Raw genomic sequence first — 57177 nt, 5'->3', positions numbered from 1 at the left:
CGATATTAATATTTCTGACACTGAACACTATCAGGGCGACAGAACATGTCTTCCTGGGCATCAGTACATGCATCGACAGCTTTGGTGACCGTGCTTCCTCTGTTGGCAGAACGGCCGGTATACTGCTCGCCGCTTTCATTGACACCATCCTGAAGTGCAATCTGTCTCTCTAGATATTTAATTTGCTTGGAGAGCAACCGGACCTGCTGCTCGAGTGATGCGATCCTTGTTTCATGATTATCTTGACTGAACGCCCAGCTTGGCGCTGATAATACTAAGGCTGTGATAAAAAATATTTTTTTCATAAATAGTAATTGAATGGTGTTTTATTTGTGTAAAAGGGTATCAAATATGTAGCCGGTAGCCAATTATTTCAACAGCAAGCTCGTTTTTCTGAGTATGATCTTGCGGGTTCTGGCTTAGTGGAATCGATATTAGTTGACGTTTAAATCCTAGAGATGTGATCTTTGTTCAAGTGGGTTATTCTATTTTACCTTCAACCGATTAGCGTCAGAGCTGCTAAAATTGACTCTTATATATTGGCGTTAATTGCTATCAAGAGCGCAGAAATTGGTGCGCAACACACGAATTCAATGGTATCTTGTTGGCTTTTAGCAGTGAGCGATTTGGGAGTAAGTATGCCGCATCTTCGTTTCCGTGATGTAGAATTTGATACCGTAAAGTCACTGTCGACGGCATTGGTAGATGATCTCCAGCCTCTGATGGCCTGTCCTCGCGAAGATTTCACCCTAGAGCATATTTCGACAACCTTCATTTTTGATGGTGAGGTGTCGTTTGCGTATCCATTCGTCGAGGTGCTTTGGTTCGACCGTGGCCAAGAGATCCAGGATCAGGTCGCGCAACATATCACAGAAGCCGTCCGTAATGCTCTGGAAGAGCCAGAGCAAGATGTTGCAGTTATTTTTACCGCGCTGACTCCAACGGCTTATTACGATAACGGCAAACATTACTGATTAACTATCTTTTCTGGGTTTTCAATGGCAGCTCTATTGCCAGGGCTGGTTTCGTTTCAAAAAAGGGGATGTAAATGACGCGGTATGCAAAAGTAGCTGCAGGGCTTGGTGTGGTAGCCGGAGTATTAGGTGTCAGTGCTTTTAACTGGTCATTTGATGTTGCTGACACACCTGAAGTCAGCGCGAATGTATTGGCTCCGCAGTTTTCCTACCGTTGTATTGAAAATGCTATCGCTCACCCTTTGGACACTGACGGTGAGTTCACCGTATCGGTATGGAACATCTATAAGCAACAAAAAGAAAACTGGCGCTCAGCCCTGGAGTCATTTTCACAAGATAGTGAATTGGTTCTGTTACAGGAAGCAAGCTTGAATACCGACCTTCGTGACTATCTGGATGACAGTAGCTGGAAAGTGCGGATGGCCAATGCGTTTAAGTTTATGAATACGCCAGCGGGAGTGATGAACTTATCGAGCGTCAACGCCAAAAGTACCTGTGCCTACCTGACAATGGAGCCCTGGCTCCGGTTGCCCAAATCAGCGCTATTGTCTGAGTTTGCGCTTTCAGACGGCAATACACTGATCGTTGTGAATTTGCATGGTGTGAACTTTGCGGTAGGGCTTGATGAATATCAGGAGCAGCTCGATAGCCTACGGACGGTATTGGCTGTTCATTCCGGGCCAATTATTTTGGCCGGCGACTTTAACACCTGGCGTCAGGCTCGGATTGATGTTGTTAATACGTTTGCAGAAAGCCTGGGGCTTCGAGATGTCCATTTGAGAGAAGATCAGCGGATCAAGGTGTTTGGTAAGCCGCTGGATCATTTGTATTACCGCGATCTTCAGCTTGTCAGTGCAGAGGCACCGAAAACCGATGCCTCAGATCATAATCCCATTATTGCCAGCTTCAGACTGCAATGATCATGATTGGCCAAATGATCAGTGCGAGCAGCCACGGAAGAATGGCGACGACAATTGATTTGGCCCGATCAAAGTCAGTCCATGCTGTCACAACAGCATAAGTCAGTGTGATATACCACGGTGCCAGTAGCGGGATTGTTGCCGCAAAAGACGCCCATGGATTGCTCATCGGCAATTTTATCAGACCGTTCAAGCTATTGAGATCGGCTGCATTCGGCATAATATTGTTGCTGTTGAACATGATGTTGGTGTAGCTGGCAAAATCGCCGATCAGAGTCGGTAGCATGATGAAACACGATGCGGCCAGCCATTTGCCATAGCTGTGCTTGTACTGATTACTCTTGGTGGCCAGGTGCAGCCAAAGTGCCAGAACAAAGATACACAACGTGCGTCCGGCAATATCAGCGACGACTTCGCTAGCATGCAAAGCTTCTTTGGTTAGCAATGATGGCTCCATCTGCTGGTTCAGGTTTGTAAACTGAACCATTAGCTCCTGCTGTAGCCAGCCCATGTCCACATTGCTGAAATAACTGCTCCAGAAGAAAATGGGTCCCAAAATTGCGATCAGGTAGGGCAGAATGGCCCATCTAGGACGATCGTATACGGCCGCAAAGCAGTCAATTGGGGAGCGGAATGCATCGAATACCGCAATGAATGGGTTTTTAGACGGTGTCATACACTGACCTTAGTTACATCAACATAGAGTTTTAATTTTTGGCCGGGTTTTAGATACTTCTGGCCGCTAATCTGATTCCATTTTACAAGGTCTGAAACTTTGACTTTGTACCGCTGGGCAATGGCGCTGAGGTTATCGCCGGAGCGGACCTTGTAGTAGACAGTGCGGATGACGCCACCCGTTGCACTGTTCTTCCATAGGGTCAGTTTCTGTCCGATACGTAGCGGCTTCTTCTTGCTTAGGCCATTCCACTTGGTGATTTGGTCAATAGAGACTTTCTCACTGCGGGCAATAGTCCACAGACTGTCGCCAGACTTCACTACGTAGGTTGTACGATAGCCGCTGCCATGGCTTTTCTGGGTACGGGCGGCAAGCTGAGCCGATATACTCTCGCCATCTTGCATCGCGACAGGGATCAGAATATGGCGGCCAACACGAATATTGCTGCCGGACATATTGTTGGCCCGCTGGATCTGTTTGGTGGTGGTCTTATGTTTCTGTGCAAGCACGCTCAATGTATCGCCAGATTTCACTTTGTAGCGAACCACTTTCATTCCCTGGCGGCCATTACTGGCAAACTGACTGTTGAAGTGGTCAACTTTGTCGATTGGCAATAGTAGGTGGTTAGGGCCATCCGGTGAGGTCGCCCAGTGGTTATAGGCTGGGTTGAGGTTTTGCAGATCTTTGAGCTTCATGTCGGCATAGCTGGCGGCCATGGCCAGATCCATCTGTGTACCCGGTTTGACGAGCTCAACCGCAGGTTCATTAGGGATCGCAGGGATGGTTATACCGTATTTTTTTTGGTTTTTAATCACGTCGGCAACAGCCAACAGCTTAGGTACATAACCGCTGGTTTCTTTCGGAAGATCCAGTGACCAGAAGTCAGTCGGCTTGCCGGCAGCCTTATTCTTGCGAATTGCCCGGAATACACGTCCTTCACCGGTGTTGTAAGCCGCGAGGGCATGAAGCCAGTCGCCATCAAATTTTCGGTTCAGGTATTCCAGCAAGTCCAATGCTGCTTGGGTCGATTCGACAACATCGCGGCGACCGTCATACCACCAGTTTTGCTCTAACCCGAAACGACGACCTGTATCTGGAATAATTTGCCATAGACCTGCTGCTCTGCCGTGGGAGTAGGCGAATTGGTCAAAAGAGCTTTCAACAATAGGAAGCAGGGCAAGTTCCAGTGGTAGGTTACGTTTTTCGATTTCTTCGGTGATGTAGTATAGAAAGGGTTCGGCGCGCCCGGCAACGGTTTTAAGATGACCCGGATAGCGCAGGTACCAGTTGCGGTAGTATTTGACGCGTTTGTTCTCAGGAATATCGGCGGTCAGCTGCATGGTAATGCGTTTCCATACATCGTCTTGGTCCTGAGGCGTTGCAACGATGACCTTTTCAATGGCGACAGGTTTGGTTGTTTCTTCCTGTGCAGAAGCCGCTGGCACTTGTACAGAGGCTTCTTCGTTCTTATTGGTTGTATTTGTTTGTTCTTCTACTGTATTTGTCGTATTCGTAATTTGGCAACCAGCCAGTAATAGCGCGCTCGCTAAAAAAAATCGGGATTTCATGGAACCTGCCTAAAGCCAAAATAGTTGGAGATGATACTTGGCCAACTACCTTGGAGACAAGTGACCCAGGTCAAAATTCGTCTTTCCAACGACGTAGTGCAGCGAAGGTCTCCAGATCACTGTCGTCAAATGCCTTATCTGCAACGGATTTTTTGATACTGGCTTGATCACAGCGTAAAAACGGATTTATTAATTTTTCTTGTCGTAATGTCGACGGGATCGTGCTGATACCTTGTGCCCGCAGTCGGCTGACATCTTCGCGGTAACGTTGCAGGTGAGGGTTGTCCTGTTCGGCAACTAAGGCAAAGGCAATATTACTGCTTGTATATTCATGGGCACAGTAGACTTCAGTTTCGTCTGGAAGCGCTGCAATTTTCTGTAGCGAGCTGTACATTTGGGCCGGAGTGCCCTCGAACAAGCGGCCACAACCACCGGAAAACAGGGTGTCGCCACAAAACAGCTTTTCGTCCCCGACATAGGCAACATGGCCTGCGGTGTGTCCGGGAACGCTCAGTACCATGAAGCGTTCGCCGAATATTTCTACCTGGTCGCCATCGTCGACAGACTGCGAGACGCCGGGAATGGGTTCGGCAGAAGGGGCAACTATATTGACATGGGGAAACGCGCGCTTGAGCTCGCTGATCCCGCCAATGTGGTCATGATGGTGATGAGTGACCAGAATGGCATCAAGAGTGAGCTCTTCTTCTTGTAACACCTTGATTACTGGCGTTGCATCACCAGGGTCAACGACGACGCAATGTTTGTCCGGACTGTGAATAAGCCAGATGTAATTGTCATTAAATGCAGGTATGCTTTTTACTGTAAGCATGTAATTTGTCTCCAGCCTTTAGGTGTTGAGCAATAACTTATGAAGCCAGCCCGCACGTTAACAGATATTGAATCACCACATACCTGGTCACAAGTTGTCAATGGCGAATGGGCGGCGGAGCTGCTCCAGGCCCAGCTTGATGAATGGTGGCCAAAGTTATTCGGCTATCATATGTTAAAGCTTGGTGGGCTAAGTTGTGAGCTCGCCAGTGGCCATTGTAACATCCAGCATCAGATTTGCATTGATAAGTTCAATCCGCTGCATACGGTAATTGCCGACCACTTTTCCCTGCCTTTTGTGGAAAAGTCATTTGATGCCTGTGTGATCACCCATCAATTAGATTATTGTTCAGACCCCCACCGCTTGCTGCGGGAGATCGACCGGGTGATGGTGGACGACGGCTATATCCTGTTAAGTGGCTATAACCCGGTAAGTATTCTTGGTATGCGGGGGTTACTGCCTTGGAATCGCAAACGCTTTCCGTGGAAAGGGCGGATGTTTATGCCGATGCGGGTTAAAGACTGGCTGGGAGTACTGAATTACGAGGTGGTCTTTCACGAGAACTTTGCGGTACTGCCGGCGACAAAGCATCAGGCCTGCTCAGCTTGGGCAGAAAGCGTGTTGTCTGAAACGTGTTCGTCGGTTGGCAGCATGTACTTGATTGTCGCCCGTAAGCGGACGGTTCCTCTCAAGCCGATAAAACCAACCTGGAAGTTGCGGCGTCAGCTAACGCCGCTAGGACTCAACTGCCGGACCAAGGCAAGCCAGAAAATAAAGGGGGCGTAACATTGTTGCAGCGAGTTGAAGTCGTTACGCCTTGTAGCCGGTATCATCCTGGGTCGGGGACTCGGCGGCAGCACGGGCCAAATCGTCACAGCGTTCATTCTCCGGATGGCCTGCGTGGCCTTTTACCCAGTGCCATGACACTTGATGGCGCTGTGTCTCTGCATCAAGACGTTGCCAGAGATCGGCATTTTTAACCGGCTTTTTATCGGCAGTCTTCCAGCCGCGTTTTTTCCAGTTATGGATCCACTGTGTGATCCCCTGGCGGACATATTGACTGTCGGTGGTGAGATCAACCAGGCAGGACTCTTTGAGGCTTGACAGGCCGATAATGGCTGCCAGCAGTTCCATTCTGTTATTGGTGGTCATATAAAAGCCGTCACTGAGCTCTTTTTCGTGCTGCTTGTAACGCATGACGGTACCATAACCACCTGGCCCCGGGTTGCCGAGGCAAGAACCATCGGTGAAAATTTCTACCTGCTTGGTCATATTTGGTAGTATTCGCTTTAGGAAAAACTTTAGTCTGACACAATCGCTACTATGAAAGCTACTAACGAACGTATTATCGTATTCGATACCGAAACAACCGGTATGAATATGACCGGCCCTCACTATGAAGGCCACTGTATTATCGAGATCGGTGCGGTTGAAATTATCAACCGTAAGCTGACGGGTAACAGTTTCCATGTCTATATCAAACCGGATCGGGAGATCGATGCGGAAGCGGTTGATGTTCACGGTATTACCGATGAGTTCTTGCTTGATAAGCCGACATACCGGGAAGTCCATGAAGAATTTATGGAGTTTATCCGCGGGGCAGAGCTGGTGGCTCACAACGCGCCCTTCGATATCGGCTTCATGGATTACGAATTCAGGAAAATGGGTTCGTCAATCGGCAAGACCGAGGACTTTTGCAAGGTCACCGATACCCTGGAGATGGCCAAGCGGTTGTTCCCGGGAAAAAGAAACAACCTTGATGTACTGTGTTCGCGATACGGTATAGATAACTCGCACCGTACTCTCCACGGGGCATTGCTCGATGCCGAGATCCTGGCTGATGTTTACCTGATGATGACAGGTGGCCAGACATCGCTGGCACTCAGCGCCGGCAGCGAAGAAAGTGACACTGGTACAGAAAGTGCCATCCGCCGTCTGGCATCGGGAAGAAAATCATTAAAGATCATCAAGGCATCGGCCGATGAAATACAAGCGCATGAATCGCGCTTGGATCTTATCGAGAAAAAAGGTGACGTCTCGCTGTGGCGTCAATAGAGGTGCTATGCGGCGGTTATTATTGCTAGTGATGCTGATACCGGTACTGTCTTGGGCAAAAGACAGTACGGCTATGTCGTGGCTGGATAACCGTTTCCGAGTTGATCCGACGGTCGAACAAGTCTCGTTTGTCGTCAAGCGGGGAGACAACAGCCGGGCGATTGTCCTGGTGCGTCCTGATGGCAAGAAATACTATTCCTTCCGTCATCCGAAGAATGTTGCTTGGTATGACGAGCCCGGGATGGACATCATTTCTATCGAAAACCCGATGCCAGGTCCCTGGCAGGCCGTCGGCAAGGTCACCCCGAAGAACCGGATCGTTGTCTTGTCCAACCTCCAGCTGACGGTAGAGGATCTGCCTTCGCGGCTCTATCAGTCCGAGACGATCAAGTTTACCGCCCGCCTGACCCAGGAGGGAAAGCTGCTGACCATGCGCGATTTTCTTGATCGGGTAAAGATGTCAGTCGTTTTTTACGAATACATTGAAGATGCCGATAACCTTCCGAAGGAAGCTCAGCCGAGCCCTATCGTTTTGGGCGAGTTTGCCGATGACGGGTTGGCCTTTGATGAGGTACCGGGAGACGGTGTCTTTACGGTCGCCCTGCCCGTGACTGTCCAGCCGGGCAAGTATCGGGTCAGAATCACCTCGGGCAATGGTGTTTTCCTGCGTACCGTCGAGCAGGAAGTGCTTGTGTATCCGCCGCCACTGCGGGCGAGCTTTATTCAGGGACGCGGACGCAGTGAGCCCCATCAGGTCGTGGTGGAAACGGAAGAGGGAGCGTTGTTGCCCGGCTCCCTTGCTGCCCACATTGTGCAGGTAAATCCTGATGGCGATGAGACCATCAGCCAGCAGCATGCCCTGTCCGACGAAGACGGACTGAAGGTACGCCTGCCCAATGGCGAGGCGCCGGGTCGTTATGGCTGGTATGGCTGGTTATATGCGACTGATAACTTCAATAACCGGGAGCTGATCTTCAAGCTACCGGAAAATCATTTTGCGGTGATGGCCGAGCTGCAGCTGGATCGTAACCTGGAAGAGTTCAGGGCCCAGCAGGAAGCCAAAGCCAAACGGGAAGAGATGCTGCGAATTGAAGCGGAGAAGCAGGCAGAGCGCTCCAAGGTGATGAAAATTATCCTGGGTGCCAATGTGCTGGTAGTGGTGCTGGTGGTTGTGGTTGCCTTCCTATGGCGCAAGCGCAAAATGAAGAAAGTGCTGGAAGAAGACTCTCTGGTTGTTCCGGCGTCCTGATGCCACATAGAGGGCAAGGCGAACAGAGTCTGCGGTTTGCTTGATCATCAGATTAAAAAGGAAGGGAAGCCACTGTGGCTTCCCTTTTTGTCAGCTTGAATAAATTAAGTGTTATCAGGCTGCAATGTCTTTTTCCGATGGCTGGTAGGGTTTGGCTGCCAGCTCTTCGGGGTCAAAATCATCGACATTGATAGTGCGTAAGCGGCCTTCTTCAGCTCGGCGCAACAGCTCGGCTTCACTCTCGTTGATAGCATTAAGCTCCAGACCAACTGTCGCCACATTATCCAGTTGCATGAACGGGAGCTTCTTACCAGCAGCTTGGCAGACACGATCATAGATTGGCTCGGCAGCCAGTATATCTTTCAGTGTCTCTTCAATCATACCAACCGGATTGTTCTCGCATGCTTCCAGGAACTGACCGCGACCGATCCGGTTACGAGTTTCACTCGGTGTCTGAATGATACGAGCAACTTTATGGTCTAACTTGTCTGTCGGTTTTACACGTCCCAGCCCAAGAGGGAAGATCATGGTGCGCAAGATCGCGGCAATCGGGCGATTCGGGAAGTTACGCAGGAACTCATCCAGTGCTTCCTGAGCTTGGTATAGCGAGTCCTGCAAGCCCCAGTGAACCAGAGGGAGATCATCCTGCTTGCAGCCGTCGTCGGCATAACGCTTGAGGGTTGCTGACGAGAGGTAGAGCTGACTGAGTACATCACCCAGGCGGGCAGACAGGCGCTCTTTGCGCTTCAGCGAACCGCCGAGCACTGCCATCGAGATATCAGCGAGCAGGGCAAGGTTGGCACTGTATCGATTCAGTTGCTGGTAGTAACGGGTCGTGGCATCTTTGCGTGGTGCCGAGGAACCCCTGCCGTCAGTCAGGCCGAACCAGAATGAACGAACCATGTTACTGATCACAAAGCCAACGTGACCGAACAGAGCACTATCAAAACCATTCAGTGCTTTTTCTGCATCATCATTGTAAGCCGCATCCATCTCTTCCAGCACATATGGATGGCAGCGTATTGCCCCTTGGCCGAAGATTATCATTGAGCGGGTGAGGATGTTTGCCCCTTCCACGGTAATCGCAATAGGCGCGCCCTGATAGCCACGTGCCAAGAAGTTGCTTGGCCCCATGGAGATCCCCTTGCCACCGACTACGTCCATGGCATCAATAACACTACGCTGGCTGCGGTGGGTACAGTGGTATTTGACGATGGCTGAGATGACAGAAGGTTTTTCGCCTAAATCAATACCGGATACCGTCAAGTTACTGGCTGAGTCCATTACGTAGGCATTACCGGCTATACGGGCCAACGGCTCTTCAATACCTTCCATTTTACCGATCGGTAACTTGAACTGGCGGCGAATACGGGCATAGGCACCGGTTGCCATGGCTGCTGTTTTCAGGCCGCCTGTGGAGTTCGATGGCAAAGTGATACCACGGCCGACAGACAGGCATTCAACCAGCATACGCCATCCCTGACCGGCCATTTCCTGGCCACCGATGATGAAACTGATAGGTACGAAGACTTTGTCACCCTGAGTCGGACCATTCTGGAATGGCACGTTTAACGGGAAGTGGCGACGGCCAATTTGAACCCCGTCGATATCGGTTGGGATCAAGGCACAGGTGATGCCGAGATCTTCCTCATTACCCAGCAGGTGATCGGGATCGAATAGCTTAAAGGCCATACCTAATACTGTCGCGATAGGAGCCAACGTGATGTAACGTTTATTCCAGGTCAGTTCCATCCCCAGTACTTCTTCACCTTGCCACATCCCTTTTTTGACGATGCCAAAATCAGGAATTGAGCCTGCATCAGAGCCAGCTTCCGGGCTAGTCAGGGCGAAACAAGGAATTTCCTTACCTTCAGCCAGACGAGGCAGGTAGTGGTCTTTTTGCGCTTTGGTGCCGTAGTGCTGCAATAGCTCACCAGGGCCGAGTGAGTTCGGAACGCCGACGGTCGAGGAGAGCACGGCAGAGACACCAGTTAGCTTTTGTAGTACCAGAGATTGAGCATAAGCTGAAAATTCCAGGCCGCCGTATTCTTTCTTGATGATCATGGCGAAGAACTTATGATCCTTGAGGTACTGCCAGACTTCGGGGGGCAAATCGGCCAGTTCATGTGTTACCTGAAAGTCGTTGACCATTCGGCACACTTCATTGACAGGACCGTCGAGAAAGGCTTTCTCCTCTGCGCTCAGGCGCGGGGCCGGAATATCATGCAATTTGTTCCAGTTAGGTGCGCCGCGGAACAGATCGGCTTCCCACCAGACGGTACCGGCATCAATGGCTTCTTTTTCGGTACGGGACATCTCGGGCATGACGCCTTTAAACGCTTTGAGAGCGGGTTTACTCAATAGGTTTTTGCGTAATGAAATCACGTTTAATGGTATTGCAATCAGCAGGAAAGTTAACCAGCTGTACTGGCCGACGATATCGAGTACCGAGCCTACAGCCAGTGCGGCCACAAACATAGCGGTAAAGGTTCTGAGGTTGGCACGGTGGTAGGCGAGTACACCGGTTATACCAATTAGCCCTAGTAGGTACACAAGTGTAACCATGATGATTCTCCTTATCGGTGGGCGTTGATTTATTATTATTGGGTACGTTTTATGCAAGGTAAGAGGTCTTACCACTTGTGATAAGTGTAAGGTGATCTTTAATAAAATGTAAAATAATTTTCTGTTCTGAAAGGATGGCGTTATGTAAAGATGTCCTGTCATCCCTTGTTACATAAGGGCTTGATCAAGATCAGCGAGTTGGAAAAATGTGCTTGCGAAAATAAGTCATACAATTAATATGGACCGTATTGTGATGCCGTTCACGCTATTTACCAAGTTGACACCAGTGTCAATCTAGGCTGTGGATGACTCATGGCGTCATTTGTTGCCTTTCCCGAACTCCGACTGACACATGCCCGCCGGATCCCTCTCTCGGGATGACAGCTTTTCTTAAATTTTCTTTTGTACGCAAGTGCAGGGGTTTGTCGTGTTGTTATTTCATGCTTTAAAACAAGCGTGGCGAAAAGGTTATTCTTTCTCTACGCTTCGTGCCGATATTGTTGCAGGTATTACTGTGGGTGTTGTGGCCATTCCGCTGGGGATGGCGCTGGCGATTGCTGTTGGTGTGCCGCCACAGCATGGTTTGTATACGGTGGTTGTTGCCGGTTTGCTGGCAGCCTTGTTTGGTGGTTCGCGATTTAATATTACAGGCCCGACGGCCGCATTTGTCGTGATTTTATTGCCGATTACTCAGCAATACGGCCTGTCCGGCCTGATGCTGGCCACTCTGATGTCCGGGGTGATCCTGTTATTGATGGGGGGGCTGCGCCTTGGCCAGCTGGTGGCCTATGTACCGTATCCTGTAACGACAGGGTTTACTGCCGGAATAGGGTTGGTTATTGCCTTCCTCCAACTAAAGGATTTGCTCGGACTGGCGGTTGAAGGTAATCCGGTGCACTTTCCCGAGAAAGTCATGGCGTATACGAGTGCCCTGCCAAGTATTAACTATGCCGATGCGATGGTCGGATTTGGTACGATTGCGACATTCATTCTATGGGCCAAGCTTAAGAACCGGATCCCTCCACATGTAGTTGCTCTTGCGACAGGTACAGTGCTGGCCTTGCTGATGAACCAGTGGGGTAGCACGCATGTTGGCTTGCTCGGTGAAAAGTTCCACTATCAAATCGGCGATTTGGTTGGCCAGGGGATCCCGCAGGTATTACCGCAACTGGTGATGCCGTGGCAAGATGCCCAGTTCAGCTGGGGACTGGTGGTTGAGTTGTTGCCGGCTGCCTTTACCATTGCGATGCTCGGTTGTATTGAATCGCTGCTCTGCGCGGTGGTAGCAGACGGCATGACCGGTAGCAAGCATAATCCGAATGCCGAGTTGGTAGGGCAGGGGCTGGCCAATATGGTGGTGCCATTTTTTGGCGGGATCCCGGCAACGGCAGCCATCGCCCGTACTGCCACTAATATTCGAGCTGGTGCATTTTCTCCGGTGTCGGCCATTACCCACGCACTGTTTGTGCTGGCGGCGATGATAGTACTGGCACCGATGTTGTCGTTTATTCCGATGAGCGCCCTGGCCGGTTTGCTGATCATGGTCGCCTGGAATATGTCGGAAGCACCACACTTTGTCCATACTCTGAAGGTGGCCCCACGCCGTGATGTTGCCGTACTGGTGACCTGTTTTACCCTGACTGTGGTCTTTGACATGGTTATTGCCGTCGTCGTTGGCCTGTTGCTGGCCGGAGTGCTATTTATTCAGCGTATCGCGATGCTGACCAGTGTGACTGAGGTGAACGGGGAGCACCAGCATCAGGAGTTTGGTGATGATGTGGTGGTATATGACATCAATGGCCCGCTTTTCTTTGCGGCCAGCGAAAAAGCATTCAATGTTATTGATCATTCGCAAGTGGAGACCCGGGCAGTAGTGCTTGATTTCAGCGATGTCACGACAATAGATATTACGGCCATCCATGCCTTTGAAAATGCGCTGGACAGAATCCGTCAGTATCCGGTGTATCTGCTCGGGGTTGCAGATCATGTCGAGAGAAAGTTGGCGACGGCCGGCGTGCTGATGGCCGACAACATCTCGCTTTACCCATCTGCGGAGCTATTACGTGAGCATTTGGCCATAAACCGTCACAATGTGCTGTCTCAGGAGTCGACACCTTCGGCCGTTTCTTTGTACACTGCAAGCTAAGGCGTATAAGTGCTTAGCCGGAGGGCTCCGGCTAGGCGATAATATTGTATGAATAACCCGAGATTAGCCTATGTACCAAGATTTGATCCGTGCAGAACTAAATGAAGCTGCTGAAGTATTGAACCGCTTTTTAAGCGATGAAAAAAACATTGCAGATATCGAAGCTGCTGCCAAAGTACTGGCCGAGTCCTTTAAGCAGGGCGGCAAGGTACTGTCTTGCGGTAACGGTGGCTCACACTGTGATGCGATGCACTTTGCCGAGGAGCTGACAGGACGCTACCGTGAAAATCGTCCGGGTTACCCGGGTATTGCGATTTCAGATCCTAGCCACCTTTCTTGCGTGAGCAATGATTTCGGCTATGACTATGTGTTCTCTCGCTACCTGGAAGCTGTCGGTGCGAAGGGCGATGTCCTGTTCGGTCTGTCGACTTCGGGCAACTCTGGCAATATTCTTAAAGCGATTGATGCTGCAAAAGCCAAAGGCATGAAAACCATTGCCTTGACCGGTAAAGACGGCGGCAAGATGGCTGGTCTGGCTGATGTGGAGATCCGTGTACCGCATTTCGGTTTTGCTGACCGAATTCAGGAAGTGCATATTAAAATTATCCACATTTTAATTATGCTGGTTGAGAAAGAGATGGCTTCGAGCTAATTTCAGTTATTGTTAAACATGTCTCAATCCTGCAGAGAGGGCATAAAGGACTATGTGTGAATTGCTTGGCATGAGTGCCAATGTGCCAACTGATATTTGTTTTAGCTTTACCGGCCTGATGCAGCGAGGCGGAAAGACCGGTCCTCACAGTGACGGCTGGGGGATCACCTTCTATGAAGGGCGGGGATTTCGTACCTTTAAAGATCCCAATCCGAGCTGTCGGTCGAGAATTGCTGAACTGGTGCAGGAGTATCCGATAAAAAGTTGTGCCGTCGTTAGCCATATCCGTCAGGCCAACCGTGGTGGTGTCAGCCTAGAAAATACTCACCCGTTTACCCGGGAGCTATGGGGGCGCTATTGGACATTTGCTCACAATGGCCAGCTAACAGGCTATGAAAAGCTAGATACCGGACGCTTCAGGCCTGTTGGCGATACCGACAGTGAGATAGCCTTTTGCTGGCTGCTCAATCAGCTGGAAGCCAAGTTTCCTGATCTTCCGGAAGATATGGTCGCGGTTTACGACTATGTTGCGGTGTGTTGTGATCGCCTCAGGGAGCTGGGTGTCTATAATATGCTGCTTAGCAATGGCGAGTGCGTACTGACATACTGCACCAATAATCTGCATTGGATCACGCGTAGGGCACCGTTTGGTCAGGCATCTTTGATTGACGAAGATGTTACCATCGACTTTCAGATGGAAACCACGCCAAACGATGTGGTTACGGTGATTGCCACTCAACCGCTGACCAATGACGAGAGCTGGCACAAAATGCAGCCGGGTGAATTTAGTGTATTCCACTACGGTGAGTTGATCCATAACCGGACGCTTTAGGATTTATCGTTTTAGTCATTTGTTTACTTAATAAAAACGCGACCACAAGGTCGCGTTTTTTTATCGTTATGGGTTTATGCCGTATTGATTACCCTTCTGCGGCATAGCCATGTGGCGGCAGAGCGGAACCGTCAAAAACGGCCTTGTCTTCAGCCATACAGACCCTGCCTTGCAAGAACCAGTTGGCGACCAGCGGATAAATACGGTGCTCCTGCTCCTGGACCCGGGCCATGACCTCTTCAGCAGTATCAGTGTCAAAGATAGGCACTTTGGCCTGAAGGATCACCGGGCCACCGTCCAACTCTTCGGTAACAAAATGCACACTGGTACCGTGATCCTTGTCGCCGGCTTCAATGGCCCGTTGATGGGTATGTAAGCCGGTGTACTTCGGCAGCAGCGAAGGGTGTACATTGAGCATCCGGCCGCGGTAGTGACGAACAAACTCATGGCTCAAAATACGCATGAACCCGGCCAGTATGACCAAATCTGGCTGGAAAGCATCAATGCGCTCAGCCAGAGCCCGGTCATATGTTTCACGGTCACTGTAGTCACTGGCAGCGAGGTGTACGGTATCAATACCCGCCTGACGGGCACGTTCCAGGCCATAGGCATCAGCCTTGTTTGATACCACAGCGGCAATGCGTGCATTTTGAATGATGCCGCTGTCACAGGCATCAATCATCGCCTGAAGGTTCGAGCCGCTCCCGGAAATCAAAACTACGATGTTTTTCATCGTCTTATTTAATCTCCACCTGCTCTTCACCGGCATCGGCATCAGCAATTTCACCCAGAAGCCAGGCGTTTTCGCCTTCGGCTTTCAGGATGTCGATAGCTTGCTCGGCCTGTGTCTGTGGCAGGGCAATAACCAGACCGACGCCACAGTTGAAGGTACGGTACATTTCGTAGGTTTCAACGTTACCGGCTTCTTGTAGCCAGTTGAAGATGGCAGGCCACTCCCAGCTCTTGCCGTCAACAACGGCTTTCGTGCCAGTAGGCAATACGCGAGGGATATTTTCCCAGAAACCACCGCCTGTGATATGAGAAATAGCGTGAACATCGCAGCTTTCCATCATCTTCAGCGTTGATTTAACGTAGATCTTTGTTGGCTCAAGCAAGTGATCGGCCAGTGGTTTGCCATTAAGCTCTTTGCTTAGGTCGGCTTGAGAGACTTCAATGATCTTGCGGATCAGGGAGAAGCCGTTAGAGTGCGGACCGCTTGATCCGACAGCGATAAGTGCGTCGCCGGCTTTGACTTTGCTGCCGTCAATGATATCGGCCTTTTCGACGACACCGACACAGAAGCCCGCGACATCATAGTCTTCGCCGTGGTACATGCCCGGCATTTCTGCGGTTTCGCCGCCAATTAGGGCACAGCCAGACTGGATACAGCCTTCGCCGATCCCCGCGACAACGGCTGCCGCCGTATCGACCTCAAGCTTGCCGGTTGCGTAATAGTCCAGGAAGAACAGCGGCTCTCCCCCTTGCACAATCAGATCGTTGACGCACATTGCCACCAAATCGATACCGATTGTGTCGTGCTTGTTCAGATCCATCGCCAAGCGAAGCTTGGTGCCCACACCGTCGGTTCCTGAAACCAATACCGGCTCTTTATACTTGGTCGGTAGCGAGCAGAGCGCGCCGAAGCCACCAATACCGCCCATGACCTCGGGACGGTGGGTGCGTTTCACCACCCCTTTAATACGATCAACCAATGCATTTCCCGCATCGATATCAACACCTGCATCTTTGTAACTAAGAGAAGAGTTATTGCCGCTCACAAGAGATCCCTCACCGCATTAAAGTAAAAAAGCGGGGGTATGATAACAGCAGTCAGGGCGGAAAGGAAAACGTTTGCGTCAATAAATCGCAGTGGCTATTTCCTAAGCAAACGAAACATCAACCCCTATCAGAGCGCTCATGGTCTAGTGTATAATAATGCGATTTTTTTAAATTTTGTTTGCTTAGGAGTCAGAAATGAAAGTCGTTGAGGTTAAACACCCACTGGTAAAACATAAGATCGGTCTTATGCGCGAAGGCGACATCAGCACTAAGCGTTTTCGTGAGCTAGCAACGGAAGTTGGTAGCTTGCTGACGTATGAAGCGACTTCAGACTTCGAAACAGAAAAAGTTACCATTGAAGGCTGGAATGGTCCAGTTGAAATTGACCAAATTAAGGGTAAAAAGGTAACTGTTGTGCCAATTCTGCGTGCTGGCCTGGGTATGATGGACGGTGTTCTTGAGCATGTACCAAGCGCACGTATCAGCGTAGTCGGTATCTACCGTGATGAAGAAACCCTTGAACCGGTTCCTTATTTCAACAAGCTGGCATCAAATATTGACGAGCGTATTGCGCTGGTTGTCGATCCTATGCTGGCTACTGGTGGCTCAATGATTGCGACACTGGACCTGCTGAAAGAGCAGGGCTGTAAGCAGTTCAAAGTACTGGTTTTGGTTGCGGCTCCTGAAGGTATTGAAGCGCTGGAAAAAGCTCACCCAGACGTTGAGCTGTTTACAGCTGCAATCGATGAGAAGCTGAATGACAAGGGTTACATCGTTCCTGGTCTGGGCGATGCGGGTGACAAAATCTTCGGCACCAAATAATTTTTTATACCCTATAGCTGAAAGCCGGACTGATGTCCGGCTTTTTTGTACCTGCCGGGCAGTCAGCGACAGCTGTAAAAAAAGCGCCGATGGTTGATAACCATCGGCGCTTTTTAATGATTGGATATTATCAGCAGCGCAAGTTAGTTGGCTGTGTCTTCTATCTGAGCATTGTCGACCACATGGTTTTCACCCAAGTCGTCCGGCAGGACCAAGTTTAGCAAGATAGCCACGATGCCGCACAAGCTGACTCCCTGCAGGCTGAACTCGCCGATGCCAAATGCCATACCACCAATACCGAAGACCAACGTGACAGCGACAATCACCAGGTTGCGGGCTTTGTGCAGGTCAACATTGTTTTTGATCAGCGTGTTCAGGCCGACAGTGGCAATGGAACCAAACAGCAGGATCATGATACCACCCATAACAGGAACCGGAATGGTCTGTAGTGCTGCACCCAGCTTACCGACGAACGCGAGTACCAGAGCCGTTACTGCAGCCCAGGTCATAATCACAGGGTTAAATGCCTTGGTCAGCATTACCGCACCGGTTACTTCCGAGTATGTCGTATTTGGTGGCGCACCAAACATAGAAGCGGCAATGGTCGCAACCCCGTCACCAGCCATTGTGCGGTGCAGGCCGGGCTTTTTCAGGTAGTCCTTGCCGGTTACGTTGGAGATAGCCAGCATATCACCGACGTGCTCTACCGCCGGGGCGATGGCGACCGGGATCATAAAGAGAATGGCGTTGATATTGAACTCCGGGAAAGTGAAGCTCGGCAGAGCCAGCCAGCTTGCCTGAGCAACCGGGCTAAAGTCGACCACACCGAATCCAAGGCTTACACAGTAACCGGCGACAATCCCTCCCATGATAGGGATCAGCTTCAAGAACCCTTTGGCAAATACGCTCAGTGCGATGGTTACCAGCAGAGAGATACTTGAAATCCACAGTGCCGCATTACCATCAATTAGCTGAACCGCACCGTCTCCGGTTTTGCCCAAAGCCATGTTGACAGCCACTGGTGCCAGGCCTAGGCCGATGACCATAATCACAGGTCCGACAACAACAGGCGGAAGAAGTTTATGAATAATACCGACTCCGCGGACTTTGATGACTGCACCCATGCAGACATAGATAACCCCTGCCATCATCAGGCCGCCCATCGTACCAGGAACGCCCCAGGTCTGGACGCCATACATAATAGGAGCAATAAAGGCAAAAGAGGAAGCAAGGAAGATAGGAACGGAACGTTTGGTGATGACTTGAAAGAGGAGGGTACCAATACCTGCGCCGAAGAGCGCAACACTAGGATCTAACCCCGTAAGCAACGGAACCAGAACCAACGCACCAAATGCAACGAATAGCATCTGTGCACCTTGTAGTACCTGCATCATTATACTTTTCCACCCTGTCTGAAAAAAAATCGCGCAATGCTAGCACGGGTGTAATCGTTTTCCTATCTGCTTTTTGTTGAAGTTATCATTTGCAATAAAGTCTTGCTGTTTTTGTGATCTTGGGTTGGTTTTTTTGTAATGATTACATTTGATGATGACTAAAAGCGTATTTATATAGCGCCTTGGTACTGAGGTATCGCTTAAATAAGTCGCTAGAACTACACAGAGCAAGCGGAAGCGATAGTCAATCCAATAAATATCAGATAGTCTGGGATTTTGTGGCAGTTGCTGTTGCCGATACTGGCTCGTTCATTTTATGATCGGGAAATAACTAAGTGATTAATGAGTTTTCTATGTTGCGTTTTGCTCTACTACTGTGTGCTTTATTGGCCTTGCCGCTTAAAGCTGCAACGGTAACCAATTTATATCAGGCAGAGGTGGCGTTGCCTGACACGGATAAACAGTCTGAAAAAAAAGCCCGTGAGGAAGCGCTGGAGCAGGTACTGATTAAAGTGTCAGGCCAGAGCACAATTACTCAGAATGAGATTATTCGCAAGGCACTGTCGAACAGCAGTCCGTATGTCAGTCAGTTTGGTTACGGTAGCCAGGACGGCCAGCAAACGCTGCAATTGACCTTTGATCAATCCCAAATCCGTAACTTGTTAACTCAGGCCAATGCCACGCTATGGAGCGAGCAGCGTCCGAGTGTGCTCGTTTGGATGGTCAATGATGCGAACCGTAGCCGCGATATTATCTGGGATCAGTCCGGTAACAGCTTTGAGCCGCAACTGAAAAAAGCCGCGGATAACCGAGGCGTCCCGGTGATGATGCCGATCGGAGATTTTGAAGACGTGACGGCAATTAACATCCCGGATATCTGGGGCGGCTTTGTCCAGCCGATTGCCGATGCCAGTGCCCGCTACCAGCCTGATGCCGTTCTGGTTGTTCGGGTACGTCAGCAGGCTGATCAGAGTGTTCAGCTGGGCTGGCAGCTGTTTGCCGACAAGCCAGAGTATTTGGTGTCATCGCAAGTTGCACCGGCTGAAGGTCGGGCGGCAGGCACATCAGCCGACGCGCTGACAGAGATGATGAATCAGGTTGCCGATCAGCTGGCAGGCAAATATGCCGTGCAGCTAGGCGGTGCCAGCGACGGCGAGTATGCGATTCAGGTTGCCAACATTCAGTCGACAGAAGATTTCTTTGCCCTGGAGCGTATGCTGACCAATATGACCTCGGTGGCGTCGGTCAATGCCAGCAAGCTTAAAGGGGATACTGTGATATTTGGTGTGAACCTGCTGAGTTCTGAAATGGCATTTCAACGCGAGCTAAGCCAGGATCGCCGTTTGACTTCGCAGCCTGCCGATAACGGCTATACGGTTGCTGAAGAAGTGCCACTTAACGCCGAGCCAACAGCTGATGTTCCTCAGGATCCACAGGCTGTCGATGTAACGGCAACCATAATGCCAACACTTAGCCAGGTTAATCAGTATTACTGGCAGCCTTAAGGTGCGTTAGGCGTATCTCTTGATGTCGCGAGTTGATGAAATGCGGTGGGCTTCCACCGCATTTTTGTTTGTGTAAGGTTCGCTCCCGGAGAGGCTATTTTTTATCGCCGTGGTTCTCTCTTTCTTCCTTCTCAACCTGCGACAGCTTCTTCAGCTTGATACCCAGTTCTCTGCCTCTATGACGGGCAAAAAGAATATTGGAAACGAATGCCCAGGAGGTGATCCCCAGCTCGACAAGTGCCAGCAGGCGCTCACCGCCGTCGATCCAAAGAATGGTCAGGGCATGAAGGAAGTAGAGCATCAGGATGAAATTTGCCCATGCATGGGTGTAGGGCCTACCCTCAAGGATCCCCTTTAGCGGGAACAGCATGGGTAATACCCACATGCCGGCCAGAACAAAGCTGTTCAGATGCGGATGGGGGGAAAGAGTGCTTTGCCATACACCCACCCACAAAATGAGAGAGAGGTTGGCGATTAAGGCAGAATAGCGCAAATTCTGAGTTGATTTGCTCATTGCTGTCATACGGTTGTCCTTCACTTAGTCATGCAAGCTTGATTGCCGCCTCGGCAAGGCGCTTTCCCAATGCCTGGGCAAGCGTTGATTCGTCGTTGTCCAGAACCTTCTGCTGGCCATGGCTAAGGTGCGAGGCACCGTAAGGCGTCCCTCCCGAGCGGGTCGTATGCAACTTTGGTTCAGAGTACGGGAGGCCTACAATCAGCATACCGTGATGTAGCAGAGGCAGCATCATTGACTGCAGTGTAGTCTCCTGGCCTCCGTGCATGGATGAGGAGGAGGTAAAGACACAGCCCGGTTTACCTATCAAGGTACCGGAAAGCCAGTGGCTGCTGGTACTGTCGATAAAGTGTTTTAGTGGCGCGGCCATATTGCCAAACCGAACCGGACTGCCCATGGCCAGTCCCGAGCAGGCCTTGAGATCATCCAGGGTTACAACAGGATCGCCCTTTGTCGGCGAGCCGACAAGTTCCCCCTGGCTATCAAGATCTGTCACCGTTCTCAAGATGGCCTCGCAACCGTCAACCTGCTCGATCCCGCGGCCAATATGCCGTGCCAGCTGCTGGGTGCCTCCATGGCGGCTGTAGTAGAGCACCAGGATTTTATGCATTACAGAATGTCCAGCACTTGCTCAGGTGGGCGGCCCATTGCTGCCTTGTCGCCTTTGACGACAATCGGACGCTCGATAAGCTTCGGATTCTCGGCCATTGCTTCAAACAGCTGTTGTTCGGTAACACTCTCTTCGCCGAGGGCCAGCTCTTTGTAGATGGCTTCCTTGGTACGCATCATGTCGCGGGCCGAGCTATAGCCCAGCTGGCTTAGCAGGATTTTAAGCTGGTCGACACTCGGAGTCTGCTCAAGGTATTTGACCACGTCCGGGGTGATCCCGTTTTCTTCAAGCAGTGCCAGAGTCTGGCGGCTTTTCGAGCAGCGAGGGTTGTGATAGATAGTAACTGACATGGTTTCTCCCAATTGATATTTTGCCATTTGCTGTCGCCTGAGTGAGCTGTCAGGTTAGCAGAATGGAGAATTTATGTTGCAGTCCTATTGTAGAGGAACTGCAACCCGGAAGAAAAGTAAAGAGACTAACAGGATCAGAGATTTGCGACGCGAGCGCGGGCAAGGCGCAGCTGATCGATCCGTGCGTCGTAACGCGCCTGATCCAGCGAGTCAACCTCGACCAGCTGGCTGGCCTGAATGTAATGCTGAATCGCCTTGTCCCATTGACCACGCAGTGCCATTAGCTCGGCACGGGACGCCAGCTCGGCATCACGGCGACCGTTGTCGGCATAGGCCTGCGCCAGCAAGTGCCAGCCATTGGTATCGTTGGTATTGTCGTAGGTATAGCGTGTCAGAATCGAGATGCTCTCGGTACTGCGTCCTGCCTTCTGAAGGGCATGCGCGAGATTGAGGCGAAGCACCTTATTGTTGGGGTTATCTTTCAGCGCTCTTTCGAGGCGTGTAATGGCCTGGTCGTATTTTTTCTCATAAAGATCAAGATCGGTCGCCGAATCGATATAGAAGCGGTTGTTCGGTTCGGCTGCCATCAGAGGATCCAGCAGCTCATGGGCCTGCTGGTATTTACCGGAATCGATGTATACCAGCGCCTTGCCGTAATTGAGGGCGTTCTTCTGCTGTGCATTGGCTTTTTTCAGCTGGCGGTTGAACCAGTCCAGAGCGGCTTCGCTATCGATCCCCGCATAGCGGGCGACAATTCGTGCCCGCGCATGCTGGTAGCGTTCGGAGGTACTGACTCGCTTGGCCGGGAACTGGTTGGCCCGGCTACGGGTATCTGAGATACGAGATTCAGGCAACGGGTGAGTCAGCAGCATCGCGGGTGGCGTACTGGCATAGCGGTATTGATCGGCCAGGCGGCCAAAGAAGCGAGGCATGGCCTGAACGTTGAAGCCGGATTTTGCCAGGGTAGCGATACCGATACGGTCGGCTTCTTTTTCGTTGCTGCGGGTATAGTTGATCTGCCCCTGGGCTGATGCCGCCGTCGTGGCATGTATGGCGGCGATCCCGGCTTCGGGCGAGGCGATGGCCAGCATCAGGGAGCCTATGAGCGCGGCCATGGTGGCCGGCGACTTCTTGGCCTGATCTTCCATGCTTCGTGCAAGGTGGCGTTGGGTAATATGGGCGATTTCGTGGGCAACGACCGAGGCAAGTTCACTTTCAGATTGAGCATGTAAGAACAGACCGCTATGGATAGCGACATGGCCGCCAAAGAAAGCAAAGGCGTTGATTTCACGATTCTGGATCATGAAAAAGTTAAACGGTGTGCGCACGTCATTGGCATTGGCGACCAGGCGATGGCCGAGATCCTGGATGTATTCCGATAGCAACGGGTCGCTGATCACCGGCATGCTGGCACGCAGCATCCGCATATAAGCGTCACCGTATTCCATTTCTTTCTCGATGGTCAGCGTAGAGGCTGCCGTGGTTCCAATTTCCGGCAGCGCATTAAAGTTATCGGCCTGAGCGGTAAAGCTCGAGCTTAGCAGGGCGCTGACTAAGAGATAGGTTGGAGCTTTGGCAAATCGAAACATGTTAATAATACAACCGCCTTTGTGAAAATAGGTTCCTTTCCTGTTTGGCCGATAACTTGTAACTATCAAAATAGCTAAATCATTCCTGAACAGGTATAACTTACAAAGAATATGACAACGAAAGCTGCAACTGGTTTCTTTTTTGTCGCTCCGATGTCATTTACAATACTCCGATGGATAATAACTGTCAGCATACCGGAATGGAAACCCCATCGCTCAATTTGACTTCAGAACGTTGCCCTATGGCACTTTTATTAGCTAAGCGAGCAACCAAGGAGCTCTGTTGCGGCCAGCGCCTGAAAATTCATATTTCTGATCAGGGCGCCAGACAAGATATTCCCCGTTACCTGTTAAACCACGGGTTTGACATTGAACAGCAGGCTGCTTGTCAGCAAGAGCTTGTAATTATCGTCACCAAAAGGCAGTAAAGATTTTATGCTGGACATGCTAAACCGCTGGTATAAGCGGAGATTTTCAGACCCCCACGCCGTGAGCCTCGTTGCCATTCTGTTAGCTGGCTTTTTGACCATATACTTTTTTGGTAACCTGATCGCCCCTTTGCTGGTGGCTATCGTCCTGGCATATTTGCTGGAGTGGCCCGTTATGCGGCTGACCCGGTTAGGGCTGCCGCGCTCAATCGCCGTGATGGTGGTATTGCTGCTCTTTGTCGGGTTGATGGTGATGGCTGTCTTCGGTCTGGTGCCGACGATCTGGCATCAGGTCGGTAATTTGATTGCCGACGTACCGAACATGTTCAATGGCCTGCAACAGTACGTCTCCAGCCTGCCCGAGCGTTATCCTGATTTTGTCCAGCCGCATCAGGTCGGTACCTTTATGAACACATTGCGCGAGAATGTGCTGGGCATGGGCGAAAGCGTGGTCAAGGGCTCTCTGTCCTCTCTGGTGAGTCTTGCTACTCTGGCTGTGTATCTGATCCTGGTACCCCTGCTGGTTTTCTTCTTGCTGAAAGATAAAGAAGAAATGCTGGAAACCCTGAGTGGCCTGTTGCCGAAGAACCGCCGTCTGGCCAGCAAGGTGGGCGTCGAGATGAACCAGCAAATCTCGAATTATATTCGCGGCAAGGTGACGGAAATATTCATTGTCGGTATTGTCAGCTATATCACTTTTGCGATCATGGATTTGCGTTATGCCGTGTTGTTGGGCGTACTGGTGGGCTTCTCGGTACTGATCCCGTATATCGGGGCAGCAGCCGTGACATTACCTGTTGCCATGGTTGGTCTGTTCCAGTGGGGGATTAGCCCGGATTTCTGGTGGTTGCTAGTGGCGTACGGCATTATCCAGGCGCTCGATGGCAACGTTCTGGTACCCATCCTGTTCTCAGAAGCAGTCAACTTGCATCCGGTTGCCATCATTGTTGCCGTGCTGGTATTTGGCGGCCTGTGGGGGTTCTGGGGCGTTTTCTTTGCGATTCCTTTGGCCACTCTCGTCAAGGCTGTATGGAACGCCTTGCCGTCGACTAGCCTCGAGGATGAGGAAATCACAGAGTAGCCCAGTTCTCTGTCTACAAATTGCGTGTTTAAAAAAGCCAGTCGATAAAGTCGACTGGCTTTTTTGCTTAGAGAGCCAAGTAAGTAGATAACCCTGGAGCCGTAACAGCCTGTTGCTTTGCCGAGCGGCAGGGGGCTAACGGTTTTTACGGCGCGGAAGAGCTGGTGGGCTTATCGTTGTCCTCGTTCATTGGGCGAATCGTTGCGATAGTGCCTATCTGGCGGCATTGAGGCTGCCGGGCTGGTTTGCCGCAGCGGTTGCAGCCGTCACAACGCCCCTTGTTTTTCCATAGCCTGATATAGAGATAAAACAGTGCGGCGATGATAACAAGACCGACGATAGCAAGATCGCCCCACCCGGAAGAGGCGGCGAGATCTGGCAATACCGGTGCAGTGGACGTTGTGTTTGTCGTCATTAGATCACTCCATGGCTATCTTGTGGCGTAGTGGGAATGGCTGATTTTTGCTTGCGCCGAAAGACTGGATATAGCCCGACCAGTAGCAGCAGAGCAAGGCCGCTAAAGTAGACGCCACTCATCATGGTGATACCGGAAATGCCCAGCGCCATACCCAGGCTATAGGTGGTACTGGATACGCCGAGCCCCAATGCCGTCGGGAACAACAGAGCCAGCAACATCCAGCGGTATTGTCCGGTCTGAACGCGAACCATAATCATAGTGGCAAGACATGGCGGGTACAGGGCAAAGAACAGGATCATCGAAACGGCAGTCAGCGATGTCAGGTTATTGCCCTGATCGCCCATGCGCTCTTCTAGCGTGGTGTTTTGATCATCCTCCTGCTGGAACAGCACTCCTAGCGTGGCCACGCTGCTCTCGCGGGCAGCAAAAGAGGACAGTAGGGCAACATTAATCTTCCAGTCGAATCCAGCGAAGCGGGTGACAGGCTCCAGAGAGCGGCCGATTGAGCCCAGCAGTGAATGGCTCAGGCGCTCTTCTTTGATTTCTCGGCGGATTGATTTGCGTGCTTTGGCCAATTTGCGTAGTGCCCGGTTGGCTTTCTTCGCCAGCTTGTCGCCTTTCGGCGCTTTGACAAAGGGGAAAAATTCCGGGCTGCGCTGTTTGAATGTCTCGTTGACTGCTCTTGAGGCTGTCGCCCCTTTGGCATTGAGCTTGGCACGCTTGAAGTCATTGTAGTAATTCATCAGCGAAACCAGTTGCTCGCCCTGGGCCAGTTCAAGGTAAGGGTTATTGTTCATGGCTTTGTTAAAGCGGCTGATGGCTTGCTCGGAGCGTTGCTGATAGAAGGCGCTCCGGTCTTCCGGCAAGCCTGGGTATTGTAGCAGGGTGAAGATCACGACTGAGACCGCAACAACAATGGTGCCGACCTTCTTGATATAGATCCAGGTACGCTCGACCGAGCGGGTCAGGACGGACCGGACGGTTGGCAAGTTATAGCGAGGAAGCTCGATAACAAACGGCGCACTCTCTTCGCCGCGCAGCACCGTCACAGAAAGCAGTTTGGCAACCAGCAGCGCTGCAATGATGGTCATGGTCGAGATGTAGAACATCATCAACGCCTTGTCCTGCTCGAAAAATATCCCGACCAGGAGGGCATATAATGGGACTTTGGCCAGACAGTTCATAAATGGCACTGTCAGGATCGTCGCCATTCTTGCTCGGTGATCCGGAATGCCCTTGGTCGCCATGATGCCCGGTACGGCACAGCCACCGGCGAAAACACCACTTAGGATCAGCGGTAGCGTACTTTGACCATGGAGACCGAACCGGTGGAGGATCTTGTCGACGACAAAGGCAATACGCGCCATATATCCGGAATCTTCCAGGATCGCGATCAGGGCGAACAGAATGATAAAGATAGGCACATAGTTCAGCAGCGTATTGGCCGAGTCGACGATCCACAAGCCCAGTGAGCGGGTATAGGGATCAAACAGGAACCCGGCTTCAGGCAACAGGGCAGCTACCCACTCCCTCATGGCGGCAAGATACGGCCAGGTATAATTGGTCAGCTCGTAACCCTGCACGATCGCCAGCTGGTAGATCAGAAATACCGTCATGATCAGAAATACGGGTGCCAGGAAGCGGTTGAGTACCAGCTTGTCAATCTTCTGGGACAGAGTCGGTCCCTGATTGGGGGTGACGGTAACCGTCGCCATCATCAGCGACTGGACAAATGCTTCCCGCTGGGCGGCGATATAGTCATTGATACTGGTGTTGTGCTGCTGTTCGAACCGGGTACGCAGCTCGGCAAGGAGGTTTTGCAGCGAGAGCAGCTGTTCGTCAGGTACCCGGGCGGCGAGCCTGCCGATAAGCTGGGCATCATTTTCCAGCAGTTTTAGCTTTAACCAACGGTACGGCAACTGGACGATTTGAGCGGTCAGCGGAGCAAGGGCGCTATCCAGCTCGGCCATCGCGGCGGTTAATGCCGGGTAGTAGGGCTGGCTTTCGTGTCTGGTGTTGTCTGCATTCTCTACAGAGCCTGAATGCGTCCCGGATGATGTGCGGGCCTGGATCAGCTCGCACAGCGCCGAGCGGCCTTCCCCTTTGCGTCCGATCGTCGTTACGACCGGAACGGCAAGTCGCTGGCTCAGGGTATCCGTATCTATTGTGATACCTTCCCGGTCGGCAACATCCATCATGTTCAGGGCGAGTATGGTCGGGCATTCCATTTCAAGTAGTTGAACTGTGAGGTGCAGTGATCGTTTAAGGTTGGCCGCATCGACCACGTTGATCACCAGATCCGGGTTTTCGTCACAGAGAAAATCTCGGGCTACCCGCTCCTCAAGAGAGAATGACGACAAGCTGTAGGTACCGGGCAGGTCAACTGCCTGATAGGACAGGTTGTTATGGCTAAAGTAGCCGTACTTTTTGTCGACGGTGACACCGGGGTAGTTCGCTATGTGCTGTCTGGCACCGGTAAGGAGGTTGAACAGGGTTGATTTGCCTGCATTCTGTTGGCCTGACAGGGCAACCAGCGGAGTTCTGTTTGTCATTATTGGGTTCCTTGTGCCGGCATTAAAGGGCTTCTGACTGTGTGATCGAGGTAACCTCAATACCTGCGGCTTCTGCACGGCGCAGAGAGACATGGGTGTTATCAATTTTGATCTCGATAGGATCGCCCAATGGCGCACTTCTGACCATGGTGACGCGGGCCTGCGGCATGATGCCTAAATCCATCAGACGTTGTCTTATCACTCCCGTTGCGTGATGACGGAGAACAACAACGGTTTGATTCGGTAGGGTATCGTTCAATGTCATAAGTACTGCTCGCAAATTGTTAAAAAGGAATAATTTTTTAAAATTGTTCGTAAATATTATTTATATAAATCAATAACTTTCAAGCCAAATGAGAATAGTTATCACTGTTTTTGATTTGGCTCAATAAAAGTGTCAATACGAGAGATTCTTATTTCGCTTGCTGTTATCTTTCTTGGCGTATTCAGTTCGCTGCTCATTTGCGCTGCATCAATAAGTCGCAATAGGCATCGGTAACAATAAAGATCAGGTCATTACATGAATAGAAAACAACTATCGTTCGCGCTCATGTTATCCATGATGCCGCTGGCCAGTATGGCGCATACTCCATTGTGTTCTTGCTACGACAATGGTGATGGCACAGTGCTATGTGAAGGGGGCTTTTCTGACGGGTCTTCCGCAGCTGGTGTTGAGCTTGCTGTCGTCGATGCCGATGGTAACAAGCTGCTAGACGGCGCGATGAACGAGGACAGCGAGTTTGAGTTCAACAAGCCTGCAGGCGACTACAAGGTACAGTTTAATGCTGGACCGGGCCACCTGGTTGAAATTTCAAGCGAAGATATTACCGAATAATACGCAGTCATGAGGCTTGGCCTCTAAGTATCAATAGGAACAAAAAATAATGAAAAAGACACTTCTTACTTCACTTGGTGTTGCCGCTTTGGCTGTTTCTGGTGCGGCAAACGCTCACTTCCAGTTGGTGTACACGCCGGATGTGATTGTTGAAAAGCCGACGAATCTGGATATGAAACTTGTATTTGGTCATCCAATGGAAAACGGCCATGTCATGGACATGGACAAACCGGAGCAGTTTTTCGTTCAGTTTAAAGACAAGCGTATTGATTTGATGGACAAGCTGAAGTCTATCAGCTGGACAGGCCCTGATAATAAGGCACAAGCTTACCAGGCTGACTTTAAAGTGAAGCGTAACGGTGATTACGTCTTTGCGGTTGTTCCGACACCTTACTATGAGAAAGGTGAAGACATCTACATTCAGCAAATCACTAAGTCATATGTGAACAAAGGCGGCCTGCCAACAGGTTGGGAGCAGCCACTGGAGCTGGCTACCGAGATTGTTCCGCTGAACAAGCCTTACCAGGTTTTCGCTGGCGGTACCTTTACCGGTCAGCTGCTGAGCGAAGGCAAACCAGCACCGGGTGTCGAGTGTGAGATTGAGTTCATCAACACAGATATCGACATGAAGGGCAATGCATTCGGTAAAGAGAACTACCGTGAAGCGCCGGAAACCGCGATCGTTGCGATCACAGACCAAGATGGTGAGTTTACTTTCGGTATTCCAAAAGCCGGTGTATGGGGCTTTGCATGTCTGGGTTCAGGTCCTGCAACAGAGCATAACGGCAAGGAACTTTCTCAGGATGCGGTTATCTGGGTGAATGCTCAGGAGCTGTAAGCTCATTCTTGCGGACTTAATCGTCTTCTAGATTCAAGCTCCCTAGGGTTACCCTGAGGGAGCTTGTCTAATAATTTTTCTATCAACAGGTTACGCGTTGTCGCTAAAGTAGTTAAGCACTACTTCGTGGTGATCTTTGGTCTTGAACTTGTTGAATACATGTTCAATGACACCATCTTCGTTGATCAGAAAACTGATGCGGTGCAGACCGTCATAAACCTTCCCCATGAATTTCTTCTCGCCCCAGACACCAAACTGATCTGCCACAGCGTGGTCTTCGTCAGATAGCAGGGTGAAGTTCAGGTTATCGCGCTCGATAAACTTCGGCAGTCGTTTGACAGGGTCAATACTGATCCCCAGTACCACAACGTTCAGTGCGTCCAGCTCCGCCTTGCTGTCGCGCAAGCCGCAGGCCTGAACTGTACAGCCCGGGGTCATGGCCTTGGGATAAAAGTAAGCAAGTACTTTTTTGCCTTTGAAGTCTGCCAGGCTGACAGGCTGGTTATCTTGGTTGAGCAGTGTGAAGGCTGGCGCAGGCGTACCGGCGGTCAAAGTCTTCATATGTATTTTCCTTATTGATTGTGGCCGATGAATGTCACGTTGCCTGAGACGAGCAAGTCCTGGCAAAGCGCTTCATATTCTTCTTGTAAAGACATTAAGTTACAGCCTTCAGGCAAGTTGGTGCTGATCTGTAACTGAAAACGGTTCGGGCTGTCTCCCTCGCTGGCTTCATGGGTGTGGGCACTTAACGAGGCAATATCGATCTCCCGGGAGGCAAAAAAATGGGTGAACTGTTCGATGATTCCCGGTGAGTCGTCGGCTTCGATATGGAAGTCAGCCGTGTAGGGGAAAAAGCGGCACTCGTGCTTGGTGGTACGTTTCATCACCGTCAGCAGGTCATGTTCGTGCGCTTTGAGAGGCAGGGTCGACTCGACACGGGAAATTGCGTTGCCATTGCCGGCAACGAGCATGATAAGGGTAAACTCACTGCCGAAGATGGCAAGTCGGCTATCGACGATATTGCAGCCGCAGTGGGTGATCAGTCGGGTGACTTCATCTGAGATGCCCGGGCGGTCCGTACCAATAGCCGTGATTACTAGGTAATGTTCCATATTTATACACATCGTGTTTTGATTATCATATGCATGGTAGCACAGTCATTGTAAATCAAGCTATTTGAGGGCAGGGAGGGATCGGTCGCAAATTGGCGAAAGCCGTATTCCCCAGAGTGATATTCTGTAAAAAGTGGAAAGCAGCGCACTTTTATATTAACTCTCTGATTGGTTTTACTTCACTGATTTACATACTCCTGTCTTGAGTTTACTGTAACTGAAAAGTACCATGGATACACCAGGCAGCATCGCTATCAGTGTAGATAGTTATGCTGCTTGGTATTCATTTTTAAGGGGAGATGGACATGTTTTCAGGAAGCATGGTAGCGCTAGTTACACCATTGGATGAAGCCGGCGAAGTTGATTACGCAGGTCTGGCTTCACTGGTGGAATACCACATTGCAGCAGGGACAGATGCAATCGTGGCAGTCGGGACCACGGGCGAGTCAGCCACATTGACGGTTGATGAGCATGTAAAAGTGGTTTTGAAAACATTAGAATTTGCGAATGGCCGCATTCCGGTCATTGCCGGCACCGGTGCAAATGCAACCCACGAAGCCATCACCTTCAGTAAACTCTTTTCGGGTACAGGTGTCGCAGCTTGTCTGAGCGTGACGCCTTATTACAACAAGCCGACCCAGGAAGGCTTGTACCAGCATTATAAAGCGATTGCAGAAGCCACTGAATTGCCTCAGATCCTGTATAATGTGCCAGGACGAACTGCCGTTGACATGCTACCTGAAACGGTCGCCCGTCTCGCCAGGATCGATAATATTGTCGGGATCAAAGATGCAACCGGCGATTTAGCGCGAGTACAAAAAACTCGGGAACTTTGTGGCGAAGACTTCATCCAACTAAGCGGCGATGATGCCACCGGGTTGGATTTTGTTGCCGCGGGCGGTCACGGAGTGATTTCGGTCACGGCGAATGTGGCTGCGGAAGATATGGCAACCATGTTTAAGTTGGCGCTTTCTGGCCAGATTGATGCCGCACGAGAGATTAACGAGCGCTTGATGCCACTGCACAAGACATTGTTTGTCGAATCTAACCCAATTCCGGTTAAATGGGCAGCTCACCAACTTGGTTTGATTAATCACGGGCAGTTGCGTTTGCCACTGACTGAGTTGAGCGAATCAGCACAACCTGCTGTCACTGCGGCGCTTAAGGACGCCAAAGTGCTGCCGTAATTTGCTAGAGCGTAGGAGCGCAGAAGCTTAATGAATTATAAATACAGGCTGGCGGTAACTGCTGTAATGGTTGCCACATTGGCGGGGTGCTCTGGTGGGGCAGAACGTCGTCGCCAGGCAAATCAAGATTTTACCTATCTTGAGACAAAGCCGCTGGAATCGTGGGCGTTGCCGAGCGGAGCTCAGGCCTCCCAGGTGAATGATTATGCGATTCCGGTTCAGCGCTTTCCCGGCGAGCTAGGCCCCGCGGTTGATATCCGTCCGCCTCAGCAGGTACTTGCGTTGATCCCCGGTGCACGCACCGTTAAGGATGCAGACGGTGTCACACTGCTGTTGGCAAAGCCTGAAGAGCTGACCAAGGTATGGACGCTGACACAGCGCTTGATCGCCGAGCGGAATATCCAGCTACTTAGCCAGTCGGCCAATGTGATGGAAACAGACTGGGTGAACTGGGTCAACGAGGACGAGGAAAACCCGGTTGGCAGCCGATACCGGATTGAGAAATCCTCCGGTTCAGTAAACAATAGCTACAAGATCACCTTGGTTGACTGGCGTGAAGGCGGTGTTGAAAAAACAGTGTCAGCAATTAACAAAGAACGCTATAGCATTCTGATGACCAACCTGGTTATGTCACGTTATGATCAGCAGGAGCGTGATTTGGCCAGATTGCGTGCCCAGGAGCTGGTTAAGCAGATCCCTATCTCGATGGGTCAGGACCGCAGCGGTCTGCCGGTCATTATTGCCCGCGCACCATATAATGTGTTCTGGGAGCGTCTGCCGGACCTACTGGGACAACTTGGCTTTACTGTTGAAGGGCGTAACCGTTCCCAGGGTGTGGTGGAAGTGAAGTTCCGTTCCCCGGATGATGCATTCTGGACTGAACTTGGAACCAAGCCTATTCAGCTCGATGACCGTTCCTACAACCTCCAGCTAGGTGACTTGGGTAACCGGACATCGGTGAATGTGACAGACAGCGACGGTAAACCTGTTACCGAGGAAGCCCTGAAGAGCCTGGCTCCGGTCTTCGCTGCTGCAATTGATCGTGCCAACAACAGCTAGCCTGCTGTTTGACAACGATTAAAGATAAAAAAACCGCTTCGGCAATGCCGCAGCGGTTTTTTTGTAGGCGTTCCTCGAAGCAGCTATGGCTTGAAGGCTTCGGCGCTCGACGTGATTATTTCACTTCTTCGCCTTTCGCCTGCATATCAGCATGGTATGAAGAGCGAACAAACGGGCCACAGGCTGCATGGGTAAAGCCCAGCTCCAGGGCGATTTCTTTCAGTTCGTCAAACTCTGAAGGCGGTACATAGCGCTCAACAGGCAGGTGATGGCGGCTAGGTGCCAGATACTGACCCAGCGTCAGCATAGTCACGCCGTGTGCACGCAGGTCTTTCAGTACCTCGACAATCTCTTCTTTGGTTTCACCCAATCCCATCATCAGTCCCGACTTGGTCGGTACGTCCGGGTGCATTTCCTTGAATTTTTTCAGAAGATCCAATGACCACTGATAGTTGGCACCAGGTCGTGCCTTACGATACAGGCGGGGAGCCGTCTCTAGGTTGTGGTTGAAAACATCAGGCGGATTATCACGCAGGATATCCAGAGCGCGATCCATGCGGCCACGGAAGTCCGGTACCAGTGTTTCAATCTTAATCTCCGGGCTCTTGGCACGGATTTCACGGGTACAGTCAGCAAAGTGCTGGGCACCACCGTCACGCAGATCATCACGGTCAACCGAGGTGACAACAACATAACGCAGCTTCATATCAGCAATTGTCTGCGCTAGCTGGGTTGGCTCTTCTGCATTAGGCGGTAGCGGACGGCCATGTGCAACGTCGCAGAATGGGCAACGACGGGTACAGATTGCACCCAGAATCATAAAGGTTGCGGTACCGTGGTTAAAACATTCCGCCAGGTTCGGACAAGAGGCTTCTTCACACACAGAGTGAAGGTTGTTCTTGCGCATTGCCGACTTGATGTCCTGGATACGCTGGCTGTCAGAAGGAAGCTTGATTTTCATCCACTCCGGCTTGCGCAGCATTTCTTTCGGTGCTTCTTCTGTCACACTACGGACAGGGATCAGCGCCATTTTATCGGCATCACGGTATTTGATACCTTGTTCGATCTTAATTGGTTTGCTCATATGAATTGCTTTCCGTTTTCCACTCAACGCTCTGGTAATCGAGCAGTTTGACTAGCTCTTCTATAAGTACAGGCTGAACTTCTGCCAGTTCAGATGGGCCATTCATTGTTGCTAGCTGGGTCATTTCCATCCCCTGATAGCCGCATGGGTTAATGCGTAAAAATGGCGCCAGGTCCATGTTGATATTGAGTGCCAGACCATGAAAAGAGCAACCGCGCCTGATACGAAGCCCAAGTGAGCATATCTTCTTGCCGTCGACATACACACCTGGCGCATCCGGGCGGGCATTGGACTCAACCCCAAAACGGGAAAGAGTGTTTATTACCGTATTCTCGATGTGAGTGACGAGGTCGCGCACGCCAAGTTTAATACGTCGCAGATCAATCAGAATATAAGCGACCTGCTGACCCGGACCGTGATAGGTTACCTGGCCGCCACGATCGCTTTGGACGACTGGGATATCGCCTGTATCGAGCAAGTGCTCGGCTTTTCCCGCCTGACCCTGGGTGAATACCGGATTGTGTTCAACCAGCCAGACTTCGTCCGTTGTTTCCGAACCGCGTTGATCTGTGAATTCGTGCATGGCCTGCCAAGTTGCTTCATAGTCTCGGCGACCAAGGTTCCGAATAATAATAGTTTTTTGCAATTTAACACCCATATTGTCACCAGGTTACACCTGGGTTAATGACACCACATGGGTGCATTATAAAACTTGGCGGACAGTTATACAGCCGCCAAATTGTAGGGACTTTCGATGGTATTACAGTACCACACGGACAATATCAATCTCGCCCAGCTCTTTGTAAAGCGTCTCAACCTGCTCGATCGATGTTGCGGTGATCGAAACTGAAACGGCGCTGTAGGTACCCTTGCCGCTTGGTTTTACCGTCGGGCTATAATCGCCTGGTGCATGGCGCTGAATGACTTCAACAACCAGATCCGGTAGTTCAGGTTTGTTGTAACCCATTACCTTGTAGGAAAACTTACAAGGAAACTCGAGTAGGTCTTTTAGTTTTGGTTGTTCTTGCTGTTGCATTCTGAACTCCAGGGTTTTGCATTCGGTATTACTGTGTTTTAGCAGAGCATATTAATGGGTCAACCGCTATAAAACAAGCATCTGACTGTGGCGGTGGTGGGCGACAGATACAAAAAGAGGCAACATCCGTTGCCTCTTTCTATTGCTTTTCAGTAAGCTGGATTAGCTAAGCCAGCCTTTGAACAGCAACATAATATAATCAATTAGGCGACTGAACAGACCACCTTCGTTAACATCATTTAACGCCAGCAGCGGGTACTCGGCAATATCTTCTTCGCCGACGCGGTAGTAAAGTTTGCCGACAACGTCACCCTTGGAAATCGGGGCCTTCAGCTCTTTTTCCAGTACGAAGCTGGCTTTCAGATCTTTGGTCTGGCCGCGAGGTAGGGTAACAAAGGTATCCTGGCTTACACCCAGAGACACTTCAGCCGTATCGCCCATCCAGACTTTTTCGGTGACGAAGGTTTCGTTGGCTTTGTGCGGTGAAACCGTCTCGAAGAAACGGAAACCGTAGTTCAGCAGCTTCTTGCTTTCGGCTTTACGGGCATTCGGGCTCTTGGTGCCCATCACGACCGAGATAAGGCGCATCTTACCTTCGGTTGCAGTGCTGACCAGGCTGTAACCGGCATTGTTGGTGTGGCCGGTTTTCAGACCGTCAACATTGAGGCTTTTATCCCATAGCAGGCTGTTGCGGTTGTACTGGGTTATACCGTTATAAGTGAATGACTTTTCTTTATAGATTGCAAACTCTTCCGGTACATCACGGATCAGGCCTTGTGCCAGCAGTGCCATATCGTACGGCGTGGTAAGGAGTCTCGGGTTGTCCAGGCCGTGAACATTGGCAAAATTGGTGTTGTCCATGCCCAGCGTCTTGGCCCAGGCATTCATTAAATCGACAAAAGACTCTTCAGAGCCAGCCACATGCTCAGCCATTGCGACACAGGCATCATTGCCCGACTGGATAATGATACCGCGGTTAAGGTCGGCAACTTTGACTTCGCTGCCCACTTCGATGAACATCTTTGACGAGCCCGGAAAGTTCTTGGCCCAGGCGTTTTTGCTGATCACTACGGTATCGTCCATCGAGATGTTGCCTCGATTGACTTCTTGGCCGATGACGTAGCTGGTCATCATTTTGGTCAGGCTAGCTGGTGGTATCTGAACATTTTCTTTGTTTCCAGCCAGAATCTTGCCGGAATGGTAGTCCATCAGGACATAGCCCTTAGACGCAATCTGAGGGGCTTCAGGTACTACAGCTGGTGCAGCTGCGACAGAAGCTGAAGCTAGCAGAGTCGCCGATACAGCTACAGAACGAATAAGTGCAGCAGATTTCTTCATGATAGTTGTAACTTAATTTGTCGATTGCAAAAAAACTTTACACACTATATCAGATTGAAAACTTAGAACCAGTTTTGCCGCCTGTGAAGGCTGCAAGTTTGGCATTCTTACCGTTCTCTGACATTAGTTGGTGTAAGACCGTTGTAGATAGAGTCAAGATTATTGTTTTTGTTCCAGCTCGCGTTGTGACGTTATGATAAAGGCCTGCGGGAACTGGTTGGTTTTCGCCTTGTCTCGCTGAAGCACTGCCTCGTCACGATCCAGATAAGGGCCGAGGCGCAGTCGGTAGACTTCTGCCGAATCGGCTTTCTTCAGGTCGACCTGGGTAGCAAAGTCCTGTTCTAGCTGTGTGGCCATTTGCTTGGCCTTGGCCTCGTCGGTGACGGCAGCCAGTTGGACGAAATAAAAGTGCGGGTTGGCACTTTGCCATTCGTCGGTAAATTCCGGTTTGGGGATCTGGATCAGTTCAATCTTTACCGGGGCCGTACCGTGCTTGACGACATCGAGCTTTACCGCTGCTGCCATACTCAAATCGATGATTCGCCCTTGATGAAAAGGACCGCGGTCATTGACCCGGACAATCGCTGTTTTGCCGTTATCGGTATTGGTGACCCTGACATAGCTTGGCAGGGGCAGGGTTTTGTGCGCCGCTGTCATCGAGTACATGTCATAAATCTCGCCGTTCGAGGTTTTATGGCCGTGGAACTTCTTGCCGTACCAGGAAGCATAGCCTTCCTCGCTAAACGGTGTACTGGTATCAACGATTTGGTAGTCCTGGCCACGTAGCGTGTAGTCCTTGTTGCCTGCAAGACTCCTGGCTTCATAGCGTGGCTGTGCATCTTCGATATGATCCAGAGTCGGTGACGACTCAGGAGCGACATCATCGGCAATATCGTAGCGCTCATTGCTCGGTGCCGAGCTACAGCCTGCCAGTAGGAGTAATAATATAATTGGATACGCGCGCATTTAGGTCGCCTTAGACAACATTTTTCTGTGGGTGTGAATCGACATCAGGATCCCGAAGCCTGCCATCAGGGTAACCATGGATGTTCCGCCATAGCTGACCAGAGGGAGGGGAACCCCTACCACCGGCAATAGCCCGCTGACCATGCCGATGTTAACAAAAATATAGACAAAAAAGCTCAGTACGATACTGCCGGCCATCATGCGGCCAAATGCCGTCTGGGCACGGCTGGCCAGCATCAGCCCCCGGCCAATAATGAAAAGATAGATGGCGAGCAGGCAGATCACCCCGATCAGGCCCCACTCCTCGGCAATCACCGCGAAGATAAAGTCGGTATGACGTTCAGGCAGAAATTCCAGCTGGGACTGGGTTCCCTGCATCCACCCCTTGCCGGTCATACCGCCCGAGCCGATAGCTATCTTTGACTGGATGATATGGTAACCAGCCCCGAGCGGGTCGGATTCCGGGTTGAATAGGGTCAGAACCCGGGTACGCTGGTAGTCGCGCATCAGGAACAGCCATAACACAGGGATAAAGGCACCAAGCAGTACTCCCGCAGCACCGATGATCCGCCAGCTGATCCCGGACAGGAACAGGACGAATACCCCGGAGGCGGCAATCAGAATCGATGTGCCCAGGTCGGGCTGTTTGGCGATCAGCACGGTCGGAACGAATATCATGACAAGGGCAATGACGATATTACGAAAACTTGGCGGCAGCGGCTGGTTACCGATAAACCGCGCGACCATCAGCGGCACCGCCAGCTTGATCAGCTCCGAGGGCTGGAAGCGGACGAAGCCGAAGTTCAGCCAGCGCTGCGCCCCTTTAGACGCCTCGCCAAAGAACAGGACACCGAGCAGCAACAGCAATCCGACACCGAACAGATAGGGGGCCCAGGCCTCATAGTGGCGCGGGGCAATCTGGGCGAGGATAAACATCACGCCCAGCGACAGGCACATGCGCACAGCCTGGCGTTCCATCATCGGCAGGCTCTGACCACTGGCGCTGTACATTACCATCAGGGCGAAAGCCATCAGTGCCAGAATACCCAGCAGCAGCGGCATATCGAGATGCAGGCGATCACTGAGAGTTCGTTTGTTTCCCGTCGCGGCCATGACACTCATCGGCTTACCTCGGTTAGTTTGGCACCAGTTACTGGTTGTGATTGTTCCGGCTGCTTGGGTTTGAGCAGCATATGGTCAAAGATCTTCCGTGCGACCGGGCCGCCGTTGGACGAGCCGCCGCCCGCATTCTCAAGTACCATGGAAACGACAACTTCAGGTTTTTCATACGGGGCGAAGGCGGTAAACAAAGCGTGATCGCGCAGATGCTCTTCCAGCTCTTCGGCGTTGTATTCCTGATCCTCGGCGAGGCCAAAGACCTGCGCCGAGCCGGACTTGCCTCCGGCCTTGTATTCGGAGCCGTAAAACGCGCGGCGTGCCGTACCGCGTGTCCCGAACAATACCCGGTACATACCGTCTTTGGCGATGTCCCAGTACTTCTGGTCGACATTGGTAATCGGCGGATAGTCGTCAAACTTGGCCGGTATGCTAACCTCGCTTTCGATCACATCTTTGAGCAGGTGCGGCGCATGGACCAGACCGTTGTTGACCAGTACCGTCGTCGCTTTGGCAATCTGCAGCGGGGTTGCCGTCCAGTATCCCTGGCCGATCCCGACCGGAATGGTATCGCCCTGGTACCAAGGCTGGCGGAATCGCGCCTGTTTCCATTCCCGGGTTGGCATGTTGGCCTTGCTCTCTTCGTGAATATCGATGCCGGTATAGTCACCGTAGCCGAAGCGGCTCATCCATTCAGAAATGCGGTCGATACCGAGATCATAGGCAACCTGATAGAAGAAGGTATCGACGGACTCCTCGATGGCCTTGCTGATGTTGACCTTGCCGTGTCCCCAGCGTAGCCAGTCACGGAATGGGCGGCTTTTGGAGTTCGGGATCTTCCAGTAGCCCGGATCATTACGGGTGGTACGGGGGGTGATCACCCCCTCGCTTAACGCGGCAACCGCAATCATAGGTTTCACGGTCGAGGCCGGCGGATATATCCCCAGGGTGACCCGGTTAACCAGCGGGCGGTTCTTGTCGTTCAGGAGCTCGCGGTATTTCTTGCCGGAAATACCGTGGACGAACAGGTTCGGATCGTAGCTCGGGCTCGATACCATGGCCAATACAGAAGAATCCCGCGGATCGAGAACCACCACCGAACCCCGTTTGTACTTGATGATTTCCTCGCCGGTATCCGGATCCTGATTGCGTTCTGTCAGCAGCTCTTTGACATACAGCTGTAGCTCGATATCAAGGTTCAGGCGGATATCTTTGCCCGGAATAGGCGGGACGTACTTCAGGGTACGAATAACCCGGCCGCGGCTGTTGACCTCAACTTCCTGATAGCCGGAAGTGCCGTGCAGCAAATCCTCGTAATATTTTTCGATCCCGAGCTTACCCATATCGCGGGTGGCCTTGTAGTTGCTGATTTTCTCTTCGCGCTCAAGGCGCTGGAGATCGCGATCGTTGATTTTGGCCACGTAGCCCAGCACATGGGTCAGTGCATCACCATACGGGTAATGCCGCTTGAGGTAGGCCTTGACCTCGACCCCCGGGAATTTATGCTGGTTGACTGAAAACAGGGCAACCTGCTGTTCGGACAGCTGGTTTAAAATAGGGACCGACTTGAAGCGACGGGTCCGGCGGCGCTCTTTGCGAAAGCGTTCGATATTCTCGTCGGTGATTGCCATTAGCGCCCTGAGGCGGGTAAAGGTGTCTTCAAGATCGGTGACTTTTTCCGTGGTGATCTCCAGCGAATAGACCGGGCGATTCTCTGCCAGAAGAATCCCGTTGCGATCATAGATCAGCCCGCGGTTAGGAGAAACCGGGACAATTTTAATGCGGTTATCGTTGGAGCGGGTCTGGTAGTCTTCGTGCTGGCTGACCTGAATGTGGTACAGATTGGTCAACAGCAGACCTACCAGCATGAGAATGCCGATAAATGAGACAAGAGCCCGGCGGAAAAAGAGCGCCGACTCAGCCCGATGGTCGCGGATCTGGGTTCGCTTTTGTCTCATTGGCAATTATTCTCTGTGGTAAGGGTGGTTAGCGGTAATGCTCCACGCACGGTAGAGGCTTTCAGCCATCACCACCCGTACCAGAGGGTGGGGAAGCGTCAGAGGCGACAGTGACCAGCTTTGATCTGCCGCGGCTTTGCACGCAGGTGCCAGCCCTTCCGGCCCGCCGATCAGGATCGATACATCACGACCGTCCAGTTTCCAGCTTTCCAGCTGGCCTGCCAGCTGTTCGGTATCCCAGCGCTTGCCCGGAATATCCAGAGTAACAATGCGGTTACCCTTAGGTACCGCAGCCAGCATGGCCTCGCCTTCTTTTTGCAGAATACGGGCGATATCGGCATTCTTGCCTCGTTTGCCGGCCGGAATTTCGATCAGTTCCAGTGGCATGTCTTTCGGGAAGCGGCGGCTATATTCTTTATAGCCTTCTTCGATCCATTTGGGCATCTTGTTGCCCACTGCAATCAATTGAAGCTTCATTGTCAGTTAGCCCCAAAGCTTCTCCAGTTGATACAGGTTACGTGCGTCTTCCTGCATGATGTGCAGCATAACACTGCCCATGTCGACCACGACCCATTCGCCATCTTCTTCACCGCTGATGCCAAACGGAGGAAAATCGATCAGCTTTGACTCTTTGTTGACGTGATCCGCAATCGAGGCTACATGGCGATTAGATGTACCCGTACACACTACCATAAACTCCGTGATGCTCGACTTGCCGCGTACGTCAAGTGTCACAATGTCCTGGGCTTTAATATCGTCAACTTTATCAACAATAAAATCGTGTAGTTCTTGAACCTGCAAAGGAATCCCCTCATTTGAGTGATTGTTGTAATTTCGTTGGCCTCAGACTGATCTGAGTCACAATTTAGCGGCGCAGTATACCATGCACAACCCCGTTCGAAACAAGTTGGCAGTAACTTTACATAAATAGCGGATAATTAATTTTCCGCTACCGGAAGATAGCCGCCAGCCCGGTCTTGTTCCTAAAACGACTGGGCCATGGTATGCGTTCTGACGCCACACATTTCAGCACACAGGGCCGAGAGTGCCGGCCATGGCTGATAGTCAAAATTGGTCTTGACCTCAACCTCTATGGCTGCAAGCTGCTGCAGCAGCTGTACCAGTGTTTTAAGCGGCAGCCGGTGAAGTGCGCCGATATATACCTCCCGGCGGCTCTGCCAGATGCGGAACTGCTCGAAAATAATGTTCAGCGGGGTGCCCTTGCTGCCCAGTTCCTGCATTTTATACAGTTGGGTCAGTTCTCGCTGCAGGGTACGTAGCAAAATGACAGCTTCGATCCCTTCGCCTTCCAACTGACGCAGAACCCGCTGGCTGCGCTTGCTCTGTCCGGCCAGGACGGCATCGACAAGCTGGAACGGGGTGTAATGGTTATGGCGGCTCAGAGCTTCCTCCAGGCGGAGAACAGTCAGTGCGCCGTCCGGATAGAGCAAGGTCAGTTTTTGCAGGCTTTGTGCCAGTGCCAGCAGGTTTCCCTCATGCCATTGTGCCAGCATGAGAACGGATTCATGATCCGGGTTGAGTCCCAGTTGCTGGCAGCGAGCCTGGATAAAGCGCGGCAGATGACGGGCATCGGGGGTATTACATGGAACATACAGTCCCTGTTCGGCGACGGCCTTGAACCACTTGGCATTTTCCTGCTTCTTGTTCAGGCGTGGGCCATGCATCAGCAATAAAATATCGTTATGCAGGGTCGCCGTTACTTCTTGCAGCGACTTGGCCTGGTTGGCATTGAGGCCGCTTTCCGGTACTTCCAGCTCGATGATTTGGCGAGCAGAAAACAGGCTCATCGCCTGAGTACAGTCGAGTACCTGGTTCCAGTCTAGCTGGGCATCAATGGTAAAGGTGTGGCGTTCGTCAAAGCCGGCCTGCTGTGCGGCTTGTCGGATTTGCTGGCTGCACTCTTGCTTTAGCAAGGGTTCGTTGCCGAACAGCAGATAGGCTTGACGCAGCCCCTTGTTCAGTTGCTGCGTCAGTTGTTCCGGATATATTCTCATTTTGCTGTGTTGCTCGAGCTTGTCTCGTCGGCAAAGAGGGCATTGCCTGCCTGGGTGTCTTCCAGTGCTTCCGTGGTTATTGTGCTGTCATAAGACGCATTGCCATCGTCTTCAAGCATCGCTTCCAGCTCTTCTTCTTCCAGCTTGTTGAATACGGCTGTCAGGCGGGCTAGCTGGCGCATGATCTGGCGAGAGGCCTGCTGGCGCATCTCGTCTTCAATCATGTCGCGCTCGACCGATTTTGCCAGCGCCGTTAACGGGTTGTCGAGGAAGGTGCGGTTGACCCGGGTGGTATAGCTCTGGCTGCCTTTTTCTGGAACGACGATGTTATAGCTGACCACATAGGTCAGTTCGTACTCCGCTGCTCGGCTGTTTTGGTACAGTGACAGGGTACGCTCGCCGAGCGATTCGCTGATCAGGTGCAGGTTCGGGACCTTGCTCGATGGCGGCACGGATTCGATACCATGCAGCTTGAACTGGGATTCAACCTGACGGGTTAGCTGGCCGTATTGGTCGAAACTGGTCAGGGATAGTTTGGCGATGTCATCGGGTAACATGTAGTTACCGCGAAGGTGGAAACCACAAGAAGCAGTGGCAATAGCCATAACTGCGACAAAGAGGGTTCGGATTGTGCTTTTTAGAGAAAAGAAAGCTTTCACCGAGTCTGCTCCATGAAAAATAGGTGGAAACTGACCGGTCAACATTGGTAAACCGGCAAAGAGAGTAGGTGGACCGGTTGGGTGCCACCAGAGACTCCCGGTTTACGGAAGCCTCTGATTAGGCACTAATAAATTGCTTTAGTTCGCGACCTTTTTAGTTCGCAACAATATTCAGCAATTTACCAGGTACGTAGATCACTTTACGAATGGTCTTGTCGTCAGTGAACTTGGTGACGTTCTCATCGTTAAGGGCAAGTTCTTCAACCTGCTCTTTGGTTGAGTCAGCCGCTACGGTCAGCTTGGCGCGTAGTTTGCCGTTAACCTGAACGATGATTAGCTTTTCGTCTTCAACCAATGCCTTGGTGTCTGCTTCCGGCCATACAGCCTGGTCGACATTGCTTTCACCTAACAGCTCCCACATTTCGAAACAGATGTGCGGAGTCATTGGGTATAGCATGCGGACGATAGCCTTTAGGGCTTCATCCAGCAGCGCACGGTCTTGTGCTGATTCCTGAGAGGCTTTCGCCAGCTTGTTCATCAGCTCCATGATGGCTGCAATCGCGGTATTGAATGTCTGGCGACGGCCAATATCATCGCCGACTTTGGCAATGGTCTTGTGAACATCACGACGAAGTGCTTTCTGGTCCGAAGACAGGGCAGCAACATCGACTGCGTCAGCGGCACCTTTCGCGGCGTGTTCGTTAACCAGTTTCCAGACACGTTTCAGGAAGCGGTTCGCCCCTTCAACACCGGATTCCTGCCATTCAAGGGTCATGTCCGCCGGTGAAGCAAACATCATGAACAGACGCACGGTATCGGCACCGTACTTGTTGATCATTTCCTGCGGATCGATACCGTTGTTCTTCGACTTGGACATCTTGGTCATGCCGGTATGAACGACATCGTTGCCCTCGTTGTCTTCTGCCTTGACGATACGGCCTTTCTCGTCACGCTCAATAGTGACATCGTTTGGTGATACCCATACCTTGGCACCTTTGTCGTTGGTGTAGTAGAAGGCATCAGCCAGTACCATACCCTGACATAGAAGCTGCTTGAACGGCTCGTCAGATTTTACGTAACCGGCATCACGTAGCAGTTTGTGGAAGAAGCGCGAGTACAGCAGGTGCATACAAGCGTGCTCGATACCACCAATGTACTGGTCTACCGGTAGCCAGTAGTTGGCTTTTTCCGGATCAAGAATATCGTCAGCCTGTGGTGAGCAGTAACGTGCGTAGTACCAAGACGACTCCATGAAGGTATCAAAGGTGTCGGTTTCGCGCAGTGCCGGCTCACCGTTAAAGGTGGTCTTTGCCCACTCTTTATCGGCTTTGATTGGGCTGGTTACGCCGTCCATTACCACGTCTTCCGGTAGGATCACCGGTAGTTGATCTGCTGGTACCGGGTGAACTTCACCGTCTTCAGTGGTGACCATCGGGATAGGCGCGCCCCAGTAACGCTGGCGAGATACACCCCAGTCACGCAGACGGAAGTTAACAGTTTTCTTACCTTTGCCTTCTGCTTCAAGCTTCGCAGCAATCGCATCGAACGCAGCCTGGAAGTTAAGGCCGTCAAATTCGCCGGAATCAAACAGAACACCTTTCTCGGTGTATGCCGCTTCTGATACGTCTAGTTCGCTACCGTCTTCTGGTTTGATAACAGGAACGATATCCAGGCCGTATTTGGTTGCGAATTCAAAGTCACGCTGATCGTGCGCAGGTACTGCCATTACCGCACCTGTGCCGTAATCCATCAGTACGAAGTTTGCGACGAATACAGGAACACGGCGGCCGTTTAGCGGGTGAATTGCGTAAAGGCCTGTTGCCATGCCTTTTTTCTCCATCGTTGCCAGCTCTGCTTCGGCAACTTTGGTGTTTTTGCATTCTTCGTTGAATGCCGCAAGTTCAGGGTTTGATTTTGCAGCCAGCTCAGCCAGTGGGTGACCGGCTGCGATACCCACGTATGTTACACCCATCAGGGTATCAGGACGTGTGGTGTACACTTCCAGCGGTGTGTTCTGGCCTTCTACCTCGAAAGACAGCTCGACACCTTCAGAGCGACCAATCCAGTTACGCTGCATGGTTTTCACCATGTCAGGCCAACCGTCAAGGTTGTCCAGATCGTCAAGTAGCTCTTGGGCATATTCAGTGATTTTGATGAACCACTGCGGGATCTCTTTTTGCTCTACCGGGGTATCACAACGCCAGCAGCAGCCGTCTTCTACCTGCTCGTTAGCCAGTACCGTCTGGTCGTTCGGACACCAGTTTACAGACGAGGTTTTCTTGTAAACCAGGCCCTTGTTGTACAGCTTAGTGAAAAACTCTTGTTCCCAGCGGTAGTACTCGGGAGTACAGGTCGCGAATTCACGGCTCCAGTCGTAGCCCAGGCCCAGTGATTTCAGCTGGTTTTTCATGTACTCAATGTTTTCATAAGTCCATGGTGCTGGCGCGGTGTTGTTTTTAACAGCGGCGTTTTCTGCAGGCAGGCCAAATGCGTCCCAACCAATTGGTTGCATCACGTTTTTGCCTTGCAGACGCTGGTAACGAGAAACAACATCACCGATGGTGTAGTTACGAACGTGACCCATGTGCAGTCGACCGCTTGGGTACGGGAACATGGAGAGACAGTAGAATTTTTCTTTATTTGGGTCTTCACTTACAACAAAGGTCTTGTTGTTGTCCCAGTGTTCTTGAACTTTCTGTTCAATGTCCTGTGGGCGATATTGTTCTTGCATCGATGACATCCAGGATTTTGTGAGTTGAGTACAAACACATTCAATATAATCGACATAGAATAACTAAAGGTAGAGGTGTCAACAATAGCTGAGGCCAATTCGGAGAGTAATTGTTAGTTCTGGTCTCGATAGTTGGAGAATTTGGCTCTATTAGCGCAATGCGTGCACTGAGATGGGAGGTGACCTATGCCTAAGCAAAAAAAGGATTATGAAGCGCTGCTCGAACAGGTAACTGAAACCCTGAAACATAGCCCCGAAGAACTTAAGCACTGGGCTGAAACTACCGCGAAATACCAGCAGGCTGCCAGTGATATGACCAAGGATGAATGGGCATTGATCTCAGCCTATCTGAAGCGGGATCTTAAAGAGTTCGGTAAAAATGTCGAAGAAAGTCCCGAACCGTTCTCTGAAAGCCCGTTCTACCGCGTGGTGTCGGAAACTATCTGGGAAGGATTGGCTGAAATTACCGATAAAACCCAAATCGAATGGCACGAGGTGATGGACGACCTTCACCACCAGGGTGTCTATCAGGCCGGTGAAATCATCGGGTTGGGCAATCTGGTCTGTGAAAAGTGCGGGCACCATGAGCTGATCACACACGTGAAGAAAATTGAACCTTGTTTGAAGTGCGGCCATACCCAGTTTACCCGTCGGCCGCTGTCCCCTTAACTTTTTTAAACCGTAAAAACGCGGGCTTTACAGCCCGCGATAACCTGCTATTTACACTGACCTAGCTTGTTCCATACGCTCCAGGCTGCGCTGAACTCAGCAGGTGACTGGCTCTGGGTCCACCAGTTGGCCTGGTAGGCAATGCCGTTTTGCTGGGCTTGCTCGCCGGCCAGGTAGATGTGGCTGGCTGTCCACTGCGGGATATTGCTGCAATCGACGGTACCCGGTCCAGGATTGGGCTTGGGGGGTGGCTCGATCCCTTTCACCCGCTGCAGGGCGGCAAAGGTATCGGCAATACCTGTACCGCAGTTGGTGGTATTACAACTGCTGCCGGCCGGGAAGGCTCTTGAGGTCTCGGTAATGTACTGCTCGACTTGATCCGGTGTCAGGCTGGCATCAAGCGAGTACATCAGGGCGGCGATACCGGCTACATGTGGCGCTGCCATACTGGTTCCCATCGAGTAGTCATAGCTGTGCAGTGCTGCTTGCCGCTGGCCTGTGTTGTAGGTCGACAGGATCCCGCCCGAACGTCCGCCGCCCGGTGCAGCCACGTCTATCAATCTGCCGTAGTTGGAGTAGAAGGCACGGCTGCCTTCTTTGTTGTTGGACGCGACAGAGATGACGCCCTGACAACTGCCGGGAGTGAACCCGCTGACATCCTGATTGCTATTACCCGCTGCAACGACCACTGACGCCCCTTTGGCCCTGACATCATTGATGGCCTGCTGGTAGGTATGTCCGCACGCGCCTTTGCCACCCAGGCTGAGATTCAGTACTTTGGCCGGGTAGGGGTTAGCCGGAACGCCAGTGACTGGCAGGCCTGCTGCCCAACGCATGCCGTCGGTAATATCGGAGGTATAGCCGCCGCAGGCTCCGAGCACACGGACCGGCAGGACACTGGCTGACCAGGCTACCCCGGTGACACCCTGACCATTATTGCCTTCGGCCGCGACAGTACCGGCGACATGGGTACCATGCCAGGAAGACGTTCGGTCTCGTGGTGGATAGTTGGGACCGCACTGACCGGCAACCAGCCAGTCACCTTCGTCGGTCGCATCGCTATCCCGGCCGTTGCCGTCACGGGCCTTTTCGGCATCTTTGATAAAGTCGTAGCCGGGCAGGAGGTTGTTCATCAAGTCCGGATGGTCGGGCAGTATGCCGGTATCGATAACGGCCACCACTACGTCGGTTCCGCCGGTAGTGAGATCCCAGGCCTTGGGCAGGTTAAGCCCGCTGACGGATGACGAGTAGTGCCACTGCTTGGTGTATTCGGGATCATTCGGGACAGCTGTCGGCCACATGATCCGGTCGGGTTCGGCATATTCAATATTGGGATCTTGCTTGAGCTGCTCGATAACTGCCCCGAGCTTTTGCTGCTCGGTGACTTTCAGTATATGGGTGTCATTGGCGCTGGCTCTCACATACTGAATGTCGGCACCGAATGCCTGCTGCAGCTGGTTAATGCTGTGTTGTGGTGTGGTCTCGGAAAGCATCGCGGCACTGCTGCTACGGTATTTGACGATAATTTGATCGGTGACAGGCTCATTGCTTTGCGCGAAGGCCGGGCTGCTGGCGATCATCACCGCCAGCGCAGAAAGTAATGTTCTCATGATTCTTCCTTGTTCCGTTATTCTTATTGGGTAAGTTTGTTGCTCGCCCTCTAGTGTTCATGTTTTCGGGGTATTATCAGAAGAAATAATAAGACTCTAGATACATATCAATAAAAGAAATGTCCATTGCAGCCGTCTTGTTTGCAGGTGTGATATTTGCTGAAAAAATATATCGGGCGTGGTTAATTGGCTGGTGAATGATTCTGGTGTTGAAGTTCAGACTCTGGATGAAGTGCTGTATCGCACGCTGGGGACGGGCGGCTATGTGAGGGAGATCTGTGAAGGCAATTGGCTGGAGGAGAGGTGTCGGTGAGACATGTTGTTCATGCCCCACCGGTGTTGTCTGGCTAGTTTCGCGGTTCAAAGCTGAACGTTTGTCCGGCAAGTGATGCTTCGATCATCATGCCGCCCTTGGCATAGGTAAAGATAGCGATGCCGTTGGTATAGCTGGCATCGATAAACTGTTGGCCCGAGCTGGCACTGAGGCCAGCGGTTCCGGCCTTTGCCTGCGCCCCCTCGGTCAGCGCGACGGCAGATGCCTGGGCATCGAGCTCGAAACTGCCGCTCGTAAAGCGCTCGTAAGCCCGCTTGTCCTGGAAGAAAATGATTTCACTGTACGACTGGCCTCCGAACTGCAAGCCAAAGGAAACCTGGTAGAGTTTGGCCGAGCCAGTAACCGTTCCGGCTTTATAGACGGTGCCGCTACCGTAAGCACCGCCGATCCAGAAACCACCTTTGCCTACCGAAGGAAACACCGCATAGCCATAGGCTGAATCAAAAAACGGTTGGGTTTGGCTGGCAGCCTGAAAATGGCTCAGGGTGGCCTGGGTATCAATATTTTCCTCGGCGACGGAACCGGAGGCAATGCAGAGCAGGGCAAGTGAACCCAACATAGCGAACAGTCGGTTGACGGCTTTCATAGGCTGCTTCCTTGTTGGAACTGGGCGGTATTTATAACTACTCTCATAGTAGCAATATCAATAAAAAGGCGAAGGGTTTACCTTCGCCTTGTCAGTTCCTATTCAGCTTACCTGCGAGTATCGCTATCCGAGTAAGTCTTTGTTCAGGTTACCTTATTCAATCTCTTGCGGTCGGTGATCACGAAAGTGCCCCGCCCGGCGCTTGATGAGGATCATCGAGAGAGTGAGCGACCAGAGGATATAGATATAGAGCGGCCAGCTACCCAAGGAGGTATAAGGTGTCAGCCCCTCGGTCGGCACAACCGTTGCCCGCAGGACGGCGGTTTCAAACTGCGGCAGCTGTTTGGTGATCTGGCCACGATGATCGACAACACCGGTGACGCCATTGTTGGTTGCCCGAAGCAGGGGCTTGCCGAGCTCCAGCGAGCGCATTTGCGCAATCTCCATATGCTGGAACGGGCCGATAGAGGTACCGAACCAGGCATCGTTGGACAGGGTCAGGAGAAGCTCGGTATCAATGCCGACGTTTTGGCGAACCTGTTCGCTGAAGGCAATTTCATAGCAGAGTGCCGGTGCCAGCGAGTAACCGCTGGCTTCCAGGTTGGGCTGGATAAAGCCGCCGCGGCTAAACGAAGACATCGGTAGGTTGAACAGCGGAGCAATCGGGCGCAGCAAGTCGCCAAACGGAACAAACTCCCCAAACGGTAACAGGTGATGCTTGCTGTAGCGGGTGGCATTTTCATACTGGTAAGGACCGTCGGTATTCATGCCCAGCGTCAGGATATTATTGAAATACTCACCGTTGTCTTTTTGATCCAGCACGCCGGTAATGACAGTACTGCCATTGTTGCGGGCGGCACTGTCAAGGTTCTGCAGGAAGGTGGGTACCTGTGTCTCAAGTGCCGGGATGGCGGCTTCTGGCCAGATGATCAGATCGGCATCCCAGTTCTCGCGGGTCAAATCGGTGTATTTCATCAGGGTCGGCCAGCGCTGGCTCGGGAGCCATTTGAGCTCCTGGGGCACATTGCCCTGGATCATTGCCACATCGACACTTTTCTCCGGGGCTGGAACAACCCACTGGATGCTGTTGGCCAGACTGCTGAAGCTAAGGATCAGAAGCGGGATTAGCAGAGGTTTCCAGTTGCGGTCACACCAGGCGGCAACCAGGGAGCCGCTGATTAAGACTAAGGCAAGGGTGATCCCTTCGACCCCGAGAATAGGCGCAATACCGGATAGCGGGCTGTCAATCTGGCTATAGCCCATCCACAGCCACGGAAAGCCAGTCAGGAACCAGCCCCGGAACCAGTCCAGTAACAGCCAGATCACCGGACCGCTCAGCAGAAGCTGGTGGAATGGCCGGCCCCGGTTGAAGCGGTTGAACAGGGCACCGAATGCCGCCGGAAACAGCGACAGGTAGCTGATCAGCATGCTCATGAGAAACAGACTGGCCAGTTTGGGCATGCCGCCAAAGGTATCGATACTGACATGTACCCAGCTAATGCCGGTGCCAAACAGGCCTAGCCCCCACAGGAAGCCGATCAAAGCTGAACGTTTGATACTCTGGTGCTGGAGCAGGTAGAAAAAGCAGAAAAGGGAAACCGGTGCGAGAAACCAGTAGTTATAGGGAGCAAACGAAAGGGTGGCAAGCGCACCCGCCGGGACAGCGGCTGCGAGCTGTCCCAACGTAATGAATGAATTTTTTTTCATTATCTATGATGTAGTTGTCGGTTGGTGTGCTTCGTGAGGCACGGTCACTTGCAACTGAATAACCCGTCGGCTGTCGGCTGATGTTACCTTGAATGAGTAGCCATCAAGCTCAACAACTTCGCCCCGGTTCGGCAGATGACCGAAACTGGTCATGATCAGGCCGCCGACGGTGTCGACCTCTTCATCGCTGAAGTGAGTCTGGAACATGTCGTTGAAGTCTTCGATGGTCGTCAGTGCCTTGACCGCGAAAGTATGCTTACTTAACTGACGGATATCCTGTTCTTCCTCATCGTCGAATTCGTCTTCGATTTCGCCGACAATCTGCTCCAGGATGTCCTCGATGGTGATAACACCAGATACCCCGCCAAACTCGTCGACGACGATTGCCATGTGATAGCGTTCCTCGCGGAACTCTTTCAGCAGACGGTCAACGCGCTTGCTTTCCGGCACGACAACCGCCGGGCGCAGCACTTTGTCCATATCGAACGGCTCGCTGTTCGGAAGCAGGTAACGCAGCAGATCTTTGGCCAGCAATATGCCTTCGACATGATCTTTGTCGTCACTGATCACCGGGTAGCGGGAGTGTTGGGTATCTACAATTAAATCAATCAGGTCCTCTAACTTCTGAGAACGTTCGATGGTGACCATCTGGGAGCGCGGGATCATGATGTCACGAACTCGCATTTCAGATATTTCCATCACACCTTCGAGCATGTCGCGGGTGTCGTGGTCAATCAAATCGTTGACTTCCGAATCTCGGAAGACCTCGACCAGTTCCTCGCGGTTTTGAGGTTCACCCTGGAACAGTTGGCCGATACGTTCAAAGAAGGACTTTCTACTCGGACCTTCAGAATTTTGTGAGTTATCTTCGTTCATTGCTTTAAGAAAAAATTCTCTCAGTTAAGTGGCTGTGCCACGGGGTGCTATCTGATACCTCACCGGATGTATCCGGTCGAGGTATCTATACGACAACGGTTTTCCGATAATGTTACCGCTTTTCTTCGGCGTACGGATCGGTGAAACCCATGTTTTCCATAATTTCCGTTTCCAAAGATTCCATTTCTTCGGCTTCATCATCATCGATATGATCATAACCTAGCAGATGGAGACTGCCGTGTACAACCATATGTGCCCAGTGGGCATTCAGGGGTTTATCCTGCTCTTTTGCTTCTTCTTCGACCACTTGACGACAGATGATCAGGTCACCCAGCAGATCTAACTCTACCCCTGGTGGCGCTTCAAACGGGAATGACAATACGTTGGTCGGCTTGTCCTTACCGCGGTACTCGTGGTTCAGGGCATGGCTCTCGGCGTCGTCGACAAGACGGACCGTGACTTCGGCATCGGCCTGAAACGGGGTGATGGCTGCATTGAGCCATTGTTGAAAGTCAGCTTCGCTTGGCATGCCTTCCTGGCTTTCAGTGGCATATTGCAGATCGAGATAAATCGCCATTAGTTACTTTTTTCCGGTTCGGCAAGGGAGGAAGCGGCTTGTTGCAGGGCCTGCTGCTCTTCGCGGCGGCGCTGTTCGGCCTGCTTGCGTTGTTTCTGGTCTTCGGTTTCCCATACTTCATAGGCTTGTACGATACGTGCGACCACAGGGTGGCGAACAACATCGTCGGCCTGGAAGAAGTTAAAGCTGATCTCGTCGACATCGGCCAGGACCTCGATCGCATGACGCAAACCGGAGCGGGCACCGCGCGGCAGGTCGATCTGGGTAACGTCACCGGTGATCACGGCCCTGGAATTGAAGCCGATACGGGTCAGGAACATTTTCATCTGCTCGACCGTGGTGTTCTGGCTTTCGTCAAGAATGATAAAGGCGTCATTCAGGGTACGGCCACGCATGTAAGCCAGCGGGGCAACTTCAATCACGTTGCGCTCGATGAGCTTCTCGACACGCTCGAAGCCCAGCATTTCGAACAGGGCATCGTAGAGCGGACGCAGGTACGGATCGACTTTCTGGCTCAGATCACCTGGCAGGAAGCCCAGTTTTTCACCGGCTTCAACCGCAGGGCGGGTCAGCAGGATACGGCGAATTTCCTGGCGCTCGAGAGCATCAACGGCGGCTGCCACGGCCAGGTAGGTTTTACCCGTACCGGCAGGGCCTACACCAAAGGTAATGTCATGGGTAACCATGTTGGTGATGTACTGGGCCTGATTTGGCGTACGCGGTTTGATCACCCCTTTTTTGGTCTTGATGGTGGCTTCTTTGCCGTAAGGGATGGTGCTCTCTGTGGTTTGCTCGAGTACGCCGCATTCTTTGATTGCCAGGTGAATCTGCTCGGGCTCGATATCGGGGATCGTATTGCGAACCGGTGCCGTATCGACATACAGAGTTTTGATGATATGGGCAGCAGCCTGGGCTGTATGGGGCTGGCCAACAACGCTGAAGCTGTTGCCACGGTGGTTGATTTCTACACCCAAACGGCGTTCAAGTTGTTTGATATTGTCGTCGAAAGGGCCGCAAAGGCTGGAAAGGCGCTGGTTATTGGCGGGTTCCAGATTGAATTCTACAGTGTTAATTTTGCTCAAGATTTGCCTCTCATTGCGGTCGCCCGGAGAGCCAGGCGACCATTTGTTCAGGGCGCGTCCTACTGGTATTCAGACAGGCGTTATACTATGGAGTATATACGCCTACACCCAATTCATCTTCTTTACGTGTTTTCTCCATCACCTCGGTTGGTGACATCGCCACACGCAGGTCCATTTCGGCCTCGGTACGAACCAGATCGCCACGCAGTGAGTTGGTGAATACGTCAGTGATCTTCACGTCTACGAACTGGCCGATCAGCTCGGCAGAGCCTTCGAAGTTGACCACTCGGTTGTTTTCGGTACGGCCACGCAGCTCCATGATGTTCTTCTTCGACGGGCCTTCAACCAGAATACGCTGTTCGGTGTCCAGCATCTGGCGAGAGTAGCGCATCGCCTGGGTATTGATCTGTTGCTGCAGCTCGTACAAGCGCTCTTTTTTTACATTCTCAGGCAGATCACACGGGTAATCCGCTGCCGGTGTGCCCGGGCGTGCCGAGAAGATAAAGCTGAAGCTCATGTCGAAATCGATATCGCGGATCAGCTTCATGGTGTCCTGGAAGTCCTGGTCACTCTCGCCCGGGAAGGCGACAATGAAGTCTGAGCTGATAGTGATATCCGGGCGAGCCTTACGCAGCTTGCGGATCTTAGACTTGTATTCCAGTGCCGTGTGCGGACGCTTCATCATGGTCAGGATGCGATCCGAGCCGCTCTGTACCGGCAGGTGCAGGAAGCTCACCAGCTCCGGCGTGTCTTCGTATACGGCAATGATGTCGTCGGTAAACTCGATTGGATGGCTGGTGGTATAGCGGATACGGTCGATACCGTCGATAGCTGCAACCAGACGCAACAGCTCGGCAAAGGTGGCGATATCATCGTCGTGAGTCGCACCGCGGTAGGCGTTAACATTTTGGCCTAGCAGGTTGACTTCACGTACGCCTTGCTCGGCAAGCTGGGCCACTTCGAACAGGACATCATCCAGCGGGCGGCTGACTTCCTCACCGCGGGTGTAAGGCACCACGCAGTAAGTACAGTATTTGGAACAGCCTTCCATGATGGATACGAATGCTGTCGCCCCATCGGCGCGAGGTTCCGGCAGGCTGTCGAATTTTTCGATTTCAGGGAAAGAGATGTCCATCACTGGCGCATGATCAGACTGCGACTGTTTGATCATCTCTGGCAGGCGGTGCAGGGTCTGCGGGCCAAAGATAACATCCACGTAAGGGGCGCGCTGACGAATTGAGTCGCCTTCTTGAGTTGCTACACAACCGCCCACGCCAATCACTAGGTCCGGCTTCTTGTCTTTCAGTGTCTTCCAGCGGCCTAGCTGGTGGAACACTTTTTCTTGTGCCTTTTCACGGATTGAGCAGGTGTTCAGTAGCAGAACGTCTGCTTCTTCTGGTTCTTCCGTTAACTCGAAGCCATTGGCTGCATTTAGAAGATCGGCCATTTTTGATGAATCGTATTCGTTCATCTGGCAGCCCCAGGTTTTAATAAGCAGTTTCTTAGCCATGTCTAACTCTTCACTCGTAGTGTTTATTCATTGCATTCAACATTGCTTCATTCGGCCAACAGTACGTTAAACGAGCTGTTCGCTGTAGCAAGCCGCGTATTGTACTGCTTTAAACACGGCCTGACCAGAACATCACCACCCCTATTAAAGTATGGTTTTTGGAATCAGTGACTACTTACTGTATTTACTGCCGTTTGCCGGGTCACGGATAGCGGGGCGAAAGTGCAGGCAACGGCGCTATAGCAGGTTCAGCGTCCCCTTGCCCAACTGGCGCATTTGCCGGGTGATCCACCGACTGCGCTTGCTGACATAGGCACTCATTGGGTTGGCCTTGATCGTATAGGGGTTGGGCAATACGGCGGCGAGCTGGGCGGCCTGCTGGGTCGACAGTCGATTTGACGGGATGGCAAAATAGTTCTGGCTGGCGGCTTCTACCCCATAGAGGCCCGGACCAAACTCGATGATATTGAGGTAGACTTCGAGAATGCGCTGTTTGTCCCAAATGAGCTCCATCAGCAGGGCAAAGTACAGCTCAACCCCCTTGCGGACAAATGAGCGGGCAGGGAAGAGAAAGAGGTTTTTCGCCGTTTGCTGGGTGATGGTGCTGCCTCCTCGTTCGGGCCCGTTGGTACCGGTTTTTTTGAGGATGCCGAGTACGGCATTGACATCGATGCCGTGATGACTGGGAAAACGCTGATCCTCGGAAGCGATGACGGCCAACTGGACATTGGGTGAGATATTCCGAAGCTCGGTCCAGAGGTGTGTCGTCTGTGCCGGATAGCCTGCCGGCGGAAACAGGCTGCGGTGGATCTTCCAGCCCCAGACAGGTGGGTCGATGAATTTTAGCGTTGCGACCAGCACGATTGGCAGGCCAAGCGCTAACAGTACAAGCCGGAATAACCAGCGTTTGAGTCGAGCGATCACCGGTGACATCACCTTCTTGCTAAGTTCGGTATCCTATCATAATAAAGAAATATGCGAAGGGGCAGAGTTCAGAGTAATTTCCGAAGGATTATCGCTGATGGCGAAAGGGGAATCAGGTAACATGGGGGTAATTATTTGACTCCGTTACGGAATGTCAGATCCAGATAGTTAATCTGTTTACACCGTTTGGTATAGCACTGAGATGAGACCAGATATGGAACAATATGATGTAGTCGTTGCAGGTGGCGGAATGGTCGGTGCCGCGACGGCACTGGGGCTGGCACAGCAAGGGCTGACTGTCGCCGTGATTGAAGGTAAGGCGCCACAGGCTTTTCACCCGGAGCAGCCAATGGACCTGCGGGTGTCTGCTATTTCCCCCAACTCGGTTGCCCTGCTGATGCGCCTGGGTGCCTGGGACAGTATTTTGCAGATGCGGCTCTGTCCCTTCAAGCGCCTTGAAACCTGGGAGCACCCGGAGTGCCGTACCCGGTTCAGCGCTGACGAAATGAACCTGGATCGCCTGGGCTACATCGTGGAAAACCGTATTCTTCAGCTTGGCCTGTGGCAGCAGTTTGATGACTATCCTAACTTGTCGTTGCTTTGTCCTACGCGTATGACGACAGCAACAAGAGTCGAAGCGCAGTATTGTATTGAGCTTGATGACGGTCGCAAGCTGAAAACCAAGCTGTTGGTCGGGGCGGACGGTGCTAACTCGCAGGTACGGCAACAGGCCGGCATTGGGATCACGGCCTGGGACTATCGCCAGCACTGTATGCTGATCAATGTTGAGACGGCGTTGCCGCAGCAAGATATTACCTGGCAGATGTTTACCCCTCGCGGTCCGCGCTCGTTTCTCCCATTGCCGGGCCATCAGGGCTCATTGGTCTGGTACGACAGCCCTAAGCGGATCAAGCAGCTCAGTGCCATGACACCAGAGCAGCTCCAAGAGCAGATTTCCGCGCATTTCCCGGCAGAGCTTGGGGAGTTCAAGGTGCTTAACCATGGCAGCTTCCCGCTGACCCGCCGTCATGCACAGCACTATTATCAGCCGGGAGTGGTATTGCTTGGCGATGCGGCCCATACCATTAATCCGCTGGCTGGTCAGGGCGTCAACCTCGGTTTTAAGGATGTCGATGTTTTGCTGCACGAGATCGAGAGGGCAGGAAAGGCGTGGGCAGAGCCAAAAGTACTGAAAGCCTATGAGTTCCGTCGCCGACCGGACAACCTGCTGATGCAGAGCGGTATGGACTTTTTCTATACCACCTTCAGCAATTCTCTGCTGCCGATCAAGTTGCTGCGTAATGCGGGTTTGAAGCTGGCCGAGCATACCGGTCCGGTTAAAAAGCAGGTCTTGAAATACGCGATGGGGATGTAGGAAACTTGGCCGAGTCCTGCATATAAAGAAAAAGCCGAATGTTATCAATACATTCGGCTTAACAACCAGAGAGATACGATCATTTTGTAGGTTGTAAAAACAGTACTATCAGCAGTTAGCTTTACTGCAGACATAAGAAAACCCACCAAAAGGTGGGTTTCTCAAAATGGTGCGGAAGGAGAGACTTGAACTCTCACACCTTGCGGCGCCAGAACCTAAATCTGGTGCGTCTACCAATTCCGCCACTTCCGCAATACTTATCGTCTTATCTTGATCATAGCATCAACTATCAACACGCTAAGTAAAAGATGGCAGGGCTACCTGGATTCGAACCAGGGAATGACGGGATCAAAACCCGTTGCCTTACCGCTTGGCGATAGCCCTTCAGTCTGCTCGTTAGAGCGCTCTCGAAGAGAGTTAATCAGAGAATGGTGCGGAAGGAGAGACTTGAACTCTCACACCTTGCGGCGCCAGAACCTAAATCT

Annotated in this window: 56 protein-coding genes and 2 tRNA genes; 18 read left to right on the top strand and 40 right to left on the bottom strand. The window is 51.8% G+C overall.

Translation table 11 applies throughout. The features are described 5' to 3' along the window. Window positions 1-5: 5 nt before the first annotated feature. A complete protein-coding gene (locus BIT28_RS14830; RefSeq protein WP_075765039.1) occupies window positions 6-305 on the bottom strand; it encodes a hypothetical protein in 300 nt (99 codons plus the stop codon). Between the two features lie 333 nt (window positions 306-638). On the opposite strand from BIT28_RS14830, the gene BIT28_RS14825 reads away from it, so the two are divergent. Together BIT28_RS14825 and BIT28_RS14820 are read left to right on the top strand one after the other, a co-directional pair. Further along, entirely contained in the window at window positions 639-974 is a 336-nt protein-coding gene (locus BIT28_RS14825) for a DUF1904 domain-containing protein (RefSeq protein WP_075765037.1), read from the top strand. Between the two features lie 74 nt (window positions 975-1048). Continuing rightward, window positions 1049-1894 carry an endonuclease/exonuclease/phosphatase family protein gene (locus BIT28_RS14820; protein WP_075765035.1) on the top strand — a complete coding sequence of 282 codons (846 nt, stop codon included), beginning with the start codon at window positions 1049-1051 and terminating at the stop codon, window positions 1892-1894. Here the strand turns inward: BIT28_RS14820 and BIT28_RS14815 are convergent. The 3 genes from BIT28_RS14815 to gloB form a co-directional block, all read right to left on the bottom strand. Continuing rightward, window positions 1881-2570, bottom strand: a complete 690-nt coding sequence (locus BIT28_RS14815) for a Yip1 family protein (protein ID WP_075765033.1) — start codon at window positions 2568-2570, stop codon at window positions 1881-1883. The two genes, BIT28_RS14820 and BIT28_RS14815, sit on opposite strands and share 14 nt — an antisense overlap. Then, a complete protein-coding gene (locus tag BIT28_RS14810) occupies window positions 2567-4138 on the bottom strand; it encodes a lytic transglycosylase (RefSeq protein WP_075765031.1) in 1572 nt (523 codons plus the stop codon). Before BIT28_RS14810 ends, BIT28_RS14815 begins: the two co-directional genes overlap by 4 nt. 70 nt (window positions 4139-4208) lie before the next feature. Further along, window positions 4209-4967, bottom strand: a complete 759-nt coding sequence (gloB, locus tag BIT28_RS14805; protein ID WP_075765029.1) for a hydroxyacylglutathione hydrolase — start codon at window positions 4965-4967, stop codon at window positions 4209-4211. Between the two features lie 39 nt (window positions 4968-5006). On the opposite strand from gloB, the gene BIT28_RS14800 reads away from it, so the two are divergent. Next, window positions 5007-5753, top strand: coding sequence for a methyltransferase domain-containing protein (locus BIT28_RS14800; RefSeq protein WP_075765027.1), 747 nt, complete (start codon window positions 5007-5009; stop codon window positions 5751-5753). 24 nt (window positions 5754-5777) lie between these two features. Here the strand turns inward: BIT28_RS14800 and rnhA are convergent, their stop codons facing one another. After that, window positions 5778-6239: a ribonuclease HI gene (gene rnhA / locus BIT28_RS14795; protein WP_075765025.1), complete on the bottom strand. Its 462-nt coding sequence runs from the start codon at window positions 6237-6239 to the stop codon at window positions 5778-5780. A 51-nt stretch (window positions 6240-6290) separates the two neighbouring features. Between rnhA and dnaQ the strand changes: the two genes are divergently transcribed. Together dnaQ and BIT28_RS14785 are read left to right on the top strand one after the other, a co-directional pair. Then, window positions 6291-7022: a DNA polymerase III subunit epsilon gene (gene dnaQ / locus BIT28_RS14790; RefSeq protein WP_075765023.1), complete on the top strand. Its 732-nt coding sequence runs from the start codon at window positions 6291-6293 to the stop codon at window positions 7020-7022. A gap of 7 nt (window positions 7023-7029) precedes the next feature. Further along, window positions 7030-8271, top strand: a complete 1242-nt coding sequence (locus BIT28_RS14785) for a TIGR03503 family protein (protein ID WP_075765021.1) — start codon at window positions 7030-7032, stop codon at window positions 8269-8271. A gap of 114 nt (window positions 8272-8385) precedes the next feature. Here BIT28_RS14785 and fadE read toward each other — a convergent pair whose 3' ends face one another. Beyond that, window positions 8386-10836: an acyl-CoA dehydrogenase FadE gene (gene fadE / locus BIT28_RS14780; RefSeq protein WP_075765020.1), complete on the bottom strand. Its 2451-nt coding sequence runs from the start codon at window positions 10834-10836 to the stop codon at window positions 8386-8388. 427 nt (window positions 10837-11263) lie between these two features. Here fadE and dauA point away from each other — a divergent pair, with 427 nt between their 5' ends. The 3 genes from dauA to BIT28_RS14765 all read left to right on the top strand — a co-directional run bounded on the left by dauA (window position 11264) and on the right by BIT28_RS14765 (window position 14466). After that, window positions 11264-12982: a C4-dicarboxylic acid transporter DauA gene (gene dauA / locus BIT28_RS14775; RefSeq protein ID WP_075765018.1), complete on the top strand. Its 1719-nt coding sequence runs from the start codon at window positions 11264-11266 to the stop codon at window positions 12980-12982. Between the two features lie 70 nt (window positions 12983-13052). Then, on the top strand, window positions 13053-13634 hold the full coding sequence (lpcA, locus tag BIT28_RS14770) for a D-sedoheptulose 7-phosphate isomerase (RefSeq protein WP_075765016.1): 582 nt from the start codon (window positions 13053-13055) through the stop codon (window positions 13632-13634). Between the two features lie 52 nt (window positions 13635-13686). Beyond that, window positions 13687-14466: a class II glutamine amidotransferase gene (locus BIT28_RS14765; protein ID WP_075765014.1), complete on the top strand. Its 780-nt coding sequence runs from the start codon at window positions 13687-13689 to the stop codon at window positions 14464-14466. Between the two features lie 88 nt (window positions 14467-14554). On the opposite strand, the gene purN is transcribed toward BIT28_RS14765, so the two are convergent. Both purN and purM read right to left on the bottom strand, forming a co-directional pair. Then, the gene (gene purN / locus BIT28_RS14760) at window positions 14555-15199 is read right to left on the bottom strand and encodes a phosphoribosylglycinamide formyltransferase (RefSeq protein WP_075765012.1); all 645 of its coding nucleotides are present in this window, start codon (window positions 15197-15199) and stop codon (window positions 14555-14557) included. Window positions 15200-15203: 4 nt separating this feature from the next. Then, the gene (gene purM / locus BIT28_RS14755; RefSeq protein WP_075765010.1) at window positions 15204-16244 is read right to left on the bottom strand and encodes a phosphoribosylformylglycinamidine cyclo-ligase; all 1041 of its coding nucleotides are present in this window, start codon (window positions 16242-16244) and stop codon (window positions 15204-15206) included. Between the two features lie 196 nt (window positions 16245-16440). On the opposite strand from purM, the gene upp reads away from it, so the two are divergent. Further along, window positions 16441-17067, top strand: coding sequence for a uracil phosphoribosyltransferase (gene upp, locus BIT28_RS14750; protein ID WP_075765008.1), 627 nt, complete (start codon window positions 16441-16443; stop codon window positions 17065-17067). Between the two features lie 143 nt (window positions 17068-17210). On the opposite strand, the gene BIT28_RS14745 is transcribed toward upp, so the two are convergent. Then, window positions 17211-18461, bottom strand: a complete 1251-nt coding sequence (locus BIT28_RS14745; protein ID WP_075765006.1) for a uracil-xanthine permease family protein — start codon at window positions 18459-18461, stop codon at window positions 17211-17213. Window positions 18462-18814: 353 nt separating this feature from the next. On the opposite strand from BIT28_RS14745, the gene BIT28_RS14740 reads away from it, so the two are divergent. Continuing rightward, window positions 18815-19966, top strand: coding sequence for a DUF2066 domain-containing protein (locus BIT28_RS14740; protein ID WP_075765004.1), 1152 nt, complete (start codon window positions 18815-18817; stop codon window positions 19964-19966). A gap of 94 nt (window positions 19967-20060) precedes the next feature. On the opposite strand, the gene BIT28_RS14735 is transcribed toward BIT28_RS14740, so the two are convergent. From BIT28_RS14735 to bepA, 4 genes are all read right to left on the bottom strand, one after another. Next, window positions 20061-20489 (bottom strand): DUF2069 domain-containing protein, encoded by a 429-nt coding sequence (locus tag BIT28_RS14735; RefSeq protein WP_075765002.1) that lies wholly within the window; start codon window positions 20487-20489, stop codon window positions 20061-20063. Window positions 20490-20508: 19 nt separating this feature from the next. Next, a complete protein-coding gene (gene wrbA / locus BIT28_RS14730; protein ID WP_075765000.1) occupies window positions 20509-21090 on the bottom strand; it encodes an NAD(P)H:quinone oxidoreductase in 582 nt (193 codons plus the stop codon). Further along, window positions 21090-21440: an arsenate reductase (glutaredoxin) gene (arsC, locus tag BIT28_RS14725; protein WP_075765045.1), complete on the bottom strand. Its 351-nt coding sequence runs from the start codon at window positions 21438-21440 to the stop codon at window positions 21090-21092. Before arsC ends, wrbA begins: the two co-directional genes overlap by 1 nt. Window positions 21441-21574: 134 nt before the next feature. Next, window positions 21575-23029: a beta-barrel assembly-enhancing protease gene (gene bepA, locus BIT28_RS14720; RefSeq protein ID WP_075764999.1), complete on the bottom strand. Its 1455-nt coding sequence runs from the start codon at window positions 23027-23029 to the stop codon at window positions 21575-21577. Between the two features lie 173 nt (window positions 23030-23202). On the opposite strand from bepA, the gene BIT28_RS14715 reads away from it, so the two are divergent. After that, window positions 23203-23457 (top strand): sulfurtransferase TusA family protein, encoded by a 255-nt coding sequence (locus BIT28_RS14715; RefSeq protein ID WP_342743774.1) that lies wholly within the window; start codon window positions 23203-23205, stop codon window positions 23455-23457. A gap of 7 nt (window positions 23458-23464) precedes the next feature. Next, the gene (locus tag BIT28_RS14710) at window positions 23465-24538 is read left to right on the top strand and encodes an AI-2E family transporter (RefSeq protein ID WP_075764995.1); all 1074 of its coding nucleotides are present in this window, start codon (window positions 23465-23467) and stop codon (window positions 24536-24538) included. Window positions 24539-24683: 145 nt separating this feature from the next. On the opposite strand, the gene BIT28_RS14705 is transcribed toward BIT28_RS14710, so the two are convergent. The 3 genes from BIT28_RS14705 to BIT28_RS14695 are packed head-to-tail and all read right to left on the bottom strand — an operon-like array spanning window position 24684 to window position 27773. Further along, window positions 24684-24953, bottom strand: a complete 270-nt coding sequence (locus tag BIT28_RS14705; protein ID WP_075764993.1) for a FeoB-associated Cys-rich membrane protein — start codon at window positions 24951-24953, stop codon at window positions 24684-24686. Next, window positions 24953-27508 carry a ferrous iron transport protein B gene (feoB, locus tag BIT28_RS14700; protein WP_075764991.1) on the bottom strand — a complete coding sequence of 852 codons (2556 nt, stop codon included), beginning with the start codon at window positions 27506-27508 and terminating at the stop codon, window positions 24953-24955. The genes BIT28_RS14705 and feoB overlap by 1 nt, the downstream gene beginning before the upstream one ends. Before the next feature lie 22 nt (window positions 27509-27530). Beyond that, on the bottom strand, window positions 27531-27773 hold the full coding sequence (locus BIT28_RS14695) for a FeoA family protein (protein ID WP_075764989.1): 243 nt from the start codon (window positions 27771-27773) through the stop codon (window positions 27531-27533). Window positions 27774-28028: 255 nt separating this feature from the next. Between BIT28_RS14695 and BIT28_RS14690 the strand changes: the two genes are divergently transcribed. Together BIT28_RS14690 and BIT28_RS14685 are read left to right on the top strand one after the other, a co-directional pair. Continuing rightward, a complete protein-coding gene (locus tag BIT28_RS14690) occupies window positions 28029-28343 on the top strand; it encodes a hypothetical protein (RefSeq protein WP_075764987.1) in 315 nt (104 codons plus the stop codon). Window positions 28344-28392: 49 nt separating this feature from the next. Beyond that, window positions 28393-29181, top strand: coding sequence for a DUF4198 domain-containing protein (locus BIT28_RS14685; protein ID WP_075764985.1), 789 nt, complete (start codon window positions 28393-28395; stop codon window positions 29179-29181). Between the two features lie 90 nt (window positions 29182-29271). Here BIT28_RS14685 and bcp read toward each other — a convergent pair whose 3' ends face one another. Next, entirely contained in the window at window positions 29272-29742 is a 471-nt protein-coding gene (gene bcp, locus BIT28_RS14680; RefSeq protein ID WP_075764983.1) for a thioredoxin-dependent thiol peroxidase, read from the bottom strand. Window positions 29743-29753: 11 nt separating this feature from the next. After that, entirely contained in the window at window positions 29754-30293 is a 540-nt protein-coding gene (locus BIT28_RS14675; protein ID WP_075764981.1) for an ACT domain-containing protein, read from the bottom strand. Window positions 30294-30598: 305 nt separating this feature from the next. Between BIT28_RS14675 and dapA the strand changes: the two genes are divergently transcribed. Next, window positions 30599-31480, top strand: a complete 882-nt coding sequence (dapA, locus tag BIT28_RS14670) for a 4-hydroxy-tetrahydrodipicolinate synthase (protein WP_075764979.1) — start codon at window positions 30599-30601, stop codon at window positions 31478-31480. 30 nt (window positions 31481-31510) lie between these two features. Beyond that, on the top strand, window positions 31511-32539 hold the full coding sequence (bamC, locus tag BIT28_RS14665; RefSeq protein ID WP_075764977.1) for an outer membrane protein assembly factor BamC: 1029 nt from the start codon (window positions 31511-31513) through the stop codon (window positions 32537-32539). 115 nt (window positions 32540-32654) lie between these two features. On the opposite strand, the gene lipA is transcribed toward bamC, so the two are convergent. From lipA to leuS, 12 genes are all read right to left on the bottom strand, one after another. Then, window positions 32655-33623, bottom strand: a complete 969-nt coding sequence (gene lipA / locus BIT28_RS14660; RefSeq protein WP_075764975.1) for a lipoyl synthase — start codon at window positions 33621-33623, stop codon at window positions 32655-32657. Beyond that, window positions 33607-34281 carry a lipoyl(octanoyl) transferase LipB gene (lipB, locus tag BIT28_RS14655; protein ID WP_370646487.1) on the bottom strand — a complete coding sequence of 225 codons (675 nt, stop codon included), beginning with the start codon at window positions 34279-34281 and terminating at the stop codon, window positions 33607-33609. Before lipB ends, lipA begins: the two co-directional genes overlap by 17 nt. Before the next feature lie 102 nt (window positions 34282-34383). Beyond that, the gene (ybeD, locus tag BIT28_RS14650; RefSeq protein WP_075764973.1) at window positions 34384-34659 is read right to left on the bottom strand and encodes a DUF493 family protein YbeD; all 276 of its coding nucleotides are present in this window, start codon (window positions 34657-34659) and stop codon (window positions 34384-34386) included. 162 nt (window positions 34660-34821) lie between these two features. Continuing rightward, a complete protein-coding gene (locus BIT28_RS14645) occupies window positions 34822-35997 on the bottom strand; it encodes a serine hydrolase (RefSeq protein WP_075764971.1) in 1176 nt (391 codons plus the stop codon). Window positions 35998-36156: 159 nt separating this feature from the next. Continuing rightward, a complete protein-coding gene (locus BIT28_RS14640) occupies window positions 36157-36963 on the bottom strand; it encodes a septal ring lytic transglycosylase RlpA family protein (RefSeq protein ID WP_075764969.1) in 807 nt (268 codons plus the stop codon). Beyond that, window positions 36964-38085, bottom strand: a complete 1122-nt coding sequence (gene rodA / locus BIT28_RS14635) for a rod shape-determining protein RodA (protein ID WP_075764967.1) — start codon at window positions 38083-38085, stop codon at window positions 36964-36966. Beyond that, window positions 38082-40037: a penicillin-binding protein 2 gene (mrdA, locus tag BIT28_RS14630; protein ID WP_075764965.1), complete on the bottom strand. Its 1956-nt coding sequence runs from the start codon at window positions 40035-40037 to the stop codon at window positions 38082-38084. The genes rodA and mrdA overlap by 4 nt, the downstream gene beginning before the upstream one ends. Window positions 40038-40043: 6 nt before the next feature. Continuing rightward, on the bottom strand, window positions 40044-40514 hold the full coding sequence (gene rlmH, locus BIT28_RS14625) for a 23S rRNA (pseudouridine(1915)-N(3))-methyltransferase RlmH (RefSeq protein ID WP_075764963.1): 471 nt from the start codon (window positions 40512-40514) through the stop codon (window positions 40044-40046). A gap of 6 nt (window positions 40515-40520) precedes the next feature. Continuing rightward, the gene (gene rsfS / locus BIT28_RS14620) at window positions 40521-40838 is read right to left on the bottom strand and encodes a ribosome silencing factor (protein WP_075764961.1); all 318 of its coding nucleotides are present in this window, start codon (window positions 40836-40838) and stop codon (window positions 40521-40523) included. A gap of 182 nt (window positions 40839-41020) precedes the next feature. Next, entirely contained in the window at window positions 41021-42052 is a 1032-nt protein-coding gene (gene holA / locus BIT28_RS14615; RefSeq protein WP_075764959.1) for a DNA polymerase III subunit delta, read from the bottom strand. Further along, complete coding sequence (locus BIT28_RS14610) at window positions 42049-42711, bottom strand: LPS-assembly lipoprotein LptE (RefSeq protein WP_075765041.1); 663 nt, start codon at window positions 42709-42711, stop codon at window positions 42049-42051. The genes holA and BIT28_RS14610 overlap by 4 nt, the downstream gene beginning before the upstream one ends. Before the next feature lie 154 nt (window positions 42712-42865). After that, a complete protein-coding gene (leuS, locus tag BIT28_RS14605) occupies window positions 42866-45442 on the bottom strand; it encodes a leucine--tRNA ligase (protein WP_075764957.1) in 2577 nt (858 codons plus the stop codon). Window positions 45443-45628: 186 nt separating this feature from the next. Between leuS and BIT28_RS14600 the strand changes: the two genes are divergently transcribed. Further along, window positions 45629-46111, top strand: a complete 483-nt coding sequence (locus tag BIT28_RS14600) for a zinc ribbon-containing protein (protein WP_075764955.1) — start codon at window positions 45629-45631, stop codon at window positions 46109-46111. A gap of 47 nt (window positions 46112-46158) precedes the next feature. Here BIT28_RS14600 and BIT28_RS14595 read toward each other — a convergent pair whose 3' ends face one another. The 8 genes from BIT28_RS14595 to mtgA form a co-directional block, all read right to left on the bottom strand. Then, window positions 46159-47721 carry a S8 family serine peptidase gene (locus BIT28_RS14595; RefSeq protein ID WP_075764953.1) on the bottom strand — a complete coding sequence of 521 codons (1563 nt, stop codon included), beginning with the start codon at window positions 47719-47721 and terminating at the stop codon, window positions 46159-46161. A 347-nt stretch (window positions 47722-48068) separates the two neighbouring features. After that, complete coding sequence (locus tag BIT28_RS14590) at window positions 48069-48641, bottom strand: lipid-binding SYLF domain-containing protein (RefSeq protein WP_075764951.1); 573 nt, start codon at window positions 48639-48641, stop codon at window positions 48069-48071. A 153-nt stretch (window positions 48642-48794) separates the two neighbouring features. Further along, entirely contained in the window at window positions 48795-50348 is a 1554-nt protein-coding gene (gene lnt, locus BIT28_RS14585) for an apolipoprotein N-acyltransferase (RefSeq protein WP_075764949.1), read from the bottom strand. Between the two features lie 3 nt (window positions 50349-50351). Then, a complete protein-coding gene (corC, locus tag BIT28_RS14580) occupies window positions 50352-51224 on the bottom strand; it encodes a CNNM family magnesium/cobalt transport protein CorC (protein WP_075764947.1) in 873 nt (290 codons plus the stop codon). A 112-nt stretch (window positions 51225-51336) separates the two neighbouring features. Further along, window positions 51337-51801, bottom strand: coding sequence for an rRNA maturation RNase YbeY (ybeY, locus tag BIT28_RS14575; RefSeq protein ID WP_075764945.1), 465 nt, complete (start codon window positions 51799-51801; stop codon window positions 51337-51339). Then, on the bottom strand, window positions 51801-52886 hold the full coding sequence (locus BIT28_RS14570; RefSeq protein WP_089153681.1) for a PhoH family protein: 1086 nt from the start codon (window positions 52884-52886) through the stop codon (window positions 51801-51803). The genes ybeY and BIT28_RS14570 overlap by 1 nt, the downstream gene beginning before the upstream one ends. Before the next feature lie 82 nt (window positions 52887-52968). After that, window positions 52969-54393 carry a tRNA (N6-isopentenyl adenosine(37)-C2)-methylthiotransferase MiaB gene (gene miaB / locus BIT28_RS14565; protein ID WP_075764941.1) on the bottom strand — a complete coding sequence of 475 codons (1425 nt, stop codon included), beginning with the start codon at window positions 54391-54393 and terminating at the stop codon, window positions 52969-52971. A 237-nt stretch (window positions 54394-54630) separates the two neighbouring features. Beyond that, a complete protein-coding gene (gene mtgA / locus BIT28_RS14560) occupies window positions 54631-55317 on the bottom strand; it encodes a monofunctional biosynthetic peptidoglycan transglycosylase (protein ID WP_425439636.1) in 687 nt (228 codons plus the stop codon). A 214-nt stretch (window positions 55318-55531) separates the two neighbouring features. Here mtgA and BIT28_RS14555 point away from each other — a divergent pair, with 214 nt between their 5' ends. After that, complete coding sequence (locus BIT28_RS14555; protein WP_075764937.1) at window positions 55532-56692, top strand: 2-octaprenyl-3-methyl-6-methoxy-1,4-benzoquinol hydroxylase; 1161 nt, start codon at window positions 55532-55534, stop codon at window positions 56690-56692. 167 nt (window positions 56693-56859) lie between these two features. On the opposite strand, the gene BIT28_RS14550 is transcribed toward BIT28_RS14555, so the two are convergent. Together BIT28_RS14550 and BIT28_RS14545 are read right to left on the bottom strand one after the other, a co-directional pair. Further along, window positions 56860-56944: transfer RNA gene (locus tag BIT28_RS14550), tRNA-Leu, on the bottom strand. Window positions 56945-57001: 57 nt separating this feature from the next. Continuing rightward, window positions 57002-57076, bottom strand: a tRNA-Gln gene (locus BIT28_RS14545). Window positions 57077-57177: the final 101 nt, after the last annotated feature.

The sequence above is a fragment of the Photobacterium proteolyticum genome (assembly GCF_001939735.1).
Lineage (GTDB): Bacteria > Pseudomonadota > Gammaproteobacteria > Enterobacterales > Vibrionaceae > Photobacterium > Photobacterium proteolyticum.
This window is presented reverse-complemented; position numbering and strand designations above follow the sequence as displayed.

Excerpts from the sequence above, each read along its gene's own strand:
- rodA (WP_075764967.1), bottom strand. The coding sequence starts at position 38,085 with ATGAGTGTCATGGCCGCGACGGGAAACAAACGAACTCTCAGTGATCGC.
- BIT28_RS14825 (WP_075765037.1), top strand. The coding sequence starts at position 639 with ATGCCGCATCTTCGTTTCCGTGATGTAGAATTTGATACCGTAAAGTCA.
- BIT28_RS14785 (WP_075765021.1), top strand. The coding sequence starts at position 7,030 with ATGCGGCGGTTATTATTGCTAGTGATGCTGATACCGGTACTGTCTTGG.
- lpcA (WP_075765016.1), top strand. The coding sequence starts at position 13,053 with ATGTACCAAGATTTGATCCGTGCAGAACTAAATGAAGCTGCTGAAGTA.
- BIT28_RS14745 (WP_075765006.1), bottom strand. The coding sequence starts at position 18,461 with ATGATGCAGGTACTACAAGGTGCACAGATGCTATTCGTTGCATTTGGT.
- BIT28_RS14600 (WP_075764955.1), top strand. The coding sequence starts at position 45,629 with ATGCCTAAGCAAAAAAAGGATTATGAAGCGCTGCTCGAACAGGTAACT.
- rlmH (WP_075764963.1), bottom strand. The coding sequence starts at position 40,514 with ATGAAGCTTCAATTGATTGCAGTGGGCAACAAGATGCCCAAATGGATC.
- feoB (WP_075764991.1), bottom strand. The coding sequence starts at position 27,508 with ATGACAAACAGAACTCCGCTGGTTGCCCTGTCAGGCCAACAGAATGCA.
- ybeD (WP_075764973.1), bottom strand. The coding sequence starts at position 34,659 with ATGCAACAGCAAGAACAACCAAAACTAAAAGACCTACTCGAGTTTCCT.
- BIT28_RS14690 (WP_075764987.1), top strand. The coding sequence starts at position 28,029 with ATGAATAGAAAACAACTATCGTTCGCGCTCATGTTATCCATGATGCCG.
- corC (WP_075764947.1), bottom strand. The coding sequence starts at position 51,224 with ATGAACGAAGATAACTCACAAAATTCTGAAGGTCCGAGTAGAAAGTCC.
- BIT28_RS14710 (WP_075764995.1), top strand. The coding sequence starts at position 23,465 with ATGCTGGACATGCTAAACCGCTGGTATAAGCGGAGATTTTCAGACCCC.
- BIT28_RS14735 (WP_075765002.1), bottom strand. The coding sequence starts at position 20,489 with ATGACAGCAATGAGCAAATCAACTCAGAATTTGCGCTATTCTGCCTTA.
- gloB (WP_075765029.1), bottom strand. The coding sequence starts at position 4,967 with ATGCTTACAGTAAAAAGCATACCTGCATTTAATGACAATTACATCTGG.
- dnaQ (WP_075765023.1), top strand. The coding sequence starts at position 6,291 with ATGAAAGCTACTAACGAACGTATTATCGTATTCGATACCGAAACAACC.
- ybeY (WP_075764945.1), bottom strand. The coding sequence starts at position 51,801 with ATGGCGATTTATCTCGATCTGCAATATGCCACTGAAAGCCAGGAAGGC.
- BIT28_RS14820 (WP_075765035.1), top strand. The coding sequence starts at position 1,049 with ATGACGCGGTATGCAAAAGTAGCTGCAGGGCTTGGTGTGGTAGCCGGA.
- BIT28_RS14815 (WP_075765033.1), bottom strand. The coding sequence starts at position 2,570 with ATGACACCGTCTAAAAACCCATTCATTGCGGTATTCGATGCATTCCGC.
- leuS (WP_075764957.1), bottom strand. The coding sequence starts at position 45,442 with ATGCAAGAACAATATCGCCCACAGGACATTGAACAGAAAGTTCAAGAA.
- bamC (WP_075764977.1), top strand. The coding sequence starts at position 31,511 with ATGAATTATAAATACAGGCTGGCGGTAACTGCTGTAATGGTTGCCACA.
- bepA (WP_075764999.1), bottom strand. The coding sequence starts at position 23,029 with ATGTTTCGATTTGCCAAAGCTCCAACCTATCTCTTAGTCAGCGCCCTG.
- lipA (WP_075764975.1), bottom strand. The coding sequence starts at position 33,623 with ATGAGCAAACCAATTAAGATCGAACAAGGTATCAAATACCGTGATGCC.
- BIT28_RS14595 (WP_075764953.1), bottom strand. The coding sequence starts at position 47,721 with ATGAGAACATTACTTTCTGCGCTGGCGGTGATGATCGCCAGCAGCCCG.
- BIT28_RS14765 (WP_075765014.1), top strand. The coding sequence starts at position 13,687 with ATGTGTGAATTGCTTGGCATGAGTGCCAATGTGCCAACTGATATTTGT.
- BIT28_RS14645 (WP_075764971.1), bottom strand. The coding sequence starts at position 35,997 with ATGAAGAAATCTGCTGCACTTATTCGTTCTGTAGCTGTATCGGCGACT.
- BIT28_RS14830 (WP_075765039.1), bottom strand. The coding sequence starts at position 305 with ATGAAAAAAATATTTTTTATCACAGCCTTAGTATTATCAGCGCCAAGC.
- lipB (WP_370646487.1), bottom strand. The coding sequence starts at position 34,281 with ATGGGTGTTAAATTGCAAAAAACTATTATTATTCGGAACCTTGGTCGC.
- lnt (WP_075764949.1), bottom strand. The coding sequence starts at position 50,348 with ATGAAAAAAAATTCATTCATTACGTTGGGACAGCTCGCAGCCGCTGTC.
- dapA (WP_075764979.1), top strand. The coding sequence starts at position 30,599 with ATGTTTTCAGGAAGCATGGTAGCGCTAGTTACACCATTGGATGAAGCC.
- BIT28_RS14740 (WP_075765004.1), top strand. The coding sequence starts at position 18,815 with ATGTTGCGTTTTGCTCTACTACTGTGTGCTTTATTGGCCTTGCCGCTT.
- fadE (WP_075765020.1), bottom strand. The coding sequence starts at position 10,836 with ATGGTTACACTTGTGTACCTACTAGGGCTAATTGGTATAACCGGTGTA.
- BIT28_RS14555 (WP_075764937.1), top strand. The coding sequence starts at position 55,532 with ATGGAACAATATGATGTAGTCGTTGCAGGTGGCGGAATGGTCGGTGCC.
- BIT28_RS14685 (WP_075764985.1), top strand. The coding sequence starts at position 28,393 with ATGAAAAAGACACTTCTTACTTCACTTGGTGTTGCCGCTTTGGCTGTT.
- purN (WP_075765012.1), bottom strand. The coding sequence starts at position 15,199 with ATGAAAAACATCGTAGTTTTGATTTCCGGGAGCGGCTCGAACCTTCAG.
- BIT28_RS14810 (WP_075765031.1), bottom strand. The coding sequence starts at position 4,138 with ATGAAATCCCGATTTTTTTTAGCGAGCGCGCTATTACTGGCTGGTTGC.
- BIT28_RS14715 (WP_342743774.1), top strand. The coding sequence starts at position 23,203 with ATGGATAATAACTGTCAGCATACCGGAATGGAAACCCCATCGCTCAAT.
- BIT28_RS14695 (WP_075764989.1), bottom strand. The coding sequence starts at position 27,773 with ATGACATTGAACGATACCCTACCGAATCAAACCGTTGTTGTTCTCCGT.
- BIT28_RS14705 (WP_075764993.1), bottom strand. The coding sequence starts at position 24,953 with ATGACGACAAACACAACGTCCACTGCACCGGTATTGCCAGATCTCGCC.
- upp (WP_075765008.1), top strand. The coding sequence starts at position 16,441 with ATGAAAGTCGTTGAGGTTAAACACCCACTGGTAAAACATAAGATCGGT.
- miaB (WP_075764941.1), bottom strand. The coding sequence starts at position 54,393 with ATGGCTAAGAAACTGCTTATTAAAACCTGGGGCTGCCAGATGAACGAA.
- rnhA (WP_075765025.1), bottom strand. The coding sequence starts at position 6,239 with ATGACCAAGCAGGTAGAAATTTTCACCGATGGTTCTTGCCTCGGCAAC.
- arsC (WP_075765045.1), bottom strand. The coding sequence starts at position 21,440 with ATGTCAGTTACTATCTATCACAACCCTCGCTGCTCGAAAAGCCGCCAG.
- holA (WP_075764959.1), bottom strand. The coding sequence starts at position 42,052 with ATGAGAATATATCCGGAACAACTGACGCAGCAACTGAACAAGGGGCTG.
- BIT28_RS14675 (WP_075764981.1), bottom strand. The coding sequence starts at position 30,293 with ATGGAACATTACCTAGTAATCACGGCTATTGGTACGGACCGCCCGGGC.
- bcp (WP_075764983.1), bottom strand. The coding sequence starts at position 29,742 with ATGAAGACTTTGACCGCCGGTACGCCTGCGCCAGCCTTCACACTGCTC.
- BIT28_RS14640 (WP_075764969.1), bottom strand. The coding sequence starts at position 36,963 with ATGCGCGCGTATCCAATTATATTATTACTCCTACTGGCAGGCTGTAGC.
- mrdA (WP_075764965.1), bottom strand. The coding sequence starts at position 40,037 with ATGAGACAAAAGCGAACCCAGATCCGCGACCATCGGGCTGAGTCGGCG.
- wrbA (WP_075765000.1), bottom strand. The coding sequence starts at position 21,090 with ATGCATAAAATCCTGGTGCTCTACTACAGCCGCCATGGAGGCACCCAG.
- BIT28_RS14800 (WP_075765027.1), top strand. The coding sequence starts at position 5,007 with ATGAAGCCAGCCCGCACGTTAACAGATATTGAATCACCACATACCTGG.
- BIT28_RS14590 (WP_075764951.1), bottom strand. The coding sequence starts at position 48,641 with ATGAAAGCCGTCAACCGACTGTTCGCTATGTTGGGTTCACTTGCCCTG.